Origin of the sequence: Streptomyces sp. NPDC021224 (genome assembly GCF_044332905.1) — a bacterium.
GTDB lineage: Bacteria > Actinomycetota > Actinomycetes > Streptomycetales > Streptomycetaceae > Actinacidiphila.
The window spans coordinates 113,578-170,548 of the sequence record NZ_JBIRPW010000016.1; the positions used below are offsets into that span (position 1 = coordinate 113,578).

Below are 56,971 nucleotides of genomic sequence, written 5' to 3' on the forward strand. Positions count from 1 at the left end.
CGTCGGTGACCGTCACCCGCACGCCGCCCGGCGAGGCCGTACCGGTGGTGCGCGCGACCGTCACGGTGACCCGGGCCGCGCCCGTGGCGTGCCGGCGGACGTTGGTCAGGGCCTCGACGACCACCCGGTAGGCGGCGTCCTCCGCGGGGCGGGCGAGGACCCCGTCCAGGCTCGGCTCCAGGAGCAGTTCGGCCTGGGGCCCCGCTCCCGCCGCGCCGGCGAAGCGGCCGACCAGGCCGGGCAGGTCGGCGAGGCCGTGCGGCCGGGCGGGCGCCGCGCCGTCGCGCAGCGAACGGACCGTGCGGTCCATGGAGTCCAGCGCCCTTACCCCGGCCGCCTCCACGCGGGCCAGCAGCTCCGCCGTCTCCTGCGGGCCGAGGCCGCCCGCCCAGCGCGCGGACTGCACCTCGACGACGATGCCGGTCAGCTCGTGCGCGACGAAGTCGTGCAGATCCGCGGCGACCTGGAGCCGCTGGGCGTGCAGCGCGCCCGCGACGGCGCGGACCCGCCGCGCCTCGACGGCACGGAAGTACAGGCCCACACCCGCCGCGAGCCCCGCCGGGAAGAGGCCCAGCACACAGCTCGGTACGACCGCGTGCGGCGCCACGGGCGGGTCGGCCGTCAGCAGCCGCAGCGGCATCAGCACCGCGCCCAGCGCCAGCAGCGGACCCAGCACCAGGGCCGTCCGCCGCGGCGCCCGGCGTGCGGTCCGCAGCAGCAGCACGAGCAGCGCCGGGAGTTCGGCCACCGCCCACAGCACGACGTACCCCTTCGGCCCCCGGAAAGCGGCGTCGGCGGCCGGTGAGGCGAGGCACACCGCGAGGAGCGGCGCGGCGGGCACACCGGCCACCCGGCGCCAGGGCACACGCAGACACGCGGTGAAGGCGGCCAGCGCGGCGGGCACCGCCGTCACCAGGGCGACCGGGCGCCCGGCGAGAGCGGGCAGCAGCACGAGCACCGCGAGCCCTACGGCGAGGCCGAGCCGCCGCCCGCCCTCCGTCTCCCCGGAGGGGAGGTCCGCGGCGGGCGCCGCGAGGTCCGGGCCGTCCCGTTCCGTCGCGTCGTTCACCGCGCAGCTTTCTCCGACGTCCGCGGCGCGCGCCGCCGAGCCCGGGCCGTCCGTTTCCGCCGTGCCGTTCACCGGGCAGGGTCCCCCGGGGGACGGACGGGGTCGGCGAGCCCCGCGTCCCACGCCCACACCGCGATGCCGACCCGGTTGCGCACCCCGAGCTTGCGCTGGACGGCGGCGACATGGGTCTTCACCGTGCCGGCCGAGATGAACAGTTCGCGGGCGATGTCCGCGTTGGTCCTGCCGAGCGCCACGTGCCCGGCGACCTCGGCCTCCCGTTCGGTGAGCGGCTCCTCCGGCGTGGCCGGGGCGGGTCGGCCCCGGTTCGCGCCGGTCACCTCCTTCAGTAGCCGCACCGTCACCGACGGGCTGACCAGCTGGTCGCCGGCCACCGCCGCGCGCACCGCCTCCACCAGCAGCGCGGGGCCGGAGCGTTTGAGCAGGAAGCCGGAGGCGCCGTGCCGCAGCGCCGGGTACACGTACTCGTCGAGGTCGAAGGTCGTGACCACCACGACGCGCACGCCCTCCGGGCCGCCCGCGAGCCGCCGGGTCACCTCCAGCCCGTCCAGACCGGGCATCCGGACGTCCACCAGGGCGACGTCCGGCCGCAGTTCGCGGTCCAGCGCGAGCGCGGTGACACCGTCGGCGGCCTCGCCCGCGACGGTGATGTCCGGCTGGCTCTCCAGGGTCCGGCGCAGCCCGCGCCGCACCATTTCCTGGTCGTCGGCGATCAGCACACGTATGGTCATGATCGGCCCATGGTGCCATGCGGCCGGGTGGGGCGAGCGGGGCGGGCGAACCCATATGTGCGTGTTCACGCCAGTTGACACCGGCTTATCGCGATATGTGTTGTATTAACATAGCGTCATGAAACATTTGCGCCCCGCAAGTGAAACGGACGCCGCGGATGCCGAGGGGACCCGGCGCCGTCCGGGCGGCCGCACCCGGCGGATCCGCTTACAGGTGATCGAGGCGGTGCTCCTGGAACTGGTGGAGACCGGGTACGACGCCCTCACCGTGGACGCCGTCGCGGCCCGTGCCGGTGTCCACCGTACGACGGTCTACCGCCGCTGGGGGGACATCGGCGGGCTGCTCGCCGATGTCGTCGACGCCGCGGCCGGCGCCGACTGGCAGCCGGAGAACACCGGTTCACTGCGGGGCGACCTCGCCGCCCTCAACCGGCAGATCCACCTGGTCCTCACCGGCGAACCGCCGGTCACCGCGGCCCTGATCGCCGCGTCCTTCCGCTCCGAGCAGGCCTCCCGCGCCCTGCGGCGCTTCTGGGACGAGCGCTACACCCGCTTCGAGATCCTCGTGCACCGCGCCGCCGAGCGCGGCGAGATCCCCGCGCGCACCCACGCCCGGCACCTGCTGGTCGCCGCCACCGCGCCGCTCTACCACCACCTGGTGCTCCTGCGCATGCCGCCGGACCCGGGGCTGCCCGACCGCGCAGCGACGGCCGCCGCGGTGGCCGCGGCCGCGGGCGCCTTCACCGAACCGCCGCCGGACGCCCCCTGACGCGTGCGTCCCGGCCCCCGCGGGGTGCGCGGGGACCGGGACGGGGAAGGGCGCCGCGGGTCAGGAAGGCAGCGTCCAGTGCTGGTTGGAGCTGTTGAAGCAGGTCCAGATCTGCAGCCGGGTGCCGTTGGCGGAGCTGGGCCCGGTGGCGTCCAGGCACTTGCCCGAGCCGGTGTTGACCAGCTCCCCGTTGGACTGCTTCTGCCAGGACTGCGCCGCCGTTCCGTTGCAGTCGTAGAGCTGCACCTGCGTGCCGTCGGCGGTCCCCGCGGACTTCACGTCCATGCACTTGCCGAGCGCCTTGAGCGTTCCTCCGGAACCGACCGTCCACTGCTGGGCGTTCGTGCCGTTGCAGTCGTAGAGCTGGACGGCCGCGCCGTTGGTGCTGCTCGCGCCCGCGACGTCCACGCACTTGCCGCCGTAGCCGGTGATCTGCCCGGTGCCGCCGCTCGGCGGCGGGGTCGTGCTGCCGCCGCCGGTGATCTGGTTGAAGATCCGCGAGTAGGCGTAGCCGGCCGGCTTGTCGTAGTAGTCGACCTCCCAGAAGGACAGCTCCTGCACGCCGTTGGTGGCGGCGAAGCTCTCCAGCGTCTGGGCGTCGGACTGCGAGAAGTACTCGTTGTCGTCGTTCTGCCCGGCGATCGGGGTCAGGCCGAGGCGGTTGTACGCCGCCGCGGTCGAGATGCCGTAGAGGCCCGCGAGCTGGCTCGCGGTGCCGCGGGCCGCCGACAGGGCGTCGTTGAGCGCGTTCTGGCCGTCGCCGAAGTCCATCGTCATGATGTTGACGGCACTGACGTTGACGCCCTTGCTCTTGGCGTCGCTGAGCACGTTGTACTCCTGGGAGGGCAGGCCGCCGGGGTCCACCGCGAGGGTGTAGGCGACCTGGACCGCCGGGTTCTGCGCCTGGAGGGCGGCGAGCGCCTGGTTGCGGCGCTGGTTGGCGGCGGTGTCGCCGAGCGTGCCGCCCTCGATGTCGAAGTCCAGCCGGTTGACGCCGTAGGTGTTGACGATGTTGGCGTAGGCCGCCGTCAGCGAGGACACCGAGGTGCAGGTCTGGGCGAGTTCGCCGCCCTCGGCGCCGCCGGAGGAGATGATCACGTTGCCGCCCGCCGCCTGGAGCGCGCTGATCTGCGAGGCGTACGCGCCAATGCCCTCGCCGCTCGCCTCCCAGTACGGGGTGCAGCCCGAGCGCGGGATCAGGAAGGCGAGCGTGTAGTTCTTCAGGCCGGTGGCGTTCATGTCCGCCGCCATGTCGTTGGCGGTGTTGCCGTCGATCTGGAGGTAGGGGGCGGCGAAGTGGGCCGGCAGGGCGGGGCCCGCTGCCTGGGCGCTGCCCGCACCGCTGAGGACGGCGCCGGTGGCGGCGAGACCGAGTGCTGCTGCGGTGGCGATGCAGTGTTTGACGCGCATGAGGTGCTCCGTGGAAGCCGGGGGCGTGGGGGTGTTCTCGGCCGAGCAGACCGGAGTTTGCGCGTGTTGACGACACCACGTCAAGACATCTGTCAGGAAGCTTTACTGGCAGTTGGTGTCGTCACCACTCGCATCCACCGCGCCGGATGCGCTGACCTGTGCGTTCAGGTTGAGCGGTCATCAACGCCGGAGAACGGTGCGGGACGCCTTTGCCCGTACAGGAGTTGAAGTCTCGTCTCGGGGTGGGCGGGCCGTTCGCACCCGACGGGACCGCCCCGGCCGCGGGCGGCCGCGCACCCGGGAGGGCGCGCGGCGCGGGCGGCCCGGAGCGGGCGGCGGGCTGACGTGGTCGCGGCAGCGGCGGGCGCGGAAACGCCGCACCGCTGCCGTACCGCTGCCGTGCCGTGTGCGGTCAGGCCGTCCAGCGGTAGGTGGCGTACGCGTGCGCGGGCACGCTCGCGGTGAAGGACGTGCGGCCCACCCGGACCGTCACCCGCTTCGCGGTGTCGGCCGAGTTGCCGAGCACCGCGGTCCAGTGGCCGCCCGCCCGGCGGAAGACGACGTTGCTCACGCCGTTCTGCGCGGCGCTGGACTCCACCCGGGTGTCGGCCGGTGTCAGGTACTTCGCGAACTGGCCGATGCCGTACAGCTCGTCGCGGAAGCTGACGCCACCGGTGGTGGTGTCGACCGTCACCAGCCGGTCGGGCCACTTGTTCGTCGCCGCGACCTGGTCCCAGTCGACGTCGTTGTTCCGCTCGCCGGTCCAGTGCAGGGTGCCGCCGTCCTGGTCGGTGGTCTGCGCCCACAGGATGTACGAGCCCGCGTCGAGCCGCAGGTCGTCCAGGATCGTGCCGGGGTCGAGGTCGCTGGTCTCGGTGAGCTGGACGGGCTTGCCGGTCTGCTCGTAGGTGTCCTTCATGACGGAGGGGTCGCCCCAGTACGGGTGGAAGGCGACGGCGTCGGCGGCGTTCAGCACGTCCTTGCCGGACACCGTGCCGTCGGCGGAGTCCTGGAAGATCCGGTAGTAGTTCTTGGTGGCGGTGCTGTTGGGGTCGTGCCAGTCCCAGAAGTTGAAGTCGTGCACGTACAGCTGGGTGCGCAGGTCCTGGGAGCGGAAGGTGCTCTTGATCGCGAGGGCCAGTTTCTGCTGCTGCGGGACGCTGATGTCCATCGCGGGGTAGACGACGTCCATGCCGGGCTCGTTGAGGAGCGTGAGCGCGTCGATGCGGATGCCCTGCCGGGCGTAGGCCCGGACGAACGCGGCGTAGTAACGCGCGAAGACGCCGATGCAGTCGTCGCGGAGCTTGCCGACCTGGTAGTAGTCCGTGCTGCTGCCCGGCTTGAGCGCCACCTCGCCGGTGAACCGGTCGTCGGTCTTCATCCACGCCGGGGCGCTCCACGCCGAGGCGAAGAAGGTGGCGTGCGGGTTGTAGTGCTGGATCAGCTTGATGGTGTCGACGATGTGCAGGTCGATGTCGCGCTGGATGGAGAAGTGCCGCAGGCCGAAGTCCTCCTGGCCCGCGGGGACGTCGTCCTCGGACCAGAACGGCAGGTGCTCGATGACGTCGGGGCTGCCGATGGTGACCCGGAAACGGCTCAGGCCCGCGCCGGTCCTGGGGTCGACGAGCGCGCGGATCGTCTCGCGGCGCTTGGCGGGGGTGAGCTTCCACAGGTTGGAGACGCTGGTCTCGTCGAGGGAGAAGCCGATGCCGGTGTACTGCTGGCGGACGGCGTCCGGGTCGGCGACGACGGTGGCGTCCGCCGGGCCGGTGCCCCCGCGGGTGGTGCGGACCACCGGCAGCGGCTGCCAGGCGTGGTCGGCGCCGGCCGAGTACGTGCCGGTCACCGGCGAGCCCCCGCCCCCGCCGCGACCGCCGGGCTGGGCGTCGGCGGTCCCCGTGACCACCAGCAGCGTGCTGCATGCCGCGATTCCCGCGGCCAGGACGGAACGCCTCATGGTGCCTCCTCGTTCGCCGGGCCCGGCGTGGGCGGGGCCCGGGTTGCGTGCGGATGACGTGCGGCGGCGGTGCGGCGGACGGCGGTCCGGGGGCCCGGGAGCGGTGCGCACCGCGCCAAAGGCCGTGTCGCGAAGGGATGGTGACCTCGCGTCCGGTGTCCTTGGGCCGCTGCCCCGCCGCCGATGGATCAGACCAGGTGACGCATGACAAGTCAATGCCTGCGGCAAACGCGGCAGTCGCTGACGTCCTCCGGGCCCCGGTGCCGTACCGTCCGTCGCCCCGGGCACCGCCGTTGGCCAGCGGCGGGTGTCCCGTACCCGGGCGGGACGGCAGGCGCCGCGGCGCGTCAGGGGCTGCTATAGACTGCCGCGTCATGAAGCGGAGCTCTGTCCCGGTTGGGTAGGCGGCCGGGGTCGCGGGTCACCATCCGGGCCATCGCCGACGAGGCCGGTGTCTCGATCGCCACCGTCTCCCGGGTGATCAACGGGCGGGACGCGGTGGCGCCCGCCACGCAGGAGATGGTCCGGCAGGCCGCCCGGCGGCTGGGCGGGGTGGCCGTTCCCGGTGACCCCGGCACCCCGGAGGCGGCCGTGCTCCCCGTCTTCGTGTCCTGCCCGTACAAGCTCACCGACTACTTCGGCACGATCGTCACGTCCGTCATCGAGACGCTCGACCTGCACGGCCGCAAGGCGGTCGTCCAGGCGGGCGGCAGCGCGCAGGGCAGCCGCGGCTCACTGCTGGAGCTGCCCCGCCGCCCCGGCTTCGCGGGCGCCGTCCTGGTCCTGCCGCCCAGCTCCACCGAGGACCTGCGGGCCCTGCACGCCCAGCACTACCCGCTGGTGGTGATCGACCCGCGCGCCGAACTCCCGGAGGACGTCGCCTCGGTGTCGGCCGCGCACGCCGCCGGCGCCCGCCGGCTCACCGGCCACCTCACCGGGCTCGGCCACCGCCGGATCGGCTTCGTCGGCGGCCCCCGCGACTGGCTCGCCAGCCGCAACCGGCTGGTCGGGTACGCCTCCGCGCTCGCCGAGATCGGCGTCCTGCCCGACCACGAGCTGATCCGGCACGTCACCGAGCCGACCGCCGACGAGGGCCGCCGGGCCGCGCTCTCGCTGCTCGCCCACCCGCAGCCGCCCACCGCGATCGTCGCCTTCAACGACAAGACCGCCGCGGGCGCGCTGCGCGCCGCCCGGGGCCTGGGCCTGCGGGTCCCCGAGGACCTCTCGGTGACCGGCTTCGACGACAGCGAGCTGAGCGACAGCACCACCCCGACCCTCACCACCGCCCGCCAGCCGCTGGAGGAGATGGGGCGGATGGCCGTCTCCCTGCTGATGCGCCTGGTGGCCGGCCACGCCGTCGACACCCTGCACGTCGAACTCGCCACCCCCCTCGTCGTCCGCGAGTCCACGGGCCCCGTCCCGCAGCCCGCGTGAGCCGCCCGGAGGCCGGGCCCGGGGTGGAGCTGCTGCTCCGCCGCGAGGACGGCGAGCACCTGCGGGCCCTGCTGTGGCGGGCCGGGCCGGGGTGGCGGATGGTCAGCAGCGCGGTCCTCGGCGGCGGCATCGGGGAGCGGGAGTGGGTGCTCAACGCCCAGGTGGCGCACGGCTACCGGCGTACGGACCCGGACCGGCACCTGGCCCTGCTCGCTGCCGGTGCGGGGGAGCACGGGCCCGGGGTCGGGCTCATGACGGCCGCCGACGTCGGCTCGTACGGCCGGGGGCGGGACGGCGGGGTCACCGCGTTCGCCACCGCCGGGCTCGGCGTGCGCGGCTGGGCCGCGGCGCCCGCCGGGCGGGTACCGGCCCCGGTCGCGCCGGGCACGGTCAACATCCTCGTCGTCGTCCCGGCGCCGCTCACCGACGGCGCTCTGGTCAACGCGGTGGCCACCGCCACCGAGGCCAAGGTGCAGGCCCTGCTGGACGTCGGGTACGACTGCTCCGGCACCCCGACCGACGCGGTGTGCGTCGCCGCCCGCACCCCCGGCTCCGCCCCGGGCGAGCCGCACGCCTTCGCGGGACCGCGCTCGCTGTGGGGCGCCCGGCTGGCGCGCGCGGTGCACACCGCCGTGTCGGTCGCCGCGCCCGTGCCGTAAGGCCTTCCGGATAAGGCCCGGGGCGGGGTTCACCGCCCCCGTTGCGCTTCGCCGCACCGCATACCCCTGCCCGGTTCACCTGGCCGGATAGGGGTTGCCGCGCTCCGGATAGGGGTTGTCGCTCGGCGTATTCCGCAGCTAATGTCGCATTCAGTTCTTCGTCCAGTTTTCCGGCGCTGCTCCGGGGGTTGCCGGCGGCCGAATTATCCAGCCTTTATGCCGCTCCAGGTGCAGCTTGGGGTGCGATATAGGATCGGGGAGAAAACATGGCTCGTACGAAAACGTTCGCGCTGAGCGCCGAAGAGCTTGAGCAGTTCGCCCGCGACGGTTATATCGGTCCATTTGACCTCTACACCGAAGAGGAAATGGAAGGGTATCTCCGGCAGACCAGGCCGAAGCTGCTGAAGACCAAGAACTCCGTGTACGCCGACGGCCAGACCGTGTCCGGCAACACCAACCTGGCGGCCAGCTACGACCGGCACCTGGACGTCGACTTCCTGGCCGAGCACATCACCCGGCCGGAGATCGTCGACCGGGTGTCGAGCCTGCTCGGCCCCGACACGCTGTGCTGGCGCACCGAGCTGTTCCCGAAGTACCCGGGCGACGAGGGCACGGACTGGCACCAGGCCGACAACTTCTCCAGCGTCGACGGCGCGAAGCACCCGCACATCGTGTGGCCGGAGGACGCGGAGTTCGGCGGCACGATCACCGCGTGGACCGCCTTCACCGAGGCATCCGTCGAGAACGGCTGCCTGCAGTTCATCCCGGGCACCCACACGTCCATGAACTACGACGAGTCGAAGATCATGGAGTACAACCCGGAGATCATCAACCAGATGGACAAGGACGGCGTCAAGCGCGGCCTGTTCGGCTACGACTACCGGCAGCTGCAGAAGGACCCCGACTGGGCTCCCGACGAGTCCAAGGCCGTCTCCCAGGTCATGCGCCAGGGCCAGTTCATCCTCTTCTGGTCCACGCTCATGCACGCGTCGCACCCCAACAGCAGCGACACCAGGATGCGCCTGGGCTTCGCCTCCCGCTACCTGCCGACGCAGGTCCGCGTCTACCCGTACTCCGACGAGCTGATGGAGTTCGGTGCGCGCGCCAGCCTGGACAAGTTCGGCTGCGTGCTGACGTCCGGCGAGGACAAGTACGGCCACAACCGCTTCGTCGACAGCAACGTCAACGGATTCCGCTTCCCGGTGCACTAGGAGAGATGAAAATGAGCGAGACGGACGACCGCATGGCACCGGACGCGCTGCTGGCGTGGGTCATCGACGAGTGCAAGCAGCTGGGCCTGCGGGTGTCGGCCGGTGACGACGACTTCTTCGAGTCCGGCGGCACCTCGCTGAGCGCGGTGAAGCTCATGGAGCGCGCGGAGCGCGAGTTCGGCGACGACTCGCTGCCGCCGGACGAGCTGTTCACCGAGAGCCGGCTCACGGAGATAGTGGCCAGCATCCAGCGCAACGCCAAGCCGGCCGACGCGGTAGCGGACTAGCAGGCCGGGCGTGGCGGCGACCGACGACAGGTGGGTGACGACCCTCAGGGCCGCGGCGGCGGAACCCGCCAGCACGCTGTTCTGCTTCCCCTACGCCGGCGGGAGTCCGGAGACCTTCCGCGGCTGGTGCGACGGGATCGCGGACGACGTCGAGCTGGTGTGCGTGATCCTGCCCGGCCGGGGGCGGCGCCTGAAGGAGCCGCGCTACGAGAGCTGGGAGCCGCTGGTCGACGACGTCTTCGAGGCGCTGTCACCGCGGCTGGACCGCCGCCACGCCTTCTACGGCCACAGCTTCGGGGGGCGGCTCGCGTACGAGCTGTCCCACCGGGCCGCGGCCGCGTATCCGGGAATGACGCGCAGGCTGTTCGTCTCCGGCTGCCGGAGCCCGGATTCGCCGCAGGCGCGCCCTTTCATGCACGAAATGACGGAAAGTGACTTCCGTGGTGCCGTCGCGGGAATGGGCGGCACACCGGCGGAGCTGTTCGAGAAGGAGCGGCTGCTGCGTCTGCTCCTGCCGACGGTGCGCAGCGAGATCCGGCTCGCCGAGATATGGGAGGACCGCCACGCCGAGGGTGTGGACGTTCCCATCACCGCGCTCTACAGCCTGGACGACCCCATTGACAGCCTGCCGAGCATGCGCGGCTGGAAAGGGTTCACCCGGCGGGACTGCGAGCTGGTCGAGATTCCTGGCGGACATTTCTTCGTGGACAGCCACCCAGAGCACGTCACACAAGTAGTCAACACACGTCTGGGGAATTCGAATGGATAAGATCGCCCTTTCGGATGAGGCTCTCGCCGTTCACGGGAAGATCAACGGGACGGACGCCGACTACCCGGCGGAGAGCCTCAAGGAGCTGTTCGAGGCCGCCGCCGCCCGCCGGCCGGACGCCGTCGCGGTCGTCCACAAGGAGCGCAAGGTCACCTACCGCGAGCTCAACGGCCTGGCCAACGGCCTGGCCGTACGGCTGCGCGCGGCCGGGGTGACGCCCGGCCAGGTCGTGGGCATGTGCGTCAAGCGCTCGCCGGAGATGCTCGCGGCGATGCTGGCGGTCATCAAGTGCGGTGCCACCTATCTGCCGTTCGACCGCAAGTGGCCGGACGACCGGCTGAGCGGCATCTTCGGGCAGGCCGACTGCGCCACGCTGCTGACCGACGCCCCCGACGATATGAAGGTCCGCTTCCCGCAGGCCGCGGTGATCTCCGCCGACCCGGCCGGGCTGGACACCGCCGCGCCCGACCCGGAGCTGCGGGTCGCGCAGGACGCCGTCGTCTACATCGTCTTCACCTCGGGCTCGACGGGATCCCCCAAGGGCGTGCCGATCCGCCACGAGGGCATCGTCCGGCTGGTGTTCAACTCCCGCTTCGTCGAGCTCGACGAGAACGCGGTGGTCCCGCAGCTCGCCGCGGTCGCCTTCGACGCCGCCGAGTTCGAGATCTGGGGCACGCTGCTGCAGGGCGGGACGTGCGTGCTCTACCCGTCGGACTACGTCCGGTTGTCGGAGCTGAAGCGGATCGTCCAGGACAACGGCGTCACCGCGGTCTTCGTGACGACGGCGCTCTTCAACGTGATCGTGGACGAGGCCCCGGCCGTCTTCGACGGGGTCGCAACCATCCTCACCGGCGGCGAGGCGCACTCGCTGCGGCACATCGAGAAGGGCCGCGCGTACTACGGCGACGGCCGGGTCGTCAGCGTCTACGGGCCCACCGAGTGCTCGGTGTTCGCCACCTACTACCCCGTCCGGGAGTCCGTGCTGGGGGAGTCCGCGCTGCCCATCGGGCTGCCCATCCAGAACACGGCGCTCTACGTCATCCGCGACGGGGTGCTGTGCGCGCCCGGCGAGCCCGGCGAGGTGTGCCTGGCCGGTCCCGGCCTGTCGCCGGGATACCTGGGGATGCCGGAGCTGACGGCGAAGAAGTACGTCGAGTACGACATCGACGGCGAGAAGGTGCGGCTCTACCACACCGGCGACCGCGCCTACGTACGGGAGGACGGCAACGTCGTCTTCCAGGGGCGGCTCGACGACCAGGTCAAGGTCAACGGCTTCCGCATCGAGCTGGGCGAGATCGCGCACTTCATGAACGAGGCGCCCGGCGTCAAGCAGGCCTTCGTCACCGTCGCCGAGAAGGACGACGGGGAGAAGGTCGTGGTGGCGTTCGTCGTGCCGACGGGCGAGGACTTCACACCCAAGGCGTGCACCGACCACCTGGCGGCGAAGGTTCCCGGCTACATGCTGCCGGGCGAGATCCACGTGCGCGAGAGCTTCCCCCTGACGGGCTCCGGCAAGGTCGACAAGCGCGCGCTGCTGGCGCAGCGGCACGCGCAGGCCTGACCGGGACACGCCCCGACGGGACGCCCGGACCGGGCGCCCGAACGAAACACCTGAGAGAACACGAACGAAGGGTGAGGACACAGTGACTGCGACGGGGCTGAGCATCAAGGCGGCGTCCCTCTGGCTTCCGGAAGGCAAGGAGAGCCCGGCGGAGGGTGCGCTCAGCGCAGCGGACATCGAGCGGATCGGCATCTCGGAACTGCATGTCGCCCCGGAGGACCTGGCGCCGCCGCAGATGGCCGTCACGGCGGCGGGCAGCGCGCTGGAGCGCAGCGGTGTCGCGCCCGCCTCCATCGGCTGCGTGGTGCACTCGCACAGCTACCACCAGGGCTTCGACATGTGGTCGCCGGCGCACTACGTCGCCCACCACGCCGGGATCGACGACGCGCTGCCCATCAACGTCCAGCAGCTGTGCAACGGCGGCGCGGTGGCGCTCCAGGTCGCGTCGAACTGGCTGGTCGCCAACCCCGACGCGAGCGCCGCCCTGGTCACCGCCGCCGACCGGTTCGCACTGCCCGGCTTCGACCGCTGGGGCAGCGACGACGACGCGACGTACTCCGACTCGGGCACCGCGGTCGTGCTCGGCCGCACCGGGGAGGGTGAGGACGCCCTGCACCTGCTGTCGCTGAACATGGTCACGGACTCCCAGTGGGAGATCCAGATGCGCGGCGAGGCCGACTTCACCTCCGTCCCGCTCGGCCACGGCACGCCCATCGACATGCGGGCCGCCAACAAGGTCTTCCGTGAGTCCGGTTCGGCCGCGCGGATGGTCAAGCTCTCGGTGCCGAAGATGTACGAGCTGGTCATGGGCGCGCTGTCCACGGCGGGCGTCAAGCCCGAGGACATCAGCGTGGTCGCGCTGCCGCGGCTGACCCGGAACATGCGCGAGGGCATGTTCAAGCCCGCCGTCAAGGAGTTCATCGGCGACCACCCGCGCCAGCTGGAGTGCACCACCGGCTGCCTGGGCGCCGGCGACTTCCTGGCGAACCTGGTGGACATCGAGGCCGAGCTGGCTCCCGGCGAGTACGGCATGCTCGTCCAGGGTTCGGGCGGTTACACCTTCACCTGCGCCGTGGTCCAGGCCCCCGTCAAGTAACGCCAGGCACCGCCGACCCCGGAAGAGACGGCCATGACGACGCCGAGCACATGGGACCGCGACGACTACCCCCTCTGGCACGGGACGATCCCCACGTCCACGATCCTGGAGCGGAACACCCCGCAGGACCTGTGGGTCCGGGGAGAGGGCAGCTGGCTGATCGACGCGGCCGGCAACCGCGCCCTCGACGCCCGCGCGGGGGTGGGCAACATGATGCTCGGCTACGGCCGGGCGGACGTGGTGGACGCGATGTGCCGGCAGGCCCGCGAGCTGCCGTACGTCTGCATGGTGCGGTGGGAGCTGCCGGCGCCGGTGGTCGTGGAGCTGGCCCGGGAGCTCACCCGGATCGCCCCCGCGGGACTGGACCGGGTGCGCTTCTGCCACACCGGCGGCGCCGCCGTCGAGAGCGCGATCCTGATGGCCCGTTCCTACCAGCGCAACACCGGCCACCGGGACCGCCGGCTGATCGTCGGCCTGCGCGACAGCTACCACGGCAGCCCCACGGCGGCCATGGCGGCGAGCGGGCAGCGCATCATGCACTGGACGTTCGGGCCGATGCCGGAGGGCTACCGGCACATCCCCGAACCGGCCGCCGACGACGACGGCAGCGCGCTGGCCGGGCAGCTCGACGCGCTGGGCGCGGAGAACATCGCCGCGTTCGTCGTCGAGCCGGTCAAGGGGCGCAACGGGCAGCCGCTGCCCAGCGCCTATCTGCGGGCCGCGCGCGACTACTGCACGAAGCACGGGATCCTGCTCGTCTTCGACGAGGCGTTCACGGGCTTCGGGCGGATGGGCGAGATGTTCGCGGCCGGCCTCTCCGGGGTGTCGCCGGACGTGATGTGCCTGGCCAAGGGCATCACGGCGGGCTACGCGGCGCTGGGCGCGGTGCTCACCACCAGCGCCGTCCAGGCCGCGTTCGACACCGGCAGCACGGTCTTCGCGCACGCCTCGACCACCGACGGCCACCCCGTCGCGTGCGCCGCGGCCCTCGCGGCGATCCGCGCGTACACCGCCGAGGACCTGGTGGCGCGCGGCCGGGAACTCGGCACCTACCTCGGCGACCGGCTCGGCGACCTGCTCAAGGGGGCACCGGCCGTCGCCGGCATCCGGACCGTCGGCGCGTACGTGGGCCTGGACCTGGTCGACGGCAACGGCAGCCCGCTGTCGATGCCGGACCGGCGCGACCTGGAGCGGGCGTGCCGGGAGCAGGGCCTGCTGGTGCACTACACGCCCGACACCGTCGTGCTCATGCCCCCGCTGACGATGGAGACGCAGGAGGCGGAGTTCGCGGCCGAGCGCTTCGCCGGCATCGTCTCGGCCCTGCGTCCGGCGGCCGGCTGACGGCTCTTCCGGAACCGCTCCCCACGGGAGGACGCGGCGGCCCCACCGGACCCGTCCGGTGGGGCCGCCGCGTCGCGTGGCGGGCCGGTCAGGAGGAGGACACCGAGAAGGAGTTCGTCGTGAAGTCCAGGCCGCCCGAGGAGGACGTGATCTCGTAGCCGAACTGGACGTTGCCCAGCGTGATGTCGCCGAACCACTTCTTGGTGTTCTTGATCCAGTTCAGCACCGCGAGCACATCGACGGTCGAGGAACTGGTGTTGGACGTGCGGACGAAGGAGTAGACGGCGTTGGCGCCGTTGCTGCCCTGGTAGACCGTCCAGGTGCTGCCGCCGACGGTGACGTTGCCCTGCGAGGTGCCGAGCGGGCCGACCGCGCCGGTCTTGTTCATCCAGAGCATGATCTCGTAGGCGTTGCCCGTGTCCCAGATGTCGTACGCCGTCTCGTACGCGCCGCTCGACGGCACGGTCACGTCGAAGCTGGAGCTGACCGAGTGCAGCGCGCTCAGCTTCTTGCCCACGTAGCGGGTGGCGTTGGGGTAGGACTTCACACCGCCGGTGTTCGGGTGGTTCGCCCAGACACCCCAGTTGCTGTACGAGTTGGCCCAGATCGTCTGCGGGCCCGCGCCGCTGCCCCAGATGTCGTTGTAGAGGGTGTAGCCGCCGTTCGACCAGGTGGCCCACTGGTCGCTGGAGGACCAGGTCGCCGCGTACGCGGGGGCGGCGGCCAGCCCGACCGCGGCCGCCGCGGAGGCGACCAGGCCGAGCAGGAGCGTGCGGGGCTTCTTGCGCAGGGCTGTGCGCATGGGGGGCTCCAATCTGAACTCCGGGGCAGCCGCGACCGTCGGCGGGCGGCGCGGGGCGGCGCGTGCGCACATCCGGGGGATGCGGAGAGCGTGGGGGCGGAGAGCGCGAGCAGGGCAGGGATCGGCCTGCTCCGGCGCCGTGTTCGAAGCGCTTCGACGGATGATGTGTCAGGTCCGCTGCTGCCGTTGAGGGGATGCGGCTTACGATGACAGTCGAATAATCGAAGCGCAACACCCGCTGCACCGGAAATTCCCGCCCCTCCCGTCCCGCCCGCCCCCCCGCTCCGGGTGCGCCAGGGGCGGGGGTCCCGCCGTGGTTACGATGACGGCTCTCCCCGGCACCGCCTGCCAGGGCGGACCGGAGGGTCGACGATGGCCAGCATCAGAGACGTCGCGCGGCGCGCGGGCGTCGCCCCCAGCACCGTGTCGTACGTGCTGAACGGCGACCGCAGCACCACCGAGGAGACCCGGCAGCGGGTGCGCGAGGCCGTCGAGGCGCTCGACTACCACCCGCGGGCCGGGGCCCGCATGCTGCGCAGCGGCCGCACCCATGTCGTGGCGCTGGCCCTGCCCCGTGGCGGCGGGGCGGGCGTCCCGGCGGGCGGGCGGCACGCCGTGGACGGGCGCTTCGCGATCGAGACCGCCGACGCCGCCCACCGCCTGGGCTACGACCTGCTGCTGGCCACCTCGGGCGACAAGGCCTCGGGCCTGCGGAGGGTGGCGGTGAGCGGCCTCGCGGACGCCGCCGTGATCATGGCCGTCGACCTGGAGGACCCGCGTATCGAGGTGGTCGGGGAACTGGACTTCCCCGCCGCCCTGATCGGGCGCCCGGCGGACGAGGCCGCGCTGCCGTGGATCGACCTCGACTGGGAGGGGGCCGCCGTGCTCGCCGTCCGCGAGCTCGCTGCCGCCGGTCACCGCGAGATCGTCTACCTCGGCCCCGCCGAGGAGGAGGTGCGGGCCCGGCGCAGCGCCGCGCTGTACGGGATCGCCGGGGCCCGGCGCGGCGGCCGGGAGACGGGCGCCGCGGTCCGCGTCGCGCACACCGCCGACGACCCGGCCGGGACGGCCGCCCTGCTCCAGGCGCTGCTGGCCGGGCCTGCCGGGACGCCCACCGCGCTGGTGGTCCAGCACCCGACCGCGGGCGGCCAGGTCCTGGCGTCGGCGGCCGCGCTCGGCCGCCGGGTGCCGGAGGACCTGGCCGTCGTGGTCGTCGGCGCGCTGCCCGGCGATTCCGCGGGCGCGCGGCTGCCGCGGATCGAGCTGCCGGTGCCCGCGATGAGCGCCACCGCGGTGGAGCTGGCCGTCGAGGACGCCGACGCGCGCCGCCCGGTCAGGGGGCGCGGGCGCTCCCGGGAGCAGGCAACGGCGCCGGACGGCGCGGCCCGGCGGGTGCTGCTCGCACCGGAGCTGCTGGACGCCGGGGCGCTGCGCCCGCCGCCGGCCTGACCCCGCCCGTACCCCCCGGCCACGGCCGGGCAACAGCTGCTGCCCGGAACGCCCTTGTCGGCCCGCCCGGCAGTGCCTAACCTTGCCGGGACGGTCAGGAAATCGATTCGACACGTTCGCCCGGCCGGGCCCGCGGGCCGCGGATCGACACAGCGATACGGCGACACAGCGACAGAGCAGGAGACCTCCATGAAGTTCACCGACGGCTACTGGCTGCTGCGGCCGGGAGTCACCGCCCGCTTCGCGGCCGAGGTCGCCGACGCGAGCGTCACCGAGGACCGCGTCACGCTGTCCGCGGCGGTCCGCGCGGTCGGCCACCGCGGCGACACCCTCAACAGCCCGCTGCTCACGGTGGAGTGCTGGTCCCCGGCCGAGGGCGTGATCGGTGTGCGGTCCACCCACCACGCCGGCGCGGTGCGCGGGCTCCCGCAGTTCGCGCTGCCCGGCGAGGGGCGGTGGGGGAGCGCGGTGCGCAAGGACTCCGTGGTCGAGCTGACCTCGGGCGAGCTGACGCTGCGGATCGACACCGAGCAGCCCTGGCACCTCGGCTTCAGCGCCGGGGGCACCCCGCTCACCTCGTTCGGCGAGAAGAGCCTCGGCTTCGTGACCGACGCCGAGGGCCGCCACCACATGGTCGGCCGGGCGGCGCTGGGCGTCGGCGAGTACGTCTACGGCCTCGGCGAACGCTTCACCGCGTTCACCAGGAACGGCCAGAGCGTCGACATCTGGCAGGAGGACGGCGGCACCAGCAGCGAGCAGGCCTACAAGAACGTCCCCTTCTACCTCACCAACCGCGGCTACGGTGTCTTCGTCAACCACCCCGGCAAGGTGTCGTACGAGATCGGCTCGGAGTTCGCCGGGCGGGCCCAGTTCAGCGTCGAGGACCAGTCCGTGGAGTTCTACGTCGTCCACGGCCCCGGCCCGAAGGAGATCCTCGCCCGCTACACCGCGCTGACCGGCCGCCCCGCGCTGCCGCCCGCCTGGTCCTTCGGCCTGTGGCTGTCCACGTCCTTCACCACCGACTACGACGAGGACACGGTCACCGGCTTCGTCCAGGGCATGGAGGACGCCGGGATCCCGCTGAGCGTCTTCCACTTCGACTGCTTCTGGATGCGCCCCTACCAGTGGTGCGACTTCACCTGGGACCCCGCGGTCTTCCCCGATCCCGAGGGCATGCTGGCCCGGCTGAAGGAGCGGGGCCTGCGGATCTGCGTGTGGATCAACCCCTACATCGCGCAGAAGTCCCCGCTGTTCGCCGAGGGCGCCGCGCACGGCTACCTGCTCCGGCGGGCGGACGGCAGCGTGTGGCAGTGGGACCAGTGGCAGGCCGGGATGGCCCTGGTGGACTTCACCAACCCCGACGCCCGCGCCTGGTACGCCGACAAGCTGCGTGTCCTGCTGGACCAGGGCGTGGACTGCTTCAAGACCGACTTCGGCGAGCGGATTCCGGTGGACGTCGTGTGGTCCGACGGCTCCGACCCGCAGCGGATGCACAACTACTACACCCAGCTCTACAACGAGACGGTCTTCGACCTGCTGCGCGAGGAGCGCGGCGAGGACGAGGCGGTGCTCTTCGCCCGCTCGGCGACCACCGGCGGCCAGCAGATGCCCGTGCACTGGGGCGGCGACTGCGAGTCGACCTTCGAGGCGATGGCCGAGTCGCTGCGTGGCGGGCTGTCGCTGGGCCTGTGCGGCTTCGGCTTCTGGAGCCACGACATCGGCGGCTTCGAGGGCACCCCGACCCCCGAACTGTTCGCCCGCTGGGTGCAGTTCGGCCTGCTGTCCTCGCACAGCCGGCTGCACGGGAGCCGGTCCTACCGGGTGCCGTGGGAGTACGGCGAGCAGGCCGTGCCGGTCACCGCCGCGTTCACCCGCCTCAAGCACCAGCTCATGCCGTACCTCTACCGCGCCGCCGGGCAGGCCCGGGACGCGGGCACCCCGGTGATGCGGGCGATGGTGCTGGAATTCCCCGCCGACCCGGCCTGCGCCACCCTGGACCGGCAGTACATGCTGGGCGACGACCTGCTGGTCGCCCCGGTCTTCAGCGCGGACGGCACGGTGGAGTACTACGTCCCCGCGGGCAGTTGGACCAGCGTGCTGACCGGCGAGCGGATCGAGGGTCCTGGCTGGCGGCGCGAGACCCACCCGGTCGACACCCTGCCGCTGCTCGCCCGGCCCGGCGCGGTGATCCCCTTCGGGGCCTCCTCGGACGGGCCGGTGTCCGACTGGGCGGACGGGGTGACGCTGCGGGTATACGCCCCGGCGGACGGCGCCACCACCGTGACGCGGGTGCCCGCGCCCGACGGCTCGGCCCCGGTCGCCTTCACCGTCACCCGCGACGGGGACGGGATCGTCGTGGAGACCGGCAGCGCCCTGCCCTGGAACGTGCTGCTGGCCGGCGCCTCGACCCCCGGGCACGGCGAGCCGCACGCGCTCGGCACGCTGCACCGGTGCGCGGCCGGGACGGCGCGGCTGGCGGCGCCGCTCGGCTGAGGGACCCGCGCCGGGCACCGCCCGGTGAAGCGCTTCGACGTGCACCCCGCGGTGCCCGGGCCGCACGGGCCGGGCACCGCGGGGCCGGGGTCAGCCGTCCAGCTCGGCGCGGACCGTGCGGGCGGCGGCCACCAGGTTCTCCAGCGACGCGCGGGTCTCGGGCCAGCCGCGGGTCTTCAGACCGCAGTCCGGGTTGACCCACAGGCGCTCGGCGGGGATGGCCCTGAGCCCGGTGCGCAGCAGCCGGGCGGCCTCGTCGGCGCCGGGGACGCGCGGCGAGTGGATGTCGTAGACACCCGGTCCGGCCTCGCGCGGGTACCCGTGCGCGGCCAGCTCCCGGGCCACCTGCATGTGGGAGCGGGCCGCCTCCAGGCTGATGACGTCCGCGTCGAGGTCGTCGATGGCCTGGACGATGTCCCCGAACTCCGCGTAGCACATGTGCGTGTGGACCTGGGTGTCCGCGCGCACCCCGGCGGTGGTGAGCCGGAAGGCCTCGGTGGCCCAGGCCAGGTACGCCGGGCGGTCGGCGGACCGCAGCGGCAGCGTCTCGCGCAGCGCGGGCTCGTCCACCTGGATGACGGCGGTGCCCGCGGCCTCCAGGTCGGCGACCTCGTCGCGCAGGGCCAGGGCCACCTGCCGGGCGGTGTCGGCGAGCGGCTGGTCGTCGCGCACGAAGGACCAGGCGAGCATCGTGACGGGGCCGGTGAGCATGCCCTTGACCGGCCGGTCGGTGAGCGACTGGGCGTAGGACGTCCAGCGGACGGTCATGGGCTCGGGGCGGGAGATGTCACCGGCGAGGATCGGCGGCCGCACGTAGCGGGTGCCGTAGGACTGGACCCAGCCGTGCCGGGTGGCCAGGTAGCCGGTGAGCTGCTCGGCGAAGTACTGCACCATGTCGTTGCGCTCGGGCTCGCCGTGCACCAGGACGTCCAGGCCGGTCTTCTCCTGGAAGGTGATGACCTCGCGGACCGCGTCGCGCATCCGCTCCTCGTACCCGGCGGTGTCGATCCGCTTGCCGCGCAGGTCGGCGCGGGCGGCGCGCAGGTCGCCGGTCTGCGGGAAGGAGCCGATGGTCGTGGTGGGCAGCAGCGGCAGCCGCAGCCGGGCCCGCTGGGCGGCGGTGCGCTCGTCGTACGGCTGGGTCCGCCGGGTGTCGGCCTCGGTGACGGCCGCGGCCCGCGCCCGGACGGCCGGGTCGCGGGTGAGCGGGGACCGCGCGCGCGAGTCGAGCGCGGCGCGGTTGGCGGCCAGTTCGGCGGCGACGGCGTCCGTGCCGTGCGACAGGCCCGCGGCGAGGGTGGCGATCTCGGCGGTCTTCTGCCGGGCGAAGGCGAGCCAGGGCAGCACCCGCGGGTCGAGGTCGGCCTCGGCGGCGGCGTCGAGCGGCACGTGCAGCAGCGAGCAGGACGCGGCCACGTCGACCCGGTCGGCCAGGCCCAGCAGGGTGCCGAGGGTGGCGAGCGCCTTGCGCAGGTCGCAGGTCCAGATGTTGCGGCCGTCCACGACGCCCGCGACCAGGCGCTTGCCGGGCAGGCCGCCGACGGCCGCGAGGCCGTCCAGGTTGGTGGCTGCCGGGCCGGTGAAGTCCAGGGCCAGGCCCTCGACGGGGGCCTCGGCCAGCACCGGCAGGGCGTCGCCGAGCCGGTCGAAGTAGGAGGCGACCAGCAGCTGGGGGCGGTCGGTGAGGGAGCCCAGCGCGCGGTAGGCGCGGGCGGCGGCGTCCAGTTCGGCGGCGTCCCGGTCCTGGACGAGGGCGGGCTCGTCGAGCTGGACCCATGCGGCGCCCGCCGCGCGCAGGTCGGCGAGCACGGTGGCGTAGACGGGCAGCAGCCGGTCCAGCAGGCTCAGCGGCTCGAAGTCCGCGGGCGCGCCGGGCGCCGGCTTGGCCAGCAGCAGGTAGGTGACGGGGCCGACGAGCACCGGCCGCGGGGTCAGGCCCAGGGCCAGCGCCTCGCCGAACTCGGCGAGCTGCTTGGCCGGGTCGGCGGTGAAGACGGTGTCGGGCCCGAGTTCGGGCACCAGGTAGTGGTAGTTCGTGTCGAACCACTTCGTCATCTCCAGCGGCGCGACGTCCTGCGTGCCGCGGGCCATGGCGAAGTAGCCGTCGAGCGGGTCGGCGTCGACCGCGGAGCGGTGCCGCGCGGGGATCGCGCCGACCATGACGCTGGTGTCGAGGACGTGGTCGTAGAGCGAGAAGTCGCCGGTGGGCACCTCGTCGACGCCGGCCTCGGACAGCTGCCGCCAGTTCGCCCGGCGCAGTTCCGCCGCGGTACCGCCGAGCGTCTCGGCGCTGACGCGGCCCTTCCAGTAGCCCTCGACGGCCTTCTTCAGTTCCCGGTCGGCACCCTGGCGGGGGTAGCCGTACACGGTGGCCCGTGCTGCCGCGGCTGCGGGCTTGGTTGTCACGGAGATCTCCTTCACGAGATGGATCCCTGAGATCCCGGCGACGGGACGGGGGCGTGAAGGGTGGCGCAGCCGGGCGGTCCCGGAGTTCCCCCCGAAAGGGGTACGTCCGCCCGCCGTTTGTCTGTCGCCGACCCGCCCTCGAGGTCACCGGGATGTCCGTACGCGATCGGTCGCGTACGGGCAACGGGCAGGTCTTCGGACTCGCGGGCACTCTGCCGGGAGGCAGTTGTCCTACTGGCCGTCGCTTCCCAGGTCCGCGGCCCGGACCCAGTGCGTATGACGGCGGTCGTTCCCACTCACCGCTGCGGGGCAGTCCCGGATTCCCACCGGGTTCCCTCTTGCGACGCGCCTGCCTGGCGGGCAGGGCGAACCAGTTGCACCTCCCAGCCTAGAACGCCGGACAACTTCCGGCTGCCGTTGTCCACAACCCGGAGCGATGTCATATTAAGGTTAGGCTTACCTAAATAACGAGGAGGACGTGTGACCAGGACCGCCGACCGGTGCGAGCCCTCCGCCGCGGAGCGCGTACGCAGCATCCTGACGGCCGCGGGCTCCGCCGCCGTCACGGCCAACGGCGCGCACGAGGACTTCCTGACCGGGGTGGACGCCGACCTCGACGGCGGGACCCTGCTGCTGACCGTCCCCGTGGACAGCGGCGCCGCCGCCGAGGCCTCCCGCGGCCCGGCGGTCGGCATCCCCGCGGTGCTGGAGTGGACGGACCTCGCGCCCGTTCCGGTACGCGACCGGGTCCGCGCCCAGGTACGGATCACCGCCCGGCTGCCCTTTCCGCACCCGCTGACCGGGCCCGACGAACTGGGCCACCACATCCACGCCCTGCTCACCCGCGCCTTCCACGAGCGGCACCACACCCGGTACGGCCGTCGGCGCCGGTGACCGGACGCCGCTACCCACCGGCCGCGCGGTCGGCGAGGATCTCGCGGGCGGCACGGGCACCGGAGGCGAGGGCGCCCTGCACGGAGCCGGTGGCGCGGTGGTCGCCGCAGACGTGCACACCGGGGGAGTGGCGCGTGCTCCGGGAGAGCGGCCAGGGCGGCGGCATCGCCGGCAGCGCCTCCGGCACCGGGTAGACGGCCACCGGCTCCCAGCCGCCGGTGTCCGTCCCGTACAGCTCGGCAAGCACGCCGCGCACCCGCGCCTCCCGCTCCTCGGGGGCGTCCGCGCCCAGCACCGAGGTGGCCACCAGCGCCCGCCCGCGCGGCGCGTACGACGGCGCGACCTCGCTGATCACCACCGTGTTGAGCACCCGCCGCGCACTGTCCACGACCAGCGTGGGTTCGGCCAGCGGCGGCCGCGGGACGGCGTGGTAGTACGTGGTGACCGCGCGCACCGGCGGCACGGCGAGTCCCGGCAGCAGCTCCGCCGCGGCCCCCGGCCCGGTCGCGACGACCACCGTGCGGGCCGACTGCTCGCTGCCGTAGGCGGTCAGCACCCCCGTACCGGTCAGCCGCTCCACCGGGACGCCCAGCTCCACCGTGCCGTCGGGCAGGTCCGCGGCGAGCTGCTCGGGCACGGCGGCGACGCCGCGCGCGGGCAGGCACAGCCTCCCGCGCATCATCGAGCGCCACACCAGGTGGAAGTAGCGGCTGGAGGTCTCAAGGTCGTCCTCCAGGAACACGCCCGACAGGAACGGCCGCAGCAGACGTTCCACCATCTCCTCGCCGATCGCGGCGTCGGCGAGCGCGGTCCTGGTCGTACGGTCCGGCGCCCGCCGGAGCATCCGCGGCGGGGTGAGCAGATCGCGCGCGCACAGCATCACCAGCGCGGACACGTCCCGCAGCGAGCCGAGCCGGCCCGGCAGCAGGTCGGCGGCCTGCCGCGGGGCGCGGGTCGGATCGGCGAAGCGCAGCGTGCCGCGCGGGGTGTGCACCAGGAAGCCGGGGCCGAACGGCCGCGGGTCCAGCTCGCCCACCCGCAGCCGACGGCGCAGCTGCGGGTAGGACGGGTTGACCACCTGGAAGCCGCGGTCGAGGCGGAAGCCGTCCCGCACGTCGGTGCGCATCCGGCCGCCGACGCCGTCCGACGCCTCCAGCACCCGCACCCGCAGCCCCGCGGCCACCAGGTCCTGCGCGCACGCCAGCCCCGCGAGCCCGGCGCCGACCACCACCACGTCCACCGCTGCCTTCGCCGTCACCGCGCTCTCCGTCCGCCGGACCGGGCCGTCCCCCGGCGGCGCGGGCGGACCGCGGCGCCGGGGGACGGGAGGGGTCACTTCGCCAGGAACTCCAGCAGGTCCTTGTTGAAGCGCTCCTTGTCGCCGGGCACCAGGGCGATGCCGTGCGAGCCGCCCTCGTAGACCTTCAGCTCGGCGTCCTTGACGAGCTTCGCCGTCTTGGCGCCGGTCGCCGCGAAGGGCACGACCTGGTCGTCGTCGCCGTGCACGACGAGCGTCGGGACGTCGAACTTCGCGAGGTCCGCGTGGAAGTCGGTCGACGCGAAGGCGTCGACGCAGGCCACACCGCCCTCGATCGTCTCGTCCATCGCCATCAGCCAGAAGGCGTCGCGGTTGCCCTGGGTGACCTTGTTGCCCTCGCGGTTCGCGCTGAAGAACCCCTCCGAGGTGTCCTTCCAGAACTGCGAGCGCTCCTCGATGATGCCGGCCTTGATCTCGTCGAAGACCTTCTGCGGCACGCCCTCGGGGTTGTCGGGCCCCTGGAGCATCAGCGGCGGGATGGCCGAGAGCAGGACCGCGGAGCGGACCCGCCCGGTGCCGTGCCGCCCGATGTAGCGGGCCAGCTCGCCACCGCCCATGGAGTGTGCCACGAGCGTGACGTCGCGCAGGTCCAGGGAGGTGATCAGGTCGTCCAGGTCGTCCGCGAAGGTGTCGAAGTCGTAGCCGTCGAACACCGGGGTGGAGCGCCCGTGGCCGCGCCGGTCGTGGGCGATGCCGCGGAAGCCCGCGTCGGCCACCGCCTTGAGCTGGTCCTGCCACGCGTCGCCGCTCAGCGGCCAGCCGTGGATGAAGACGACGGGCCGGCCCTTGCCCCAGTCCTTGTAGAAGATCTCGACCCCGTCACGTGTCGTCACGTAGGGCATGAAGACGTCCTCTCGCTTGCTCACGTACCCCCGCGCGCCGCGTGCGTCACGGGCGCCTCGCGGGCCGGGCGCGCCCCGCCCCTCCTCGCCGCCGGTCGCCGCCCTTCCCATGCTCCGCCTGTCCGCCGCTCCCGCAACGCGAGCGGTGGACAGGGTCCGGCGGGCACCCCTTCAGCGCCCGCCGGGCCCGCGCACCCCGGGCCAGTCCAGCCGCAGCTGCTGGGAGCGGGGGAGCTTGGACACGATCAGGTCGTAGGAGTCCTCGATCATCTCGCGGACCAGGCCGTCGGGCAGCGCCCCGTCCAGGCGCACCGTGTTCCAGTGACGCTTGTTCAGATGCCAGCCGCCGGTGATCTCCGCGTGGGCCGCGCGCAGTTGCAGCGCCACCTCCGGATCGCACTTCAGACTCACGCTCAGCGGCTCGGTGTCGAGGGCGGTGATCGCGAAGATCTTGTCGCCGACCTTGAAGACCGAGGTCTCCAGGGTGAAGGGGAAGGTCTCCGCGGCCCCGTTCAGTCCCAGGCAGAAGGCTTTGAGCGCGTCCGGTGTCATGGGGGCCAGTGTGCCGTGCGGCACCGACACCGGCCGCGCCGGGTGCGCGGAGGGTAGCTCCGCGTGCCCGTACAGTGGTCGCCGCCGGTGCCGGGGGCCTGCGGCCGCCGGTTCCCGCCCGCGGCCCCGCCCCCTCCCGCGCCCTCAGCCCAGCGCCGCCAGCAGCTCGCGCTCGCGCTCCGCGCTCAGGCCCGCGCGGCGCGGCCGGTCGAGCCCCTCCGCGCGCTCCCAGTCCAGCGTGTCGGCGAGCAGGTGCGCGCGCGGACGGTGGTGCAGCCCGGCGGCCCGCGCCGCGGCCCCGGTGCGGGCCGACCACCCCTCCCAGCCCGGCTCGGCCACCCACATCGGCAGCGACTCGGGCCCCATGTACTCGGCCACGCCGTTCGCCAGCAGCCACGGCGAACCGGCGGCGGCCACCGGCCCGGTGTGCCCGCCGACGGTGCGCGACAGCTCCAGCCACTCGCCGAACGGGACGACCGGCCCGACCGCGTCGAAGGTGCCGGTGGTACGGGCCTGCGCGGCGTCGAGCAGCCACGCGGCGAGATCCCGCACGTCGACCACCTGGGTCGGCCGGTCCGGCGTGTCGGGCACCAGCATCGCGCCCCGCGGGTCGCGGGCGGCGCGCGCCACCCAGTAGCCGGAGCGGCCGCTGCGGTCGCCGGGGCCGCCGATGAGCCCGGCGCGGGCGATCAGCAGCCGGTCGCCCACCGCGGCCGCCGACGCCCGCTCACAGGCGGACTTCGCCTCGCCGTAGAGCGCGCTGTCCACCTCGTCCCGCTCGGTCGGGGCCAGCAGCGGGGTGGACTCGTCGGCGCCCGGCACGGCGTGCGAGGCGTAGGCGCTCACGGAGGAGACGTACGTCCAGTGCCGGGCCCGGCCGCTGAGCGCTTCGAGCGCCTCGCGCACGAAGCCGGGCTGCCAGGACACCTCGACGACCGCGTCCCACTCCCGGTCGAGCAGCGGACCGTACGCGGCCGCCTCCCGCCGGTCGGCCGCCACCAGCCGGGCGCCCCCGGCGACCTCCCCGCTCTCCCCGCGGGCCAGGCACGTCACCGCGTGCCCCCGCTCCACCGCCTGCCGCGACAGCTCGCGCCCGAGCCACGCCGTTCCGCCCAGCACCAAGATCTCCATCCCCTCACCCAAGCACCGCGCCCGCCGCCCGCCCAGGCCGGTTCGCCGTCGGCGGATTCGCGCAGGGCGTAGGGCACGGGGCCCTACGGCCTTCGGGTTCTCCCCCGGGCGACCGGCGGGTCTGCCGGATGGGGGCGCGGGCGCGGGGTGGTCAGGATGAGGGATATCGGGTCCGTCTCGCTTCCGGGAGCCACCGTGCTGACACGCCGTACCGCCGTCGTGGGGGCCGCCGCCGCGGCCCTGTCCACCGTCTTCTCGCTGCCCGCCGTGGCCTGCGCGCCGAAGCGGACGGGGCGGCTGCTGCTGCCCGCGCCGGGCGGGCCGTACGCCGTCGGGACGGTCGCGCTGCGGCTGGTGGACGCGGCGCGGGCCGACCCGTGGGTCCCCGGGCGGCGGCGCGAGCTGATGGTGAGCCTGCGCTATCCGGCACGGGGCGCGGGCGGCGGGTACGGGGCGCCGCAGATGCTGCCGGGGGAGGCGGCCGGGTTCGCCGCGCTCGCCGGTTACGCCGGGGTGCCGGCCGCCCAGGTGGACTGGGCCGCCACCCGCACGTACGCCCGCACCGGGGCGCCCGCGCTCCCGGGCCGCTTCCCGCTGGTGCTCTACTCGCCCGGCGCGGGCGACCCCCGCTCGCTGAACAGCACTCTGTGCGACGACCTGGCCTCCCGCGGCTACGCCGTGCTGGCCGTCGACCACACCTACGACGCGGCGGCCGTCGAATTCCCCGGCGGCCGGGTCGAACGCACCGTGCTGCCCGCCGAGTTCGCCCGCGCCGTGCCCGACCCCGCGCACGTGGACCCGGAACGTGTCGCGGCGCTGCTGCGCAAGGTCGTGGAGGTACGCGTCGCCGATGTGCGGTCGGTGCTGGACCTGCTGCCCGGCGCGCTGCCGCGGGCGCTGCGCGGGGTGCCGGACTTCGGGCGGACCGGGATGTTCGGGCACTCGGGAGGCGGCTTCACCGCGTTGCAGGCCATGTACGACGACCCGCGCATCGCGGCAGGCGCGAACCTCGACGGCGTGACCGCGTACGTCCAGGACGACCCCGACCACGGCCACCTCTCGCCGGTGGCCGCGAACGGGCTCGACCGCCCCTTCCTGCTCGTCGGCAAGGACGGCAACACCCGTGCCACGGTGCCCTCCTGGGACGCGCTGTGGCGCGGCAGCCGCGGCTGGCACCGCGGGATCAGCCTGGCCGGCACCGGGCACGCGGCCCTCACCGACGCCGAGACGCTGCTGCCGCAGATCGCCCGCCGCCTACACCTGCCCGCGAGCGCCGTCACCGCGAACCTCGGCACGCTCGCTCCGTACCGCGCGGTCCGTGCCCAGCGCGCGTACCTGGCCGCCTTCTTCGACCGCTGGCTGCGCGGCCGCGACGACCACGGGCTGCTCGACGGCCCGTCACCGTCCCACCCGGAGGTCCGCTTTTTCTCCTGAGGCCTCCTGAGGTCTCCTGAGGGCCCGCGTTCCCGACCCGCCGGGCGCCGCCGCGCGTCCGGCACGCCGCCCGCGGGCCCGTACCCTGGTGACGTGCCCTCCTCGCGCCTGCGCCGTGTCGCCGTGCTGGTCCTGGAGGGGGCGAAGCCGCTCGATGTCGGCATCCCCGCGCAGGTGTTCACGACCCGGGAGAGCATGCCGTACGAGGTACGGGTGTGCGGCGCGGCCCCGGGGCTGGTGACCGGCGGCGACGGGCTGGCCTACCACGTCGCGCACGGCCTCGACGCGCTCGCCTGGGCCGACACCGTCTTCGTGCCCGGCTACCGCTTCCCCGACCGCGAGGACCCGCCCCGCGAGGTCGTCGCGGCGCTGGTCGCCGCGCACGACAGGGGTGCGCGGCTGGCCGCCATCTCGACGGGGGCGTTCGCGCTCGCCGCCACCGGGCTGCTGGACGGCCGCCGGGCCACGACGCACTGGCACTACACGCGCGCCCTCGCGCGCCGGCACCCGCTCGTCCGGGTCGACGAGAACGTGCTGTTCGTCGACGAGGGCAGCGTGCTCACCTCGGCCGGCGCCGCCTCCGGCATCGACCTGTGCCTGCACGTCCTGCGCGGCGACCTCGGCATCGCCGCCTCCAACCACGCGGCCCGGCGGCTGGTCGCCGCCCCCTACCGCAGCGGCGGCCAGGCGCAGTACGTGCCGCGCAGTGTGCCCGAGCCGCTCGGCGAGCGCTTCGCGGCGACCCGCGAGTGGGCTCTGCACCGGCTCGGCGAGCCGCTCACCCTGGAGGCCCTGGCCCGGCACGCGGCGGTCTCCCCGCGCACCTTCTCCCGGCGCTTCGCCGAGGACACCGGCTACACCCCGATGCAGTGGGTGATGCGTGCCCGTATCGACCTGGCCCGTGAGCTGCTGGAACGCTCCAAGCGCGGCGTCGAGCAGATCGCCAACGACGTCGGGCTCGGCACCGGCGCGAACCTGCGGCTGCACTTCCAGCGCATCCTCGGCACCACCCCCACCGAATACCGGCGGACCTTCGCCCGGGGGGAGTAGCGGGCCCGTCCGCGGCCCGGAACACCCCTGGCGCGATCCTTGCGAACCATGGCGCTCGGGCCACGGCCATGCCCGGAGCTGCCGCGCGAGTCTGGTGGTGCACCGAAGGGACGAAGGGACACCACACTCATGACTCGCATCGCCATCAACGGATTCGGCCGCATCGGCCGCAACGTGCTGCGCGCCCTGCTGGAGCGCGGGAGCGACCTGGAGGTCGTCGCCGTCAACGACCTCACCGAGCCGGTCGCCCTCGCCCGACTGCTGGCCTACGACTCCACCGCGGGACGGCTCGGCCGCCCGGTCACGGCGGAGGGCGACACCCTCGTCGTCGACGGCCGCCGCATCCGGGTGCTCGCCGAACGCGACCCCGCGCAACTGCCGTGGGCGGAGCTGGCCGTCGACGTCGTGCTGGAGTCGACCGGCCGCTTCACCTCGGCGAAGGCCGCCCGCGCCCACCTGGACGCCGGAGCCGGCAAGGTCCTCGTCAGCGCCCCCTCCGACGGGGCCGACGCCACGGTCGCGTACGGCGTCAACACCGAGGTCTACGACCCGGCCGCGCACACGATCGTCTCGAACGCCTCCTGCACGACCAACGCGCTGGCGCCGCTCGCCGCCGTCCTCGACGAACTGGCGGGCATCGAGCACGGCTTCATGACCACCGTGCACGCCTACACCCAGGAGCAGAACCTCCAGGACGGCCCGCACCGCGACCCCCGCCGGGCCCGCGCCGCCGCCGTCAACATCGTGCCCACCACCACGGGCGCCGCCAAGGCGATCGGCCTCGTGCTGCCGCGTCTGGACGGCAAGCTCTCGGGCGACTCGATCCGGGTGCCCGTTCCGGTCGGCTCGATCGTGGAGCTGAACACCACGGTGGCGCGCGACGTGACCCGCGACGAGGTGCTGGCCGCCTACCGGGCGGCCGCCGACGGCCCGCTCGCCGGGATCCTCGAATACGCCGACGACCCGCTGGTGTCGTCCGACATCGTGGGCAACCCGGCGTCGTCGATCTTCGACTCGGCCCTCACCCGGGTCGACGGGCGGCACGTCAAGGTGGTCGCCTGGTACGACAACGAGTGGGGCTTCTCCCACCGCGTCGTGGACACGCTGGAGCTCCTCGCCGCCGGCTGACCGCCGGGCCGCCGCGGGTCCGGACCCCGGTCCGGACCCGCTCGCCGGACCCGCCGGGCGGACCGTACGATGATCGGCAATGCCCGGTCGTAGCGCAGAGGCAGGCGCATCCCCTTGCTCAGGGGAGGACGCCGGTTCGAATCCGGCCGCCGGGCAGGCAAGCGGGCGGGACCCCGTAGCGCAGAGGCAGGCGCGCCGTCTTGGCAGGACGGATACGCCGGTTCGAATCCGGTCGGGGTCACGGTCCCACGGTCTCGGACGAGGGGAGCGGGGCGTGACGGGGGAGGGACACGTCCCGGACGACGAGCTGGCGGCCTTCCACCGCACGGTCGGCCGGCTGCGCGCGCTGGCCGCCGACGACCCGGTACGGCTGCGCGCCGAACAGGTCGCCGCGTCCTTCGTGCGCGACGGCCGCCGGCAGCGCAAGCGGGTCCGCGTACAGGAGCGGGCCGACAGCGAGGCCGCCGTCGTGGGGGCCACCGCGACCGGGGCCCGGGAGCGGCGCGAGGACGCGCCGCTCGCACTGCCCGCCCCCGGCACCGGCGGGCCCGGCGACTACCCGCGGCCGCGGCGCTGCTACGTCTGCAAGTCGGCCTACCGGCAGGCCGATTCCTTCTACCACGCGCTGTGCCCGCACTGCGCCGCCGACAACACCGCGCGCCGCTCCCTCGGCACCGACCTGCGCGGCCGGCGGGTGCTGCTCACCGGCGGCCGGGTGAAGATCGGCTTCCAGCTCGCGCTGATGATGCTCAGGGACGGCGCCGACGTCCTGGTCACCAGCCGCTTCCCGCACGACACGCTGCGCCGCTTCCGGGCCGCCGAGGGAAGCGGGCACTGGCTCGACCGGCTCACCGTCGTCGCCGTCGACCTGCGCGACCCGCGCCAGGTCATCGGGCTGTGCGCGGACCTGACGGCGGCCGGCGAACCGCTGGACATCCTGGTCAACAACGCCGCCCAGACCGTGCGCCGCCCGCCGGAGTCGTACGCGGCGCTCGCCGCCGGGGAGAGCGGGCCGCCGCCCGCCGGGGTGCTGTACGCCCCCGGGTACCGCCCGATGTCCGCCTTGCCGGGCGCGCGCACGCAGGGCACGGCCGGTGTCCGGGCGGTGCTCGGCCTCGCGCCGCAGGGCGGGGCGGGCGCCCTGACGGACGAGGCTGGGCTGCTGCCCGACCTCGCACCCGCGAACTCCTGGTCGGCCAGGATCGGCGACCTCGACCCGGCGGAACTGCTGGAGACGCAGCTCGTCAACGCCCTCGCCCCCGCCCTGCTCGCCGACCGGCTGCTGCCGCTGCTGCTCGCCTCGCCGCGCCCGCGTCGCTACATCGTCAACGTCACCGCCGTCGAGGGCCGGTTCGCGGTGCGCAACAAGACCTCCGGCCACCCGCACACCAACATGGCCAAGGCCGCCCTCAACATGCTCACCCGCACCAGCGGGCCCGAACTCGCCGCCCGGGGCGTCCACATGTGCAGCGTCGACACCGGGTGGATCACCGACGAGAACCCGGCGCCGAAGAAGTCACGGATCGCCGCCCACGGCTTCCGCACCCCGCTGGACGTCGTGGACGGCGCCGCCCGCGTCTACGACCCGATCGTGCGCGGGGAGGCCGGGGACCCGGTGTCGGGGGTCTTCCTCAAGGACTACCGGGAGGCGGAATGGTGACGCCGGGCCAGGAGGACGCGGGCGGGGCGTTCCCGGGCGCGGGGGAGTACGCCGGGGTGCCGCCCGTGCTCCCGCGTTCCGTACGGGACCTCGCGCCGCTGCTGGCCTGGCTGCGCACCGGCGGCCCGGCCGACGGACGGCTCGACTTCCCCGCCGGGACCGCGCTGCCCGACGGGCGGCTCGACCTGTGCAAACAGGCCCTCGGGCCCGAAGGCGCCCGGCTCGTCGCGGAGGCGCTGCGGCCCACGGCGGACGCGGCCGGGACGGCGGGAACGGCGGCGGGCGGCGTGCGGCACCTGCTGCTCGGCACCGACGGGCTCGGCGACGAGGGGGCGGCGGACATCGCCGAGCGCACCGCGGGCAGTTCCGTGGAGACGCTCTACCTCGGCTGCAACGGCATCACCGCCGCCGGGGCCTGCCGGATCGCCGACAGCGTCCGGGCCTCGCAGCACGTCGTCACCGGCGTGTGGCTCAAACGCAACCCGCTGGGCACCGGCGGCGGGCAGGCGGCCGCCGAACTCGTCGCCGCGGCGGCCGCGCTGCGCACCCTCGACCTCGTCCAGACCGGCCTGGACGCGCCGGGCGCGGTGGTGCTGGCCGAGGCGCTGCTCACCGCGGCCGCGGGCGGCCGCCGCATCGAGCGGCTCTACGTCGGCGGCAATCCGCTGGGCGCCCCCGGGGCCGCGCCGCTGGCCGCCCTGGTCGCGGCCGGGGCGCTCGGCGAGCTGTACGCGTCCGCGTGCGGGCTCGGCGACAAAGGCGCCCTGCTGCTGGCGGAGACGCTCGAACGCGCTCCCCACGGGCGACTGACCCGGCTGTCGGTCGCCAGCAACGGCATCGGGCCGCGCGCCACCGCCCGGCTGGCCATGGCCGCCGCCGCGGCCGGTGTGGAACTGCTCGACTTCGGCCGGGTCAGGGCCGCGGGCACCCTCGGCGCCCCCGACAACCGCGTCGACACCGAGGCCGCCACCGCCATCGGGCGGGCCCTGGCCGCCGCCCCGCACCGGCTGACCTATCTCGTGCTCTCCCACACCGGCATGCGCAGCCGGGAGGCGCACCGGCTGCTCGACGCGGCCCCGGCGGCGGCGAGCGCGACCCGCTTCGTCCTCGGCAAGGGCGTCGCCACCAGCGTGCGCCGCCGCCTCGACGCGCTCAGCGCCCATGTGCCGATGCCCGCCACACCGCCCGACGTCGCGGCCGTCCGCAGCGTCCACCGCACCGCGCCGCCCACGCCGGGCTGACCTGCCGCTGACCTGCCGCGGACCGGCGCGGGACGCGGGGGCTCAGCGCGGCAGCGCGGCGAACACCTCGATCCAGAAGCGCTGGTGCGCGTCCGACGCGCCCACCAGGTACGTCGCCCGGAGCTTGGGAGGCAGCAGCGCCACCAGCCGCGTGACCGCCTTGCGGTGCCGCCGCAGTTGCGACAGCTCGGCGTTGGCGATGACCTGGTGCACCACGTCGCTGTCCGCGCCGCCCTCGCTGGAGCCCTCGGCCGCCTGCCGCAGCCGCTCCTCCCAGCGGCCGACGTCGGCCGCCAGCTCCCGCAGGCCCGTCACCGGCCGGTTGCTGAGCCGCTCGGCCAGCGCGGTCAGCGGGACGGGCGCGTACTCGCCGTCACCGAGGTACACCGTGCCCATCTCCAGCGGCAGCCCCCGCTGGTGCAGTTTGACCAGCCGCTCCATCGTGCGCTTGGTGATCCAGGCGCGCCCCTCCTCGTCGATGTCGTGCTTCCACCACTCCAGCACCGTCTCGGCCACGGCGCCGTACTTGGCGATCAGCCACTCGTTCGCCGGGATGTCCTGCGGCTCCACCGTGAGCGAGGCGGTGAAGCGGGTGGCCTGGGCGATGTTGTTGCGCGCAACCTGGAGCTTGCGGCCCAGGTGGTACGGCGGGTTCTGCAGGGCTATCTGCGCCCGCAGCCCCGGTATCGGGCGGCCCGCGAGGGACCACTCCTGGGTGATCTCCATGAGCTTGGCGAACGCCGCCTTGTCCTTGGGGCGGTTGTACTCGTCCCAGACGATCACCTTCGGCTCCGGCCCGGTGAAGCCCTGGGCCAGCAGGTTGTCCAGCGACCCGTCGGCGGTCGGCACCGGGGCGCACAGATCCTCGACGTTGGTGACCGGCAGCGAGAAGTACAGCGCCTCCCGGCCGCCCAGCTCGTCGCGCACCGTCTGCCGCACCAGCTCCGTCTTCCCGCAGCCGGGCGGGCCCTGGAGCAGGACCGACCAGCGGTTGCGCAGCGCGGCCCGCAGCACCTTGCGCACCGGGTCGGCGACGGTCGCCGGGTTCGGCACGCCGAGCGCGGCCGCGAGCCGGTCGAGCACCTCGGCCGTGCGGTCCGGGCCCGGTCTGCCGTCGGGCTGCGGCTCGGTGAGCCGCAGCCGCTCGCCGTTGACCAGCGGCAGCCCCCAGCGCAGCGGGAAGCCCTCGCGGGCGTTGGCCAGCACATGGTCCACCGTCCGCGGCGACAGCGCCTCGCGCAGCGCCGGGGACAGGGACGCCCACACCGCGAACACCCCGGTCAGATCCCAGTCCCGGTACTTCTGGGCGAGTTTGACGCGCCACGCCGTGTCGTTGGCGGTGATCCGGACGGTCACCATGCGGTCCAGGATCGCGAGGTCGCTGCGCCGGGCCGCGGTCTCGGCGAGCGACTCGTTGTCGGTCAGGAAGACGCCCACGCAGCCCAGCGCGCGCAGGTCGTAATCGCCCAGCGTCCAGTTGCACGCGACCTGCATCAGCTGGCTCTGGATCGTCTCGCCCGCCTGCAGCGAGTCGTCGATGAGCAGCACGAAGGGCCTGCCCGGCTTCAGCTGGCTCATCACCAGCTGGCGCAGCACCAGTTCGCCGGTCGCCGGGTCCCGCACGGGCGCGTTGACCAGCAGGTCGTCGGGGGTCAGGTTCGCCGCGGGGACGAAGACCAGCGCGGCCTGCGGGTAGGCCTCGGCGATGTGCGAGAAGAAGGTCGCGGTCTTGCCGATGCCGTGCTCGCCGAAGACCTGTCCGGTCTGGCCCATGTCGATCATCGCGTCGATGAACGACTCCAGCCGGGAGACGGCCGCCGCGCCCTCCGGCGGCCGGGGGTAGGTGGCGTTCGGCCGCCACGCGCGCGGCACCGGGGGCGGGCCCGGCGGCGGGGGCGGGGTGACGGTGGTGGTCATGTCGATCCTGTCGTGACGCGATGGCAGGCCATCGGCGGGTGGTGGGCGTCGGGCCAGTCGTCGCCGCCCTCGGTGATGAGCCAGATCCACTTGTCCGGTTCGGCGGGGGTGATGTGCGGTGCGTAGCCGTCGGTGAGGACCACCACCGCGTCCGGCCGCTCCTCGAAGAGCCGCCCGTCCACGGGTGTGCGGCCCTCCACGTAGTCGGCGACCGCGGCGAAGCTCGTGCCGCCCCCGCCGTGGACCCGCTCGCCGGGGCGGAAGGGCATCACCATGCCGTCGAAGGACAGCCAGTGCGCCTGCACCCCGTCGATCCCGCCGACCAGCTGCGTCAGCCAGTGCACCACGTGGCCGGGCATCGAGCCGGAGGTGTCGTACGCGACGACCAGCACCTTGTCCCGGACCGGGCCGCGGCGCGACAGCATCGGGTCGGCGCCGAGCGCGGCCAGCAGCGCCCCGCGCTTCTTGGGGTAGACCAGCCGCTCGCCCTCCCGCAGCCTGGACGCGAGGACGTCCACCAGCCAGCGCTGCCACCAGTCCACCCGGCCGGTGGCGGCGGCCGTGCCGCGCAGTACGCCCGCCCCGAGCCGCCCCCACAGCCGGGAGACGCGCTCACCGGCCCCCTCCGTGCGGTTCATCAGGTCCAGCAGTTCGCGCTCGGCCCCGGCGTGCCCGCGGCGCGCGGCCAGCAGCGCGTTGAGCAGTACCGAATCGGCCGTCCCGGCCACGGTCTCCTGGTCGGCGGGCACCGACGCGTCGGTCAGGTGCAGACAGAGCGGCTCGGGCACCGGCGGATGCCGCATCCGCTTCAGCTCGCGGAAGACGGACATGTCGGTGGCGGTGAACGCCGCGTAGTCCACCGGATCCCGGGCGTGGGCCAGCAGGTCCTCGGTGTAGGCGCGGTGGACGCCCGCCGGGTCGATCCCTGTGGGCTCGCCGTCGACCAGGGGCAGGGTGTCGCTGCCGAGCCGCACCATGGCGACATGGTTGATGGACACCTCCGCCGCGAGGGTGAAGACCGGGTCGGCCCGCAGCTCCGGTTCGGCGAACAGGTGGCGGTGCACCAGATGCCGCGCCTCGTGGAAGAGCACGAACTTCACCCCGTCCAGGCCCAGGGCCACGAAGAACTCCGGGTTGTACAGCAGCAGGCAGCTGCCGTCGCCGCTCGCCACCACCGCGGCGGTGCCGACCGCCGTGGTCGCGATCTGGTGCCGGCACTTCGCGTACAGCCAGGACGCCACCGCCGACTCGCGCAGCCCGAAGTCCAGCAGCGCCGCCTCCTTCAGCCGCCGCGCCTCGGCCGTGACCTCCGCGTCGGCCGGCCGCCACCGCTCCAGTGCCCGGCGGTCCGCCAGGTCGACGACACGGCGGTGCCGCACCCGCTCCCCGTACCCCATGTGCCCTGCCCCCCCGTGCTTGCCCTGCTCCGATCCGACGCATCCATTGGTACCAGCCGGCCGCGACAGTGCCGCCGGGTTTTCCACAGGGCTGCCACGTCCTAGGATCGCCACGCGGGGTCGTAGCGCAGAGGCAGACGCTCGGTCTCCAAAACCGGATCACGCTGGTTCGAATCCAGCCGCCCCGCACCCTCCGCCGTCCGGTCCGTACCGGCGGATCGACGCAACGCGCCGCGCCGGTACGGCGGTTCAGGCGACGGCGCCGGCCGTCACGACCAGTTCCGGCACCGTCCCGGCAAACGTCGGCAGCAGTTGGGCCGCCACCGCCCACGCCTCGGTGTTCCCGCCGAGCCGCTCGCGGACCAGCGGCCGCAGCTCGTCCCGCGCCTCCCGCAGCCGGGCCGGGAAGGCCCACCGCCCGGCGGCGAGCACCTCCAGCACATCCCGCGCGGGGCCCCATTCGCGGACGTACGTGCCCGGCCGGGAGATGATCCCGGCCTGCCGCATCCGGTGCGCGAACGACGGGTGCCCGGCGCCGAGCCGCTCCCGCAGCGCGTGCGGGCAGTCGATCCGGATCGCCAGCGCCCAGCGCGCGTAGCCCGGCAGCGGACGGGCGCGGTCCGCGGTGTCCACCGTGTCCCAGTGCTCGCGCCGGACGAGGGCGGCGGCCGCCCGTCCGGCCTTCATCGTCGTCACCGCGCGCAGCGCGGCGACGGCCTCGTCGGCGCCGACGTCGGCGAGTTCGGAACGCGCGGTGCGGACCTGCCGGGGGACCTGGAGCAGCTCGCCGCCCGGGTCGCCGAACGGCAGGCCCAGCCGGATGTCCCGGCGGACGGCCGGGCTCACCCGCGCGCCCATGTAGACGATCTCGTTGATCTCCGGCCGGTCGCACTCCAGCATCCACAGCGCCACAGCGGCGGGCACCCGGGCCGCCGCGACCCACCGCACGGCGCTCCACAGCGCGGGCGGCCGGACGTCCCGGGGATCGTCCTGCCCGTCGGGCAGGCCGAGCCGTTCCCGTATCCGCTGCTCGTCGCCGGGGTCGGCCGCCGACAGCAGCGCGTCCAGTCGTGCGTCCGTCACCCGCACAGGGTACGGCCCGCCACCGACAGTGCGGCGTCCCGGCCTCCCGCCGCCCGCCGGTGGGGAGTTCGCGGCTTGCGGCCGGGGGTCACTGCCCGACCCGGCCGTCGACGCACTCGCGCAGCAGGTCGGCGTGGCCGCTGTGCCGGGCGTACTCCTCGACCCGGTGCACCAGCATCTCCCGGATCGCGATCCCCTCCGCGCCGACCCGCTCGCCGGGGTCCGGGTGGGCGGCCAGCGCCGCGTCGGTCGCGGCCTGCTCGCGCTCCAGGTGGGCGTAGGCGGCCTCGACCACGGCCGGGTCGGCGACGGCACCGAGGAAGTCGGTGTCCTTCGGGCCGTAGAGCTTCGGCTCCGGTTCGCCCTCGCCGAGCCAGTTGCGCCAGTCCCGCTCCGCCTCGGCGAGGTGCCGGAGCAGGCCGAGCAGCGACATGGTCGAGGGCGGTACGGAACGCCGGGCCAGCTGCTCCGCGTCCAGGCCCTCGCACTTCATCCGCACGGTCGTCCGGTAGTGCGTCAGGTAGTCGTGCAGCGTGGCCACCTCGCCCTCCGGGCTGCTGCCGCTCTCGCGCGGGTCGTCGTCGGGGTCGGTCCACATGTCGGGGTAGACGGTGGCCTGCGTCCATCGCTCGGGTCGATCGCTCATGACCCGCATGCTCGACCGTCACCGCGTCCCCGCGCCAGTGGGTTTCGCCGGGACGCGCGGACGGCCCGGGACACGGGGGGGGGGAGCCGCACCCCCGTGCCCCGGGCCGTCCCGATCAGGGCCCGAGGGGTCAGCTCAGGGCGAACTGCTGGGCCGCGGAGGCGTTGCAGTCCCAGATCTGGAGCCGGGTGCCGTTGGCGGTTGCCCCGCTCGGGGAGTCCAGGCAGCGGCCGGACTGCGGGTTGAAGAGCGTCCCGTCCGAGCGCTGGTTCCAGACCTGCCCGCCGGCGCCGTTGCAGTCCCACAGCTCGACCTGGGTGCCGTTCGCGGTGCCGTTGCCGTTGATGTCCAGGCAGCGGCCGAGCGTGCCGAGCGAGCCGTTGGCGTTGTGGAACCAGTGCTGGTCGACCGCCCAGGACTGGCAGTCCCACAGCTGTACCGCGGTGCCGTTGGTGCCGGTGTCGTCGGACGCGACGTCCACGCACTTGCCGCCGGGGGCGGCCACCGGGGCGCCGCCGTTGACGCTGAAGCGCTGGGCGGCGGAGCCGTTGCAGTCCCAGATGCGCAGCCGGGTGCCGTTGGCGGTGGCGCCGTTCGGCGAGTCGAGGCAGCGGCCGGACTGCGGGTTGAACAGCGAGCCGTCCGCGCGCTGCACGAACTTCTGGCCGCCCACCCCGTTGCAGTCCCACAGCTCGACCTCGGTGCCGTTGGCCGTGCCGTTGCCGTTGATGTCCAGGCAGCGGCCGATCGTGCTCAGCGAGCCGTTGGCGTTGTGCGCCCAGTGCTGGTCCTCGGCGTAGGTCTGGCAGTCCCACAGCTGTACCGCGGTGCCGTTGGTGCCGGTGTCGTCCGCGGCGACGTCCACGCACTTGCCGCCGGGACCGGTGATCGTCCCCTGCGGGCCGCCCGGCACGTTCGTCTGCCCGCTGTAGCCCGCCGCGACGACGTTCGCCTGCACGGCGCTCTCCGCCGCGTCGGTCGGGTAACCGGCGACCATCGCGCCCTCGAAGAAGGTGCCCATGTTGCGGTTGCTGTTGTCACCGCCGGTGCCCAGGATGATGCCGCCCTCCTGCTGCATGGGCCGGTATCCGCTGCGGGTCGGCAGCCCGCCGCTCCACCAGGTGGACAGCCCGCCGCTCTGCGCGTTGCCGCCCTTGATCGCGTACGTGGTCTGGCCGTTGTTCTTCAGCACGGCGGTGACGTACGGGCTGCTGTTGCCGAGGTTGGCGGTGTTGGAGCCGTTGTCGCCCTGGAACATGCCGTTCTCCATGTCCGCCTCGACCCAGGGGCCCGAGCCGGTGCAGGGGGAGAAGTAGCAGGTGGTGGCGATGCTGACGGCGTCCATGTGGCCGTTGCCGGTGTCGTACGGGGTGCTCTCGGCGTTGCCGTAGTCGAAGCAGCAGTCCGATCCCACGTGCGTGCCGCTGGCGACCATGTAGACGCCCTCGGGCTGGCCGTTGACGGCGACACCCGAGGCGACACCGGTGTAGCGGTAGCCGACGCCCGGCGAGACCCAGATGCCGTAGACCTTGTGGCCGCCCGCGTGGACGGCGATCTCGCTCGCGTCCGCGCCGCGGTCCGCGCCGCCCGCGCCGCCGGCCGGGCCGGGCAGCAGGTCGTTGTGCCGGCTCGTCTGGTCGTAGACCTTGCTGATGCGGCAGGTGGTGCCGCCGCAGAAGGTGTCCTGGTGCTCGGCGTCGGCGTAACCGCCCTGGGCCAGCAGCCCGATGTCGGCGGTCGCGCCGTCCGAGGCGCGGGTGACCTGGTAGAGCGGGCCGTTGTAGCCGGAGAAGAGAGCCCGCACCGTGCTGTGCGCGGCCACGCAGGGGGTGCCCGCGGACGCGTAGATGTCGCACGGCAGCGAGCCGGCCGCCTGGGAGGTGGCCGGCAGCGCGAGGAGGGTGCCCAGCACCAGCGCCAGGACGGCCACGGCCGACCCGAGGGCATGGGCCGGGCGGCGCAGCACCGCCGTGAGGAGGGCCGCCGCACGGGACGACGCCGTGCGGCCCTGCGGGATGTGCGGGGACATGGTGCGGGGGGTTGCCGTGCCGGGTGGTGCGGACGTGGCACGTGGTGTCTGTCGCATGACGCGCTCCTGTGGAGTGGGGGAAGGGAGCTGCCGCCCGGCCACCGAGCGGCGGGCGGCGGTTGCCGACCCGCTGGGCGCCGTGCAGGTGGCGGCGGCGGAGGCACCACCACCGCCGCCACCCGTCAGAGGGTCGTGCACTGCGCTCGTTCGATCATGCCGTTCAACGATGTAAAGCGTTGGGCAGCACGATGACAGCATGCCTCGCGCGGCCTGTCCAGACCTTTCGCAGCGGCAATCGTGTTCGCCGCCACAAGGGGCCGCAGGCTGGGTGACGCTCTCTCAACCCAACCGCTTGAACAGGCCATTTAACGCTCCGTTGGTGAACTGTGGCTGCTCGGAGCGGGTCTGCGGGGGTGTGGCAGGGCCTGCGGACGGCCCTCGCGAGACCTCTTCCGGGGCCCTTGCGGGGACGCTTTTCGTACCGCGTCTTGACACCTCGCTGTCCGATACTCGATCGTCCCTCTACATCGTTGTACGGCTCCGCTCCCGCCCGGTCCGCCCTCCCCGCACGACCGGTCGGAACCCGGTTCCGCCCGTTCCCCGGTCGCCGGCTCCACCCGTTCCCGACCGCTCGTCACGACCACCTCGATGAGGATGTGATCCGTCGTATGACCACCCGTCCGCCGGCCCGGTCCGTCGCCGCCGCCGTGCTCGCCGCCGGCCTGTGCCTGGCCGCCTCCGCCTGCACCAACTCGGGCAACGACTCCAAGGCGTCGGACCCCTCGTCCTCCGCGGCCGACAACACGGCGGCCGCCCAGCAGGTCGTCACCCCCACCGACTCCGCGTCGGGCGCGGGCTGCGGCTTCCAGCAGTACGGCGGCGGCGTCCCCAAGCTGGACATCACCGACGGCAGCACGGTGGTCGGCTTCTCCCAGTCGGAGTCCACGAGCAACCCGTTCCGCGCGACCGAGACCAAGAGCATCGAGAACGAGGCCAAGAAGCTCGGCGTCAAGCTCATCGAGCGCAACGCCAACGCCGACGTCAACACGCAGAACTCGCAGATCGAGGACATGATCGCGCAGGGCGCCAAGGTCCTGATCGTGGCGCCGGAGAACTCCGACGGCCTCGGCCCGGCCCTCGCCCAGGCCAAGGCCAAGAAGATCCCGGTCCTCACCATCGACCGGACCGTCACCGGCACGGCCTGCACCGACTTCGTCGCCTTCATCGGCTCGAACTTCTACGGCCAGGCGCAGATCGCCGCCGACGACCTCGCCCAGGCCACCGGCGGCAACGCCCATGTGGCGATCCTGACCGGCACCCCCGGCAACAACGTCACCACCGACCGCACCAAGGGCTTCCAGGACCAGGTCAAGGCGAAGTACCCGAACATCAAGGTCGTCGCCTCGCAGACCGGCAACTTCGCCCAGACCGACGGCCAGAAGGTGATGGAGCAGCTGCTCCAGGCGCACTCCGACATCAACGCCGTCTACGCCGAGAACGACGAGATGGCGCTCGGCGCCGTCCAGGCCATCCGCGCCGCCGGCAAGACGCCCGGCAAGGACGTCAAAATCGTCTCCATCGACGGCATCCAGCAGGCCGTCCAGGACGTCGCCGCGGGCCAGCTGGCCGCCGACATCGAGACCAACCCGCGCTTCGGGCCGCTCGCCTTCCAGTCCCTCCAGGACTTCTACGGGACCAAGGGCGTGCCGGACAAGGTGATCATCAAGGACGGCCACTTCACCACCGCCAACGCCCAGCAGGCTCTCGACCAGGGCCTCGTGTACTGACGCCGGGCCCGCCCGTCGGTCCGTACCCCTACCAGGAGGAAGAGTTGGTCCAGCAGCAGAAGGCGGCCGGCGCGGGCCCCGTACTGGAGGTCGCGGGGGTGGACAAGGCCTTCGCCGGGGTGCACGCGCTGCGGGACGTGGGCTTCACGCTGCGGCCGGCCGAGGTGCACGCCCTCATCGGCGAGAACGGCGCGGGCAAGTCCACCCTCATCAAGGTGATGACCGGCGTCCACCGCCCGGACCGCGGCACGGTACGGCTGGACGGGCGGGACCGCGACTTCCGCAACCCCCTGGAGGCGCAGGCCGCGGGCATCTCCACGATCTACCAGGAGGTCAACCTCATCCCGCTGATGTCGGTGGCCCGCAACCTCTTCCTCGGCCGCGAGCCGCGCCGCTTCGGCCTGGTGGACGTCGCGGGGATGAACCGGCGGGCCGCCGAGATCCTCGGCCGCTACGGCGTGGACGTCGACGTCACCCGCCCGCTGCGCTCCCTGGGCCTGGGGGCGCAGCAGATGGTCGCGCTGGCCCGCGCGGTCCAGATCGACGCCCGGGTCGTCATCATGGACGAGCCGACCTCCTCGCTCGAACCCCGCGAGGTGGACACCCTCTTCTCCGTCATCCGCGGCCTCAAACGGCAGGGCATCGCGGTGGTCTACGTCAGCCACCGGCTCGACGAGCTGTACGCGGTGTGCGACCGGGTGACGGTGATGCGGGACGGCGCCGTCGTCCACGCCGGCGACATGGCGGGCCTGGACCGGCTCCGGCTCATCTCCCTCATGCTCGGCCGGGAGATGGGCGCCGTCCGGGAGAAGGGCACCACCGCCTTCGACGCCGCCCGCCGCGACGGCGCGGAGGCCGAACCCGTGCTGCGGGCCCGCGACCTGACCGTGCGCCACCGGGTGCACGGCGTCTCGGTGGACGTCCGGCCCGGCGAGGTCGTCGGCCTCGGCGGCCTGCTGGGCGCGGGCCGCAGCGAGACGGCCAAGGCGATCGTCGGGGCCCTGGGCACCGAGAGCGGTACCGTCGAGATCGAGGGGAAGGAGCTGCGCCGCCGCAGCCCCGCCGCCTCGATCCGGGCCGGGGTCGTGATGCTGCCCGAGGACCGCAAGGCCGAGGGCGTCATCCCCAGCCTGTCGGTGCGGGAGAACATCTCGCTCGCCGCGCTGCCGCGGCTGTCCCGGGCGGGCCTGGTCTCCCGGGAACGGCAGGACGAGGTCGTCGACTTCTTCATGAAGCGGCTGCGCATCAAGGCGTCGGGACCGGACCAGAGGGTCGGCGACCTGTCCGGCGGCAACCAGCAGAAGGTGCTGCTGGCCCGCTGGCTGTGCCTGAATCCCAAGGCCCTGCTGCTCGACGAGCCGACCCGCGGCATCGACGTCGGCGCCAAGGCCGAGGTCCAGGCCCTGATCGACGAACTGGCCGCCGACGGCCTGGGCGTGCTGCTCATCTCCTCCGACCTGGAGGAGCTGATCGAGGGCTCGGACCGCGTCGTCGTCCTCAAGGACGGCCATGTCGTCGGCCACCTGGCGGGCGAGGACGTCACCGAGGAGCGGCTGCTCGACGCCCTCGCCGCCGCCCCCGCCCTGTCACCCGACGACCCGGACCCCGACCCCGGCCCCGACGGCCCCGACGGCCCCGACGGCCCCGACGGCCCTGACGGCCCTGACGACCGTGACGACCCGGACCCCGGAGCAGGGGCCGCCGCCCCGGCCGCCGGGCCCGCACCCGCCAAGGAGAACCGGCGATGACCTCCCTCACCTGGAGCGGCCGGGCGGTCCCGGACCGCGCCCGGCTGCTGCGCACGATGCAGGACTACGGCGTCTACGCGGCCCTCGTCGTGCTCTTCCTGGTGGCCGTGGGGCTCGACAGCTCGTTCGTCGAGATGAGCAACATCCGCGTCCAGCTCTTCCAGGTCGCCCCCACCCTGCTGGTCGCGCTCGGCATGGCGCTGGTGATCGGCACCGAGGGCATCGACCTGTCGGTCGGCGCCGTGATCGCGCTGGCCGCCTCCGCCGTCCCGCTCTACGCCGGTTACGGCCTGCCGGGCGTGCTGGCCGTCTCGCTGCTGATGGGCGCCGCCTCCGGCGCTGTCGGCGGCGCCATGGTCGCCTTCGCCCGCGTCCAGCCGATCGTGGCGACGCTGTCGCTGATGATCGGCGTACGGGGCCTGGCCGAGATCGTCAACGGCGCCTCCGCCAAGCCCGTCACCGACGGCGCCCTGCTGGACCTGGGCACGAGCAACGTCGCCGGGATCCCCGAGATGGCCTGGATCGCCGCGGTCTGCGCGCTGCTCACCGGCCTGCTGGTGCGGCGCACCACCTTCGGCCGGCAACTCGTCGCCATCGGCGACAACCGCCCCGCCGCCCGGCTCGCGGGCCTCCCGGTGCGGCGCGTGCTCGTCACCGTCTACGTGATCTCCGGTGTGCTCGCCGCGCTCGCCGGGGTGCTCATCGTCGGGCACGGCGCCGAGGCCGACCCCGCCAACCAGGGCCTCAACATGGAGCTGAGCGCCATCACCGCGGTCGTCGTGGGCGGCACACCGCTCAGCGGCGGCCGGGTGCGCGTCCTCGGCACCGTCGCGGGCGCGCTGTTCATGCAGCTCATCACCGCCGTGCTGACCCAGCACAACGTGCACACGTCCTACACCCAGATGGTCGAGGCCGCGATCATCGCCCTCGCCGTCTACGCCTCGCAGGAACGGGGTGCCCGATGACCTCCACCGCAGCGCCGCCCACCACCACGGCCGCCGCCACCGCACCCCGCGCCACCTCCGGCGAGCGGATCGCCGCCCGGGTGCAGAGACTCGGCGCGCTCGCCGTCCTCGCATTGGTCGTGGCCATCGCCTCGGCGACCTCGTCCACCTTCCCGACCTGGTCCAACATCAGCGGCATCCTCGGCAACAACGCCTTCGTGTGGCTGCTCGCCCTCGGCATGACCTTCGTCATCATGACCGGCGGCATCGACCTGTCGGTCGGCTCGATGTACGCCCTCGGCGGTGTGCTCGGCGCCTACGGCTCCCGGCACGGCACCGCCTTGGCGATCGTGCTGCCACTCGCCGTCGGCGCGGCCTGGGGCTCGCTCCAGGGACTGCTCATCGCCCGCGGCCGGATGGCGCCCTTCATCGTCACCCTCGCCGGGCTGCTCGGCCTGCGCGGGCTGATGCAGGCCGTCACCGACGAGGGCTCCACCACCTACCTGGTCCCGCAGCACTCCGCCTTCCGCTCGCTGGGCGAGGGCGTGTGGACGCCGGTGCTCATCGTCGCGGGCCTGTTCCTGCTCGGGGCGCTGCTGCTCACCCGTACCCGCTTCGGCGCCACCCTCACCGCGATCGGCGGCAACGAGAACGCGGCCGGGCTGCTCGGCCTGCCCGTAGTCCGCGCCAAGACCCTGGTCTACGCGCTGTCCGGCACCCTCGCCGCCGCGGCCGGGGCGCTCGGCGGCGCCCGGCTCGGCTCCGGCGTCACCACGATCGGCGTCGGCTACGAACTGACCGCCATCGCCGCCGTCGTCATCGGCGGCACCCTGCTCACCGGCGGCAGCGGATCGGTCGGCGGCACGGCCTGCGGCGTGCTGCTGCTCGCCGTCATCCACAATCTGATCGACCACTACTTCTCGCAGTACGGATCGGCGTTCACCGACGCCGTCAACGGCGGATTCCTCGCTGTGGTAGTGCTGCTCCAGACCCTGCTCAGCCGCACCCAGCAACTGGAGTGACCGCTCCGGACGCCCGTGCCCGGCGTGCCGGGCCCGGCCGTGACCGCACGGCCGGGCCCGTCCCGCCACCCAGAGCCCGCAAGAAAGGAAAGCCGTGGGCGTCAGCCTCAAAGATGTCGCACTGCGCGCCGGCGTGTCGGTGAAGACCGTCTCCAACGTCGTCAACGACTACCCGCACGTCACACCCACCACCCGGGCGCGGGTCCAGCGCGCGATCGACGACCTCGGCTACCGCCCCAACCTGACCGCCCGCCATCTGCGCAAGGGCCGCACCGGCATCATCGCGCTGGCCATCCCGGAACTGGGCAACCCGTACTTCGCGGAGGTCGCGGGCGCCGTCATCGACGCCGCCGCCCGGCACAGCCTGACCGTGCTGCTCGACCACACCGCGGGATCGCGGGAGAAGGAGGTGCTCGTCACCCGGGGCTTCGGCGCCCATGTCATCGACGGGCTGATCCTCAGCCCGATCCGGCTGGAGAACGAGGACCTCGCCGAGCGCGGCGACGGCCCGCCCATGGTGCTGCTGGGCGAGCGCGAGTACGACGCCCCGTACGACCACATCATGGTCGACAACGTCGGGGCGGCCCGCGCCGCCGTACGCCACCTGCTCGACATCGGCCGCACCCGGATCGCCTACCTCGGCGCCCGCCGGGAGAGCACCCGGCAGCCCGCCCATCTGCGGCTGCGCGGCTGGCGCCAGGCCATCCTGGCCGCCGGGCTGGAACCCGACGAGTCGATGGTCGTGGCCACCGAGGGCTTCGACCGGCGGGACGGCGCCGCCGCGATGGCCGCGCTGCTCGACCGCGAGGAGCGCCCCGACGCGGTCTTCGCCTACAACGACCTGATGGCCATCGGCGCGATGCGCACCCTGGTCGAACGCGGCCTGCGGGTGCCCGACGACGTCGCGGTCGTCGGCTTCGACGACATCGAGGAGGGCCGCTACGGGAACGTGTCGCTCAGCACCGTCTCCCCGGACAAGGCGGCCCTCGCCCGGCTCGCCGTGGACTGCCTCGTCGAGCGCATCGACCGGCGGGACGGCGCGGAACCCCCCGCCCCGCGCCGTATCGAGCCCGGCTACCGGCTCATCGCCCGCGAGTCCACCGCCGTGCGCAGAAGCTGAACCCGCCCCGGCATCCGGGAACCCGCTGATCAGGCGCCTGCCAGGCCCTGACATGCTGGCCCCCTCCCCAGTCGACCGCGGCCGGTACCGGCCGCCCGTACCCGAGGACGACCATGCCCCGTGCCTCCCTCGTCAGCGCGCCCTTCGGCACCGCCCCCGGTGGCGAGACCGTGCACCGCTGGACGCTCCGCTCCCCGAGCGGGGTCAGCGCGGAGGTGCTCACCTACGGCGCCACCCTGCACAGCCTGCGGGTGCCCGACGCCGAGGGGCGGTCCGCCGACATCGTCCTCGGCCTGCCGGGGATGACGGAGTACGCCGCCGAACAGCCCTTCCTGGGCGCGGTCGTCGGCCGCTACGCCAACCGCATCGCGCGCGGCCGCTTCACCCTGGACGGCGCGGTGCACCGCGTCCCCGCCAACGACCGCGGACACGCCCTGCACGGCGGCCCGGACGGCTTCCACCGCCGGCTGTGGCAGGCCCGGCCGGGCCCGCGCGCCGACGACGGCACGGTCTCCCTCGTCCTCGACCTGCACAGCCCCGACGGCGACATGGGCTTCCCCGGCGCCCTCGACGTCAGCGTCACCTACACCCTGGACGCCGACGGCACCCTCGCCCTGGACTACCGGGCCGGCACCGACCGCCCCACGGTCGTCAACCTCACCCACCACGCCTACTTCAACCTCGCCGGAGCCGGCGCCGGGGACGTCCTCGGCCACGTCCTCGCGCTCGACGCGGCCTCCTACCTGCCCGTCGACCCGGAGGCCATCCCGCTCGGCCCCGAGGAGCCCGCGGCCGGCACCCCCTTCGACTTCACCGACCCGCGCCCGATCGGCGCCCGCATCGCCGAGGACCACCCGCAGCTCACCGCCGCGGGCGGCTACGACCACTGCTACGTCCTCGACCCCGCGCCCACCCCCGGCGCCCTGCGCCGCGCCGCCCGCGTCGACGACCCGGCGAGCGGCCGCCGCATGACGGTCTGGACCACCGAACCCGGCCTCCAGCTCTACACCGGCAACAACCTCGACGGCACCCACCACGGCCCGCAGGGCACCCCGTACACCCGCCACACCGGTGTCTGCTTCGAGACCCAGCACTTCCCCGACTCCCCGAACCGCCCCGGCTACCCCTCCACCGTCCTGCGCCCCGCGACCGCCCACCACACCCGCACCGAATTCCGCTTCCCGCACCTGGCCGCCGCGGCGGCGGGGAGTTAGCCGAGGCACATGCCCGGCGGGAAAAGGGATTCCCACCGGGCATGTGAGGGAAAGCGCTTGCTCGGAAAACGCGGATGCGGATCAGGCGTACGTCTCGAACTCGGCCACCTGGGGAGTGCCGGACGACGCGGTGATCTGGAAGGTGATCTTCTTCAACGAGGTCTGCGGGAAGGTGATGGTGCCAGCCCCGCTGCCGGACCTCAGGACCGCGCCGGTGTCGGCGTCCACCAGGTTCCAGGAGCCGATGCGGCCGGCCGCCCCGGCGGACTCGCGGATCACGGCCGAGGACACCGCGGTCGCGGAACCCCACTTGACCGAGACCGAACCGGTCGTGCCGTCCGGCGACCAGTAGGTGGCCGGGTCGCCGTCGCGGACGTTGCCGTAGCTGGTGCCCGAGGCCTTGCTGGAGCCGTCGGCGCCGGCCCCGGCGGCGAGGCTGAGGTTGGCGCCGCCGGGCTGGGTCGGCGGCGTGGTGGGGGAGGACGTGGTGGACGTGCTCGGGGTGGGGGTGGTGGGCGGCGCGGTCGGCGACTGCGTCGCGCAGTTGCCGTCCGACACCCGCAGGCCCTTGCCTGCGCCCGCCGTCTGGGTGACGACCGACGGCACGCAGCTCGCCGGGTCCATGGGGTAGGGGTACGGGATGCTCACCGTCGTGTTCGACTGCGGGTCCGGCCCGGCGGGGTGGTTCTCGGTGCCGTCGGCGGTCCACGTCACGTTGTCGTAGATGTTGCCGCTGACCTGCCAGTAGCCCATCAGGTCGGTGTAGAAGGTCCCGATGACGTCCTTGGAGTCCTTGAAGTAGTTGTTGTCGATCTTCGCGTGGCCGCCGGCCCGGGGGTTGATGCCCGACTTGTTGAGGCTCACGTAGTAGTTGTCGTACATGTGGGCGGTGCCGCCGCGCAGCAGCGGGGCGCGCGAGTCGATGTTCTCGTACAGGTCGTGGTGGTAGGTGATGAAGCTGCTCGACAGGTCGGAGTCGCTGTGCCCGACCAGGCCGCCGCGGCCGGAGTTGCGCAGCGTGCTGTAGGACAGCGTCACGTACCGGGTGTTGTCCTTGAGGTCGAAGAGGCTGTCGTAGCCCTGGTCCTCGCCGCCGGAGGCCAGCAGGCTCACGTGGTCGACCCAGACGTTGTGGACGTCGCTCTCCATGCCGATGGCGTCACCGCCGTTGGAGGTGGGCGAGCCGGACTTCTTGACGTTCTGGACGGTCACGTTCTGGATGACGATGTTGCTGGCCTGCCGTACGTGGATGCCCAACTGGTCGAAGACCGCGCCGGCGCCGACGCCCTCGATCGTGACGTTGCTGATCTGCTTGAGCTCGATGACGTCGTCGGCGGTGCTGCAACTGCCGGACGCCTTGGCGGTGTTGCCGTGGTTGATGGTGCCCTCGACCTGGATGACGATCGGGGTGCCGGTACTCGCCCGGTTGCACAGGGCCGCGTTGATCTCCGCGCCGGTGGTGGCCCGCACGGTCTGCCCGCCCGCGCCGCCCGTCGTGCCGCCGTTCTGGCTCGCGTAGCCGGTGGCGCCGGTCGCCGTCGCCGCGGTCGCCGCCTGGCGGCCTAACAGGACCGCGCCGCTCGCGACCGCGAGGGCCAGTGTCGCGCTGACCGCGCCGAGCCGGAGGGCTGCTGCTCGTCTCATCGTGGTGTTTCTCCTTCCGAAATAAGCCCCCGATTTAGAAAGCGCTTTCTGTTTGCGGTGAGGATAGGGCGGCCTCTGACGGACTGGCAAGGGTTCTGCCGGAAACCGAAAAGGGAAACGGGGAAGGGGAATTACCGGACGGCGGCCGCGTCCGGGCGGTTCCGCCGTGCCGGGCGGTACGGGAACTCCCGCACGGCGTGCTAGTGTTCTGTTAACAGAACGGTGGTGGGGGTGCGATGGACGAGACGCTGGGCGCGCGGCTGCGGCGGCTGCGGGACGAGCGCGGATGCACGCTCTCCGAGCTGGCGCGGCGCAGCGGGATCGGCAAGGGCACGATCTCGGAGCTGGAGAACGACCGGCGCGGCGCCCGGCTCGACACCCTCTTCGCGCTCACCACCGCGCTGGACGCCCCGCTCGGCGCGCTGCTGCCGGACGGACCGTCCGCCGCGGGCCCCCCGGGTACGGGCGCCGTCCGGGGTGACTCCGTCGCGGCGGTGCTGCTCGGCCGCTGGCCGGCCGGACCGCAGCTCGTCGAGGTCTACCGGGCCGAACTGGCCCAGACCCGGCAGGACTCGGCGCCGCACGCGACGGGCGTCGAGGAGACCGTGACCGTGGTACGCGGCCGGGTCCGCGTCGGACCCGCGGGCGGCGAGCGCGACCTCGGCCCCGGGGAGAGCCTGCGCTACCCGGGCGACCGGGCGCATCGCTTCCGCGCGCTCGGCGGCCCCGCCGAGATCGTCCTCCTCATGCACTACCCGGACGGCGGCCCGGAGGACGCCGCCGGATGAACGCCGGACCCCGCGCGGGTCCCGCACGTACCTGCGTACCCGCGCACTCGCGTACCCGAGCACCGAACTACCGCACACCGACACGGCGCGGGCCGACCGACCGGCCCGCGCGGAAGGGACGCTCCACCATGACCGACGACCGGCAACTGCCCGCCCGCAGCCGCATCGTTCAGCAGCAGCTCGAGGACGCGGGGCTGAACGTCCGCGTGCACGAGCTGCCGGACTCCGCCCGTACCGCCGCGCAGGCGGCGGCGGCGCTCGGCTGCCCGGTCGGGGCCATCGCCAGCAGCCTGCTCTTCCTCGCCGACGGCGAACCGCTGCTCGTCATGACGAGCGGGCGGCACCGCGTCGACACCGCGCTGCTCGCGGCGAGCGCCGGGGTGCTGGAGGCCGCGATGGCCTCGGCGAACGAGGTCCGCCGGATCACCGGCCAGGCGATCGGCGGAGTGGCCCCGATCGGCCACCCCGCACCCGTGCGCACGGTGATCGACGAGGCGCTGCGCGAGCATGCGGTGGTCTGGACCGCCGCGGGCACCCCGCACACCGTGATGCCGCTGACCTTCGGCCAGCTGGTGAGCCTGACCGGCGGTCAGCCCGTCAAGGTCGCCGCGGACTGAGCACGCCGCCCTCGCCCGCCGGGCGGACGCGCGCTCCCGGGCCGGTCGGCACCGGCTTTCGCGCCGCGACCGCGCGAACGCGGGCGGTCACGCCCGCCTGCCGCCCAGGCGCCCCGCGAGCCGCGGTTGCCCCCGGCCCCGGGATCCGGTCGCAGGCCGGGCCCAGGTCTCGCGCCGCCCCGCCCGCCCCGCTCACCCTGAGGGCCCGGGGCGCGGTCGCCGCCGGAACCGGACGCGTACGTCGCGACCCCCGCTCACCCCGCCGGTTCGCCCGCGATCCGTCCGCCGGCGGGGGATGTCGCGCCGGGTGCCGGGTCCTTGGCGGGGTGCGGGCGCGGGGTGAGGAGCTGGGCGGCGGCGAGGGCGAGGGCCAGGGCCGCCATCGCGGACCACAGCGGGCCCGGACCCGTACGGGCGAGCAGTTGCGTGCCCAGCAGCGGGGCGGCCACTCCGGCGAAGCCCCAGCAGGTGCCGAAGACGGCGAGGTAGCGGCCGGTCGCGGCGGGTGGGGCGAGGTCGGCCACGAGCGCGTACGCCCGGCCCATGACGAGCAGTTCGCCCAGCCCGCAGGGCACCGTGGCGGCGGCCGCGCCGGGCAGGCCGTGGGCGGCCGCGTAACCGAGCAGCCCGACCGCGAGCAGCAGGTGGCCCGCGACGAGCGCGGTGTGCGCGGGGAGCCCGGCCACCCGGCGCAGGCGCAGCAGCGGTTGCCCGCAGACCACCGTGACGGCGGAGACGGTGAAGAGCACTCCGGCGTCGGCGGTGCGCAGTCCGCGGGCGGCGAGGGAAAGCGGCAGCACGGTGAGGATCTGGAGGTAGAGCAGGGCGTAGCCGGTGCCGAGGGCCAGCATGACCAGCAGTCGGCGGTCCCGCCACGGCGACACGGCGGCCGCCGCCGGGCCGCCGGTGCGGCCCGTCCTCCGGCCGGGCGGGACGGCGAAGTGCACCAGGGCCGCGCACATCAGGCAGCTCACGGCGTCGGCGACGAACAGCCAGCGCAGGTCCCAGCGGCCCAGCAGTGCGGCGAGCAGCCCGGCGCCGATGCCGCCGAGCGCGAGCGCGGCGTTGAAGAGGCTGAACGCCCGCACCCTCCCGGCCGCTCCCGCGAGGTCGGCCAGCAGTGCCTGGCTGGGCGGTTCGTACAGTTCGAAGGCCAGCCCCAGGGCGACGGCGGCGAGCGCGGCCGTGCCGACGGACCGCGCCGCGGCCAGGCCCAGCTGGGCGAGGGCGCAGCCGGTGAGGCCGAGGACGACGGTACGGCGGGCGCCCAGCGAGTCGGCGAGCCGCCCGCCGATCAGCCGGGAGGGGACGGAGGCCAGCCCGAAGGCCGCCGTGACCGCTCCGGCGGAGGCGAGTCCGGTGTGGAAGTCGGTGGTGAGCAGGGCGGCGAGGAAGGGGACGGAGAAGGCGCCGAGCCGGTTCACGACGCGGGCCAGGAGCAGGACGCGGACCGCGCGCGGCAGACCCACCGGAGTACCTCCGTGACTGGCGAAACGGGTATTGTCGGTGACGACGTTACGTGCGAGGGGAGTAACTGGTCAAGTGCTGTTCGACAGTCACATGCAGAGGCTGCTGGAAGCGTCCGTGGCGCTCGTGAACGACCTCACGGACGGCCGCGCGCGCGGCCGCGACTACACCGCGCCACGCGGTCCGGAACGCTGCCGGGCCGTTCGAACCGCGCTGTCCGTACCGGCGCGGCACACCGTCACGCAGACCGAGGCCGACGAGCTGGCCGGTACCGCGCAGCGGCTGCGGGAGGTCTTCGAGGCCGCGGGCGGCGGGCGGCTGGACGACGCGGCCGAGACCCTCAACGCGCTGCTGCTGGCCCGCGGCGCCCGGCCGCAGCTCGACCGGGACCCCGACCGCGGCTGGCAGCTGCACTTCCACGGCCGCGACGACTCGCTCGCGGTCGGCTGGGGCGCGGGCTGCGCCACCGGCCTCGCCGTCCTCCTCGGCGGCGGCCTCGCCGGGCGCCTCGGGGTGTGCGCGGCCACCGCCTGCGACCGCGTCTACGTCGACACCTCCCGCAACTCGGCCCGCCAGTTCTGCTCCACCGCCTGCCAGAACCGCACGAAGGCGGCCGCCTTCCGCGCCCGGCAGACCGGCTGACCGCGCCCCGCGCGGGGCCCATGTCGCCTGTCCGGGCGCGCAGACCCGGCGGGTCCGCCCGGGGCGGCCCAGGATGAGGAGTGCCCGGGGGTTTCCCGGCGCGCCCGCGGCGGCGCGCCCGCGCGCCCCGCCGTCCCGCGTGCGAGGGAGAGGCATGACCGACAACGACACCGAGGCCACCGCGACGATCGAGCCGCACGACGACGGCGCCGCGCCCGCCCGGCGGGCCGGGGAGCGCGAGCCGGGCCGTCCCGCACCGGCCGACCTGCGGCGCGTCGGCCTGCACCCCGACCACTGGTATCCCGTCGCGCTCTCCCGCGAGGTGCGCATCGGCAAGGCCGTCGCGACCGCCTTCGCCGGGGAGCGCATCGCCCTCTACCGCGGCCGCAGCGGCTCCGTGCACGCCCTGGAGGACCGCTGCGCCCACCGCCAGGTGCCGCTGAGCATGGGTGTGGTGGACGGCGACACGCTGCGCTGCTGCTACCACGCCTGGGCCTACCGCGGGGACGGGCGGATCTCGCAGATCCCGTACCTGTCCAAGGGCGACGCCCGGCCGCCGCGCGGCGTGCGCGGCTACCCCGTCCGCGAGGCCTACGGCATGGTCTTCGTCTTCCCCGGCGACCCGGCCCTGGCGCAGACCGCGACGCTGCCGCAGCTGCCCGCGTACGGCCCGGCGGGCTACCGGACCATGACGTACTCGCGCACCGTGCGCTGCCACTACTCCTTCATGCACGAGAACCTGCTCGACATGAACCACCAGTTCCTGCACCGCGGTGTCGTCGGCAGGCTGCGCCCGCGGCTGCTGGACACGCGCACCGGCCCGCGGTCGGTCGAGGCCCGCTACCTCTTCCGGCACGAGGGCGGCAAACGCAACCGCGGCGCCGGGCTGCTCGCCCGGGAGGGCCTCGGCGGATCCGACTCCAGCGACGTGATGACCATCCGCACCGAATACCCCTACCAGACCCTCGACCTGGTCCCCGAGGGCGCCGAGCGCCCGGCCTTCCGGCTGTGGGCGGCCTACGTCCCGGAGGACGCCGAGCAGCGCACCTGCCACGTCTACGGGCTGCTCATGATCGAGAAGCCGCGCGTCCCGGGCGTGCTCCAGCTGGCCTGGCCGCTCATCCGGCGCTTCACCGAACGCGTCTTCGCCGAGGACCGGATGGCCGTCGAGGCCGAGCAGCGCGCCTGGGACGAGCAGGGCGAGGACCGCAACCACGAGGTCTTCCCGCTGATCCTGGACGTCCGCGAGGTGCTGCGCCGCAACGGCGTCCCGCTGGAACCGCGCCCCGCGGGCGCCCCGGCCTGCGCGCCCTGCACGTCCTGAACGGCCCGTACCCCCCCTCACCGCAAGGAGCACGACGCATGCGTATCGGAATCATCGGAGCAGGCCACATCGGCTCCACGCTCGCCCGCCACTTCGCCGCGGCCGGCCACCAGGTCGCGCTCGCCAACTCCCGCGGTCCCGAGACGCTCGCGGGCCTGACCGCCGACATCGGCGGCGGGGTACGGGCCGTCACCGCCGCAGAGGCCGCGGGCTTCGGGGAGGTGGCCGTCGTGAGCATCCCCTACGGGCGGATCGACGAGCTGCCGCGCGCCGAGCTGAGCGGAAAGATCGTCATCGACACCTGCAACTACTACCCGCAGCGCGACGGCCACGAGGCCGACCTCGACGACGGCGCCACCACCTCCAGCGAGAAGGTCCGCGCGGCCACCGGCGGCGACGTGGTGAAGGCCTTCAACGCCATCTTCTGGGAGAACCTGCGCGACCGCGGCCGCCCCGAGGGCGACCCCGAGCGGCTGGCCATCCCGGTCTCCGGGGACGACGCCGAGGCCAAGAAGGTGGTGGCCGGCCTCATCCGCGAGATCGGCTTCGACCCGGTGGACGCGGGCCCGCTCGCGGCGGGCGGCCGCAAGCACCAGCCCGGCACCGACGTCTACACCGCCGAACTGCCCGCCGCCGACCTGGCCGCGGCGCTGCACGCCGCCTGACGCCGCCGCGCCCGAGCGGGCTACGGCGCCGTGTCGCCGGGCGCGTAGACGGTGACGACCACCCCGCTCGGCGCAGGGCGCACCTCCACGGTCTCGAACGCGGCCGGTGCGAAGCCGTCGGCGAAGAGCCGGTGGCCGGAGCCCAGCACGATCGGGTGCACGCACAGCACGTACTCGTCGACGAGGCCGTGCGCCGCGAGCGAGGCGACCAGCGCCCCGCTGCCCATGACGTGCAGATCCCTGCCCGGCGCGCGCCGAAGGGCGGCCACCGCCGCCGGTACGTCACCGCCGAGCAGCGTGGAGTTCGGCCACGGCAGCGGATCGGCCAGGGTGCGCGAGGCGACGTACTTCGGGGCGGCGTTGAGCGCCTCGCGGAAGGGGCCGCCCTCGGTGTTCCAGTGGCCCAGCACGTCCTGGTAGGTGCGGGCCCCGAGGAGGAAGCCGCTGCCGGCGGACAGCCGCTCGGCCCAGACCCGGGCGACCGTCTCGTCGCCCGCGCGCTCGGCGGCCCAGCCCCCGGCGGTGAAGCCGCCGCGGGTGTCCTCGTCGGGGCGGCCCGGCGCCTGGACGACGCCGTCCAGGGTGATGTGGTCGATGACGACGATCCTCATGGCACTCCCGCTCCCCGGCCGTTCCGGGGGAGGCGGTCTCCCGCGGCTGCGGGCCGGACGCCCGCCTTCATGGTGGACCGCACTACGCCCGGGACCTCGTCGCCGCGCGCACCCGGGCCGCCGCCGCGCCCCCGGCGCGCCCGCTCAGGCGGCCTCCGCGCCCTCCGGCGCGCGCGGCGCCTGCTGCGGCGCCGGGCCGGTCCGCGCGTCGTAGGCCATCAGCGCGGGCAGCGACGCCGCCAGCAGGCCGACCGCGGCGACCCCGGCGAGGCCGCCGGACCACACCGACGTACGGGCCGAGGTCATCGCGGCGACCGCACCCGAGCGGACCTGGCCGAGCTGCGGGCCGACCGAGTACGACAGCAGCTCGATCCCGGCGAGGCGGCCGCGCAGCGCGTCCGGGATCGTCTGGTTCCACATCGTGCTGCGGCCGATACCGCTGATCATGTCCATTCCTCCGGCCAGCGCGAGGAAGAGCAGCACGAGCCAGATCTGCCGCACCCAGCCCGCACCGGCCATCGCCGCGCCCCACCCCGCGGCCGCGAGGACCACCATCCGGCCGTGCCGGTGCACCCGGGTGGCCCAGCCGCTCGTCAGGCTGACCAGCAGCGAGCCCACCGACCCGGCCGCGTACATCAGGCCCAGCGACCAGCGGGCGTGCAGGTCGTCGGCGAGGAAGGGGTAGATCGCGGCCGGATAGGCGAAGAACATCGCCGCCAGGTCGATCGCGTACGTGCCCAGCAGTTCCTTGCGGCTCCACGCGTAGCGCGCGCCCTCCGCGATCCCGCGCAGCGAGGGCCGGGCGGCGTCGTGCGCGGCGGGGGAGCGGCGCAACCCCAGACCGAGGCACACCGACACCGCGAAGGTAGCGGTGTCGGCGGCGTAGGCCCACTCCAGCCCGGCCCAGGCGATCACCAGCCCGGCCAGCGACGGCCCGGCGATGGCCCCGACCTGGTAGCGCAGGGCGTTCAGCGCGGCCGCCGCCGCGAGCTGGTCGCGCGGCACGATCCGCTGCACGATCGCGTCCAGCGCCGGGCGCTGCAGACCCGTCAGCGCGCTGGACAGCGCCGCCACCACGTACAGCGGCCACACCCCCGGGTGCGGCAGCAGCGTGTTGACCAGCAGCGCCGCCGACAGCAGGCCCTGCGCCGCCTCGCTCGCGTTGATCAGCAGCTTGCGGTCCATGGCGTCGGCGAGCGCCCCGCCGTACAGCCCGAAGACGACCAGCGGGACCAGCTCCACCGCGCCGATCGCGCCGACCGCGGCCGCCGATCCGGTCAGGTCCTTGACCTGCACCGGGAGCGCCACCAGCGTCAGGAAGCTGCCGAAGGTGGTGATCACCCCCGCCAGCCACATCAGCCGGAAGTCACGCGAGGTGCGCCAGGGCGTCACGTCCGGCAGCAGCGCCCGCAGGCGGCCGGTGCGCGGAGGGGTGTCGTCTTTTTCCACAGCCGTGCATCGTCCCTGGTCACGGCGGCCGGACGCAAAGGCTTTTCCGGCGCCGCGGCCCGTCCGCGGGTGTCAGCGCCCGGCGGGGACGCGCTCCAGGACGCCGCCCGCGAAGACGTCGTAGAGCGGCAGCGACTCCAGGTGG

At 73.9% G+C, this 56,971-nt stretch carries 48 protein-coding genes, 3 tRNA genes and 1 riboswitch (2 of these 52 running past the window's edge); of the genes, 31 read left to right on the plus strand and 20 right to left on the minus strand.

What is annotated here, in order from left to right; all coding sequences use genetic code 11:
* Both ACH4PY_RS29965 and ACH4PY_RS29970 read right to left on the minus strand, forming a co-directional pair.
* Positions 1–1,069, minus strand: the 5' portion of a protein-coding gene (locus tag ACH4PY_RS29965) for a sensor histidine kinase (RefSeq protein ID WP_398189779.1). It extends 152 nt beyond the left edge of the window; 1,069 of the gene's 1,221 nt are visible here — the first part of the coding sequence; the start codon lies at positions 1,067–1,069; its stop codon lies off the left edge, out of view.
* A gap of 68 nt (positions 1,070–1,137) precedes the next feature.
* Positions 1,138–1,818: a response regulator gene (locus ACH4PY_RS29970; RefSeq protein WP_398189782.1), complete on the minus strand. Its 681-nt coding sequence runs from the start codon at positions 1,816–1,818 to the stop codon at positions 1,138–1,140.
* Between the two features lie 118 nt (positions 1,819–1,936).
* Here ACH4PY_RS29970 and ACH4PY_RS29975 point away from each other — a divergent pair, with 118 nt between their 5' ends.
* The gene (locus ACH4PY_RS29975) at positions 1,937–2,587 is read left to right on the plus strand and encodes a TetR/AcrR family transcriptional regulator (RefSeq protein ID WP_398189785.1); all 651 of its coding nucleotides are present in this window, start codon (positions 1,937–1,939) and stop codon (positions 2,585–2,587) included.
* 60 nt (positions 2,588–2,647) lie between these two features.
* On the opposite strand, the gene ACH4PY_RS29980 is transcribed toward ACH4PY_RS29975, so the two are convergent.
* Positions 2,648–3,997, minus strand: coding sequence for a ricin-type beta-trefoil lectin domain protein (locus ACH4PY_RS29980; protein WP_398189788.1), 1,350 nt, complete (start codon positions 3,995–3,997; stop codon positions 2,648–2,650).
* A 412-nt stretch (positions 3,998–4,409) separates the two neighbouring features.
* Entirely contained in the window at positions 4,410–5,954 is a 1,545-nt protein-coding gene (locus ACH4PY_RS29985; protein WP_398189791.1) for a glycoside hydrolase family 30 beta sandwich domain-containing protein, read from the minus strand.
* Positions 5,955–6,350: 396 nt separating this feature from the next.
* On the opposite strand from ACH4PY_RS29985, the gene ACH4PY_RS29990 reads away from it, so the two are divergent.
* The 8 genes from ACH4PY_RS29990 (at position 6,351) to ACH4PY_RS30025 (ending at position 14,312) form a co-directional block, all read left to right on the plus strand.
* Positions 6,351–7,388 (plus strand): LacI family DNA-binding transcriptional regulator, encoded by a 1,038-nt coding sequence (locus ACH4PY_RS29990; RefSeq protein ID WP_398189794.1) that lies wholly within the window; start codon positions 6,351–6,353, stop codon positions 7,386–7,388.
* Positions 7,385–8,047, plus strand: coding sequence for an adenosylcobinamide amidohydrolase (locus ACH4PY_RS29995; RefSeq protein WP_398189797.1), 663 nt, complete (start codon positions 7,385–7,387; stop codon positions 8,045–8,047). The genes ACH4PY_RS29990 and ACH4PY_RS29995 overlap by 4 nt, the downstream gene beginning before the upstream one ends.
* Positions 8,048–8,313: 266 nt before the next feature.
* Positions 8,314–9,258, plus strand: coding sequence for a chlorinating enzyme (locus tag ACH4PY_RS30000; RefSeq protein ID WP_398189800.1), 945 nt, complete (start codon positions 8,314–8,316; stop codon positions 9,256–9,258).
* A gap of 11 nt (positions 9,259–9,269) precedes the next feature.
* Positions 9,270–9,545: a phosphopantetheine-binding protein gene (locus ACH4PY_RS30005; protein WP_398189803.1), complete on the plus strand. Its 276-nt coding sequence runs from the start codon at positions 9,270–9,272 to the stop codon at positions 9,543–9,545.
* Between the two features lie 10 nt (positions 9,546–9,555).
* Positions 9,556–10,314: a thioesterase II family protein gene (locus tag ACH4PY_RS30010; RefSeq protein ID WP_398189806.1), complete on the plus strand. Its 759-nt coding sequence runs from the start codon at positions 9,556–9,558 to the stop codon at positions 10,312–10,314.
* On the plus strand, positions 10,307–11,875 hold the full coding sequence (locus ACH4PY_RS30015) for an amino acid adenylation domain-containing protein (protein WP_398189809.1): 1,569 nt from the start codon (positions 10,307–10,309) through the stop codon (positions 11,873–11,875). The genes ACH4PY_RS30010 and ACH4PY_RS30015 overlap by 8 nt, the downstream gene beginning before the upstream one ends.
* 82 nt (positions 11,876–11,957) lie before the next feature.
* The gene (locus ACH4PY_RS30020) at positions 11,958–12,971 is read left to right on the plus strand and encodes a ketoacyl-ACP synthase III family protein (RefSeq protein WP_398189812.1); all 1,014 of its coding nucleotides are present in this window, start codon (positions 11,958–11,960) and stop codon (positions 12,969–12,971) included.
* Between the two features lie 33 nt (positions 12,972–13,004).
* Entirely contained in the window at positions 13,005–14,312 is a 1,308-nt protein-coding gene (locus ACH4PY_RS30025; protein WP_398189815.1) for an aspartate aminotransferase family protein, read from the plus strand.
* A gap of 88 nt (positions 14,313–14,400) precedes the next feature.
* Here ACH4PY_RS30025 and ACH4PY_RS30030 read toward each other — a convergent pair whose 3' ends face one another.
* Positions 14,401–15,114, minus strand: coding sequence for a hypothetical protein (locus ACH4PY_RS30030; RefSeq protein ID WP_398189817.1), 714 nt, complete (start codon positions 15,112–15,114; stop codon positions 14,401–14,403).
* Positions 15,115–15,486: 372 nt separating this feature from the next.
* Here ACH4PY_RS30030 and ACH4PY_RS30035 point away from each other — a divergent pair, with 372 nt between their 5' ends.
* Together ACH4PY_RS30035 and yicI are read left to right on the plus strand one after the other, a co-directional pair.
* Positions 15,487–16,563 (plus strand): LacI family DNA-binding transcriptional regulator, encoded by a 1,077-nt coding sequence (locus ACH4PY_RS30035; RefSeq protein ID WP_398189820.1) that lies wholly within the window; start codon positions 15,487–15,489, stop codon positions 16,561–16,563.
* Positions 16,564–16,752: 189 nt separating this feature from the next.
* Positions 16,753–19,056 carry an alpha-xylosidase gene (gene yicI, locus ACH4PY_RS30040; RefSeq protein WP_398189823.1) on the plus strand — a complete coding sequence of 768 codons (2,304 nt, stop codon included), beginning with the start codon at positions 16,753–16,755 and terminating at the stop codon, positions 19,054–19,056.
* Between the two features lie 90 nt (positions 19,057–19,146).
* Here the strand turns inward: yicI and metE are convergent, their stop codons facing one another.
* On the minus strand, positions 19,147–21,462 hold the full coding sequence (gene metE, locus ACH4PY_RS30045; protein WP_398189826.1) for a 5-methyltetrahydropteroyltriglutamate--homocysteine S-methyltransferase: 2,316 nt from the start codon (positions 21,460–21,462) through the stop codon (positions 19,147–19,149).
* A 168-nt stretch (positions 21,463–21,630) separates the two neighbouring features.
* Positions 21,631–21,852: riboswitch (cobalamin riboswitch) on the minus strand.
* A gap of 90 nt (positions 21,853–21,942) precedes the next feature.
* Here metE and ACH4PY_RS30050 point away from each other — a divergent pair.
* Complete coding sequence (locus tag ACH4PY_RS30050; RefSeq protein ID WP_398189829.1) at positions 21,943–22,356, plus strand: hypothetical protein; 414 nt, start codon at positions 21,943–21,945, stop codon at positions 22,354–22,356.
* Between the two features lie 10 nt (positions 22,357–22,366).
* On the opposite strand, the gene ACH4PY_RS30055 is transcribed toward ACH4PY_RS30050, so the two are convergent.
* From ACH4PY_RS30055 to ACH4PY_RS30070, 4 genes are all read right to left on the minus strand, one after another.
* Positions 22,367–23,614 (minus strand): NAD(P)/FAD-dependent oxidoreductase, encoded by a 1,248-nt coding sequence (locus ACH4PY_RS30055; RefSeq protein WP_398189832.1) that lies wholly within the window; start codon positions 23,612–23,614, stop codon positions 22,367–22,369.
* Positions 23,615–23,688: 74 nt separating this feature from the next.
* A complete protein-coding gene (locus ACH4PY_RS30060; protein WP_398189979.1) occupies positions 23,689–24,516 on the minus strand; it encodes an alpha/beta fold hydrolase in 828 nt (275 codons plus the stop codon).
* Positions 24,517–24,687: 171 nt separating this feature from the next.
* Complete coding sequence (locus tag ACH4PY_RS30065; RefSeq protein ID WP_398189835.1) at positions 24,688–25,068, minus strand: MmcQ/YjbR family DNA-binding protein; 381 nt, start codon at positions 25,066–25,068, stop codon at positions 24,688–24,690.
* Between the two features lie 144 nt (positions 25,069–25,212).
* Positions 25,213–26,199 (minus strand): NAD-dependent epimerase/dehydratase family protein, encoded by a 987-nt coding sequence (locus ACH4PY_RS30070; RefSeq protein WP_398189838.1) that lies wholly within the window; start codon positions 26,197–26,199, stop codon positions 25,213–25,215.
* A 195-nt stretch (positions 26,200–26,394) separates the two neighbouring features.
* Here ACH4PY_RS30070 and ACH4PY_RS30075 point away from each other — a divergent pair, with 195 nt between their 5' ends.
* From ACH4PY_RS30075 to ACH4PY_RS30105, 7 genes are all read left to right on the plus strand, one after another.
* The gene (locus tag ACH4PY_RS30075; RefSeq protein ID WP_398189841.1) at positions 26,395–27,633 is read left to right on the plus strand and encodes a hydrolase; all 1,239 of its coding nucleotides are present in this window, start codon (positions 26,395–26,397) and stop codon (positions 27,631–27,633) included.
* A gap of 93 nt (positions 27,634–27,726) precedes the next feature.
* Positions 27,727–28,683, plus strand: a complete 957-nt coding sequence (locus tag ACH4PY_RS30080; protein ID WP_398189844.1) for a GlxA family transcriptional regulator — start codon at positions 27,727–27,729, stop codon at positions 28,681–28,683.
* Between the two features lie 129 nt (positions 28,684–28,812).
* Positions 28,813–29,811, plus strand: a complete 999-nt coding sequence (gap, locus tag ACH4PY_RS30085; protein WP_398189847.1) for a type I glyceraldehyde-3-phosphate dehydrogenase — start codon at positions 28,813–28,815, stop codon at positions 29,809–29,811.
* Positions 29,812–29,892: 81 nt separating this feature from the next.
* Positions 29,893–29,967: transfer RNA gene (locus tag ACH4PY_RS30090), tRNA-Ser, on the plus strand.
* 13 nt (positions 29,968–29,980) lie between these two features.
* Positions 29,981–30,052: transfer RNA gene (locus ACH4PY_RS30095), tRNA-Ala, on the plus strand.
* A 33-nt stretch (positions 30,053–30,085) separates the two neighbouring features.
* Positions 30,086–31,471, plus strand: a complete 1,386-nt coding sequence (locus tag ACH4PY_RS30100) for an SDR family NAD(P)-dependent oxidoreductase (RefSeq protein WP_398189850.1) — start codon at positions 30,086–30,088, stop codon at positions 31,469–31,471.
* The gene (locus ACH4PY_RS30105; RefSeq protein ID WP_398189853.1) at positions 31,465–32,712 is read left to right on the plus strand and encodes a ribonuclease inhibitor; all 1,248 of its coding nucleotides are present in this window, start codon (positions 31,465–31,467) and stop codon (positions 32,710–32,712) included. Before ACH4PY_RS30100 ends, ACH4PY_RS30105 begins: the two co-directional genes overlap by 7 nt.
* Before the next feature lie 42 nt (positions 32,713–32,754).
* On the opposite strand, the gene ACH4PY_RS30110 is transcribed toward ACH4PY_RS30105, so the two are convergent.
* Entirely contained in the window at positions 32,755–34,629 is a 1,875-nt protein-coding gene (locus ACH4PY_RS30110) for an AAA family ATPase (RefSeq protein ID WP_398189856.1), read from the minus strand.
* Complete coding sequence (locus ACH4PY_RS30115) at positions 34,626–36,026, minus strand: hypothetical protein (RefSeq protein ID WP_398189859.1); 1,401 nt, start codon at positions 36,024–36,026, stop codon at positions 34,626–34,628. The genes ACH4PY_RS30110 and ACH4PY_RS30115 overlap by 4 nt, the downstream gene beginning before the upstream one ends.
* A gap of 114 nt (positions 36,027–36,140) precedes the next feature.
* Between ACH4PY_RS30115 and ACH4PY_RS30120 the strand changes: the two genes are divergently transcribed.
* Positions 36,141–36,215, plus strand: a tRNA-Trp gene (locus ACH4PY_RS30120).
* Between the two features lie 60 nt (positions 36,216–36,275).
* Here the strand turns inward: ACH4PY_RS30120 and ACH4PY_RS30125 are convergent.
* From ACH4PY_RS30125 to ACH4PY_RS30135, 3 genes are all read right to left on the minus strand, one after another.
* Complete coding sequence (locus tag ACH4PY_RS30125) at positions 36,276–37,109, minus strand: hypothetical protein (RefSeq protein ID WP_398189862.1); 834 nt, start codon at positions 37,107–37,109, stop codon at positions 36,276–36,278.
* An 88-nt stretch (positions 37,110–37,197) separates the two neighbouring features.
* Positions 37,198–37,755, minus strand: coding sequence for a DUF664 domain-containing protein (locus tag ACH4PY_RS30130; protein WP_398189865.1), 558 nt, complete (start codon positions 37,753–37,755; stop codon positions 37,198–37,200).
* Positions 37,756–37,885: 130 nt separating this feature from the next.
* A complete protein-coding gene (locus ACH4PY_RS30135) occupies positions 37,886–39,784 on the minus strand; it encodes an arabinofuranosidase catalytic domain-containing protein (protein WP_398189982.1) in 1,899 nt (632 codons plus the stop codon).
* Between the two features lie 668 nt (positions 39,785–40,452).
* Between ACH4PY_RS30135 and ACH4PY_RS30140 the strand changes: the two genes are divergently transcribed.
* From ACH4PY_RS30140 to ACH4PY_RS30165, 6 genes are all read left to right on the plus strand, one after another.
* Positions 40,453–41,571, plus strand: a complete 1,119-nt coding sequence (locus ACH4PY_RS30140; RefSeq protein WP_398189868.1) for an ABC transporter substrate-binding protein — start codon at positions 40,453–40,455, stop codon at positions 41,569–41,571.
* 44 nt (positions 41,572–41,615) lie between these two features.
* A complete protein-coding gene (locus tag ACH4PY_RS30145) occupies positions 41,616–43,319 on the plus strand; it encodes a sugar ABC transporter ATP-binding protein (protein WP_398189871.1) in 1,704 nt (567 codons plus the stop codon).
* The gene (locus ACH4PY_RS30150) at positions 43,316–44,284 is read left to right on the plus strand and encodes an ABC transporter permease (protein ID WP_398189875.1); all 969 of its coding nucleotides are present in this window, start codon (positions 43,316–43,318) and stop codon (positions 44,282–44,284) included. Before ACH4PY_RS30145 ends, ACH4PY_RS30150 begins: the two co-directional genes overlap by 4 nt.
* Positions 44,281–45,285 carry an ABC transporter permease gene (locus ACH4PY_RS30155; RefSeq protein WP_398189877.1) on the plus strand — a complete coding sequence of 335 codons (1,005 nt, stop codon included), beginning with the start codon at positions 44,281–44,283 and terminating at the stop codon, positions 45,283–45,285. The genes ACH4PY_RS30150 and ACH4PY_RS30155 overlap by 4 nt, the downstream gene beginning before the upstream one ends.
* 94 nt (positions 45,286–45,379) lie before the next feature.
* Positions 45,380–46,405, plus strand: coding sequence for a LacI family DNA-binding transcriptional regulator (locus ACH4PY_RS30160; protein WP_398189880.1), 1,026 nt, complete (start codon positions 45,380–45,382; stop codon positions 46,403–46,405).
* Positions 46,406–46,518: 113 nt separating this feature from the next.
* Positions 46,519–47,619, plus strand: coding sequence for an aldose epimerase family protein (locus ACH4PY_RS30165; protein ID WP_398189883.1), 1,101 nt, complete (start codon positions 46,519–46,521; stop codon positions 47,617–47,619).
* Positions 47,620–47,700: 81 nt separating this feature from the next.
* Here ACH4PY_RS30165 and ACH4PY_RS30170 read toward each other — a convergent pair whose 3' ends face one another.
* Positions 47,701–49,263 (minus strand): polysaccharide lyase family 1 protein, encoded by a 1,563-nt coding sequence (locus ACH4PY_RS30170; protein WP_398189886.1) that lies wholly within the window; start codon positions 49,261–49,263, stop codon positions 47,701–47,703.
* A gap of 236 nt (positions 49,264–49,499) precedes the next feature.
* Here ACH4PY_RS30170 and ACH4PY_RS30175 point away from each other — a divergent pair, with 236 nt between their 5' ends.
* Positions 49,500–50,051, plus strand: a complete 552-nt coding sequence (locus ACH4PY_RS30175; RefSeq protein ID WP_398189889.1) for a helix-turn-helix domain-containing protein — start codon at positions 49,500–49,502, stop codon at positions 50,049–50,051.
* A 128-nt stretch (positions 50,052–50,179) separates the two neighbouring features.
* Entirely contained in the window at positions 50,180–50,668 is a 489-nt protein-coding gene (locus tag ACH4PY_RS30180; protein WP_398189892.1) for a YbaK/EbsC family protein, read from the plus strand.
* A 254-nt stretch (positions 50,669–50,922) separates the two neighbouring features.
* Here the strand turns inward: ACH4PY_RS30180 and ACH4PY_RS30185 are convergent, their stop codons facing one another.
* Positions 50,923–52,137 carry an MFS transporter gene (locus ACH4PY_RS30185; RefSeq protein WP_398189895.1) on the minus strand — a complete coding sequence of 405 codons (1,215 nt, stop codon included), beginning with the start codon at positions 52,135–52,137 and terminating at the stop codon, positions 50,923–50,925.
* Between the two features lie 73 nt (positions 52,138–52,210).
* On the opposite strand from ACH4PY_RS30185, the gene ACH4PY_RS30190 reads away from it, so the two are divergent.
* From ACH4PY_RS30190 to ACH4PY_RS30200, 3 genes are all read left to right on the plus strand, one after another.
* Positions 52,211–52,777, plus strand: a complete 567-nt coding sequence (locus ACH4PY_RS30190; protein ID WP_398189898.1) for a CGNR zinc finger domain-containing protein — start codon at positions 52,211–52,213, stop codon at positions 52,775–52,777.
* 154 nt (positions 52,778–52,931) lie between these two features.
* Positions 52,932–54,101: a Rieske 2Fe-2S domain-containing protein gene (locus ACH4PY_RS30195; protein WP_398189901.1), complete on the plus strand. Its 1,170-nt coding sequence runs from the start codon at positions 52,932–52,934 to the stop codon at positions 54,099–54,101.
* A 38-nt stretch (positions 54,102–54,139) separates the two neighbouring features.
* Positions 54,140–54,766 carry an NADPH-dependent F420 reductase gene (locus ACH4PY_RS30200; protein ID WP_398189904.1) on the plus strand — a complete coding sequence of 209 codons (627 nt, stop codon included), beginning with the start codon at positions 54,140–54,142 and terminating at the stop codon, positions 54,764–54,766.
* Between the two features lie 20 nt (positions 54,767–54,786).
* On the opposite strand, the gene ACH4PY_RS30205 is transcribed toward ACH4PY_RS30200, so the two are convergent.
* From ACH4PY_RS30205 to ACH4PY_RS30215, 3 genes are all read right to left on the minus strand, one after another.
* A complete protein-coding gene (locus tag ACH4PY_RS30205) occupies positions 54,787–55,377 on the minus strand; it encodes a dihydrofolate reductase family protein (RefSeq protein ID WP_398189907.1) in 591 nt (196 codons plus the stop codon).
* A 144-nt stretch (positions 55,378–55,521) separates the two neighbouring features.
* Complete coding sequence (locus ACH4PY_RS30210) at positions 55,522–56,826, minus strand: MFS transporter (protein ID WP_398189909.1); 1,305 nt, start codon at positions 56,824–56,826, stop codon at positions 55,522–55,524.
* A 72-nt stretch (positions 56,827–56,898) separates the two neighbouring features.
* Positions 56,899–56,971, minus strand: the end of a protein-coding gene (locus ACH4PY_RS30215; protein WP_398189912.1) for an STM4011 family radical SAM protein. 770 nt of this gene lie beyond the right edge of the window; the window shows 73 of its 843 coding nt (coding positions 771–843); its start codon lies beyond the right edge, outside the window; it ends in the stop codon at positions 56,899–56,901.

Excerpts from the sequence above, each read along its gene's own strand:
- ACH4PY_RS30025 (WP_398189815.1), top strand. The coding sequence starts at position 13,005 with ATGACGACGCCGAGCACATGGGACCGCGACGACTACCCCCTCTGGCAC.
- ACH4PY_RS30015 (WP_398189809.1), top strand. The coding sequence starts at position 10,307 with ATGGATAAGATCGCCCTTTCGGATGAGGCTCTCGCCGTTCACGGGAAG.
- ACH4PY_RS30180 (WP_398189892.1), top strand. The coding sequence starts at position 50,180 with ATGACCGACGACCGGCAACTGCCCGCCCGCAGCCGCATCGTTCAGCAG.
- ACH4PY_RS30165 (WP_398189883.1), top strand. The coding sequence starts at position 46,519 with ATGCCCCGTGCCTCCCTCGTCAGCGCGCCCTTCGGCACCGCCCCCGGT.
- ACH4PY_RS30140 (WP_398189868.1), top strand. The coding sequence starts at position 40,453 with ATGACCACCCGTCCGCCGGCCCGGTCCGTCGCCGCCGCCGTGCTCGCC.
- ACH4PY_RS30195 (WP_398189901.1), top strand. The coding sequence starts at position 52,932 with ATGACCGACAACGACACCGAGGCCACCGCGACGATCGAGCCGCACGAC.
- ACH4PY_RS30035 (WP_398189820.1), top strand. The coding sequence starts at position 15,487 with ATGGCCAGCATCAGAGACGTCGCGCGGCGCGCGGGCGTCGCCCCCAGC.
- ACH4PY_RS30065 (WP_398189835.1), bottom strand. The coding sequence starts at position 25,068 with ATGACACCGGACGCGCTCAAAGCCTTCTGCCTGGGACTGAACGGGGCC.
- ACH4PY_RS29985 (WP_398189791.1), bottom strand. The coding sequence starts at position 5,954 with ATGAGGCGTTCCGTCCTGGCCGCGGGAATCGCGGCATGCAGCACGCTG.
- ACH4PY_RS30110 (WP_398189856.1), bottom strand. The coding sequence starts at position 34,629 with ATGACCACCACCGTCACCCCGCCCCCGCCGCCGGGCCCGCCCCCGGTG.
- ACH4PY_RS30155 (WP_398189877.1), top strand. The coding sequence starts at position 44,281 with ATGACCTCCACCGCAGCGCCGCCCACCACCACGGCCGCCGCCACCGCA.
- ACH4PY_RS30130 (WP_398189865.1), bottom strand. The coding sequence starts at position 37,755 with ATGAGCGATCGACCCGAGCGATGGACGCAGGCCACCGTCTACCCCGAC.
- ACH4PY_RS30115 (WP_398189859.1), bottom strand. The coding sequence starts at position 36,026 with ATGGGGTACGGGGAGCGGGTGCGGCACCGCCGTGTCGTCGACCTGGCG.
- ACH4PY_RS29980 (WP_398189788.1), bottom strand. The coding sequence starts at position 3,997 with ATGCGCGTCAAACACTGCATCGCCACCGCAGCAGCACTCGGTCTCGCC.
- ACH4PY_RS30000 (WP_398189800.1), top strand. The coding sequence starts at position 8,314 with ATGGCTCGTACGAAAACGTTCGCGCTGAGCGCCGAAGAGCTTGAGCAG.
- ACH4PY_RS30175 (WP_398189889.1), top strand. The coding sequence starts at position 49,500 with ATGGACGAGACGCTGGGCGCGCGGCTGCGGCGGCTGCGGGACGAGCGC.
- ACH4PY_RS30200 (WP_398189904.1), top strand. The coding sequence starts at position 54,140 with ATGCGTATCGGAATCATCGGAGCAGGCCACATCGGCTCCACGCTCGCC.
- ACH4PY_RS30070 (WP_398189838.1), bottom strand. The coding sequence starts at position 26,199 with ATGGAGATCTTGGTGCTGGGCGGAACGGCGTGGCTCGGGCGCGAGCTG.
- ACH4PY_RS29975 (WP_398189785.1), top strand. The coding sequence starts at position 1,937 with ATGAAACATTTGCGCCCCGCAAGTGAAACGGACGCCGCGGATGCCGAG.
- ACH4PY_RS30105 (WP_398189853.1), top strand. The coding sequence starts at position 31,465 with ATGGTGACGCCGGGCCAGGAGGACGCGGGCGGGGCGTTCCCGGGCGCG.
- yicI (WP_398189823.1), top strand. The coding sequence starts at position 16,753 with ATGAAGTTCACCGACGGCTACTGGCTGCTGCGGCCGGGAGTCACCGCC.
- ACH4PY_RS30060 (WP_398189979.1), bottom strand. The coding sequence starts at position 24,516 with ATGCCCTACGTGACGACACGTGACGGGGTCGAGATCTTCTACAAGGAC.
- ACH4PY_RS30030 (WP_398189817.1), bottom strand. The coding sequence starts at position 15,114 with ATGCGCACAGCCCTGCGCAAGAAGCCCCGCACGCTCCTGCTCGGCCTG.
- ACH4PY_RS30005 (WP_398189803.1), top strand. The coding sequence starts at position 9,270 with ATGAGCGAGACGGACGACCGCATGGCACCGGACGCGCTGCTGGCGTGG.
- ACH4PY_RS30135 (WP_398189982.1), bottom strand. The coding sequence starts at position 39,784 with ATGTCCCCGCACATCCCGCAGGGCCGCACGGCGTCGTCCCGTGCGGCG.
- ACH4PY_RS30150 (WP_398189875.1), top strand. The coding sequence starts at position 43,316 with ATGACCTCCCTCACCTGGAGCGGCCGGGCGGTCCCGGACCGCGCCCGG.
- gap (WP_398189847.1), top strand. The coding sequence starts at position 28,813 with ATGACTCGCATCGCCATCAACGGATTCGGCCGCATCGGCCGCAACGTG.
- ACH4PY_RS30205 (WP_398189907.1), bottom strand. The coding sequence starts at position 55,377 with ATGAGGATCGTCGTCATCGACCACATCACCCTGGACGGCGTCGTCCAG.
- ACH4PY_RS30170 (WP_398189886.1), bottom strand. The coding sequence starts at position 49,263 with ATGAGACGAGCAGCAGCCCTCCGGCTCGGCGCGGTCAGCGCGACACTG.
- ACH4PY_RS29970 (WP_398189782.1), bottom strand. The coding sequence starts at position 1,818 with ATGACCATACGTGTGCTGATCGCCGACGACCAGGAAATGGTGCGGCGC.